This is a genomic window from Gordonia sp. C13 (genome assembly GCF_023218005.1).
Lineage (GTDB): Bacteria > Actinomycetota > Actinomycetes > Mycobacteriales > Mycobacteriaceae > Gordonia > Gordonia namibiensis.
Map to the genome: position 1 here is coordinate 57,672 of NZ_JALPSY010000012.1, position 57,053 is coordinate 114,724.

A 57,053-nucleotide genomic window follows, 5' to 3' on the forward strand; every position below is an offset into this window, starting at 1 on the left:
GACCGAAGATGACGCCCGGGTTCAGCAATCCCTGCGGGTCGAACGCCGCCTTGACCGCGCGCATGGTGTCGAGGTCGACGTCGGACCGGCCCAGGTGGGTCCAAGCCGTCTTGGCGCGGCCGATGCCGTGTTCGGCACTGATGGACCCGCCGTTTGCCGCGACGATGCCGAAGACCCGGTCGGTGACGGTCCCGGCGTGTTCTTCGGGGACGTCGAGCAGGTTCACGTGGATGTTCCCGTCACCCACGTGTCCGAAAAGGATGGGGCGACACGGGAAGTCGCTGGTCGTACCGACCGCGGCCAGCTCGGCGAATGTCTCCGGCAAGGCGCGTATGGGGACGGAGATGTCGAGTTTGACGACCGGCGTCGTACTCGACCGGGCGATCGTCTCGGTATGACTCTCGCGTGCACCCCAGAGTGCTCGTGCGGGCGCCGGTTCGAGGACGGCGTCGACGAGTCCGCCGGTGCCGTCGAGCAATTCGGCCATCGTCGTCTCGATGTCGCCGACCCCGGACACCTCGAGCAGGACGTAGAACGGCGCGGGTGTCGCCGTCGGCCGGCGTTGTCCGTGCTCGTGGACGAGTTCGATGCCGGCCTCGGTCATCAGCTCGGCGGCCTCGACGGTGAGCCCACGCGACGATGCGGCGCCGATCAGTGCGATCGCGTCCTCGACGTGTTCGACCGCGGCCACCGCGACGGTCGCCGCCGACGGCGGGACGACGAGTTTGAACAGCACACGGGTGATGACCGCGAGGGTCCCCTCACTCCCGGCGAGAAGTGCCGGGAGGTCGTATCCCACATTGTCTTTCACCAGTGAGGTCCACCGGCGGAGGATGCGGCCGTCGGCGAGCACCGCCTCGATCCCGAGGACCTGGGAACGCGTGTTGCCACGGCGGATCATGCGGATTCCCCCGGCATTCGTCGAGACCACCCCGCCCGCGGTGGCCGACTCGCGGGAGGCCAGGTCGATGGGGAAGGCCAGGCCCGCGTCCGCGGCCCGACCGTCGATGGCGTCGACGGTGGCACCGGCCTGGGCACCGACGCAGCGCCCGACCGCGTCGACCTCGTCGATGTCGGTCATGCGGGCCGTCGACAAGACGATCACCGGTTGTCCGGTGTCGCCGCGGGGTGGCGGCACCGAGCCACCCACGAGTCCGGTGTTCCCGCCCTGCACACAGATCCGGGCGCCGACGGAGGCGCATTCGCCGACGACCCGGGAGACCTCCTCGGTCGTGCGGGGGCGTACGACCGCATCCGCCTGGCCTCGGTATCGACCGGTCCAGTCGGCCAGGAAGCCCTCCATCGCCGCGGGGTCGGTGAGGACGTTGCCCTCACCGACCGCCCTGCGCAGTTGCGTCAGCAGGGCATCCGCATGCCCGGGCACGGTGTCAGACCTGTGCGACCGCGTCGGCGACCGGCGTGGGTCCGTCGTTGAACTCGATGACCTTGTGCACTGTCTCGGGCCGGGCGAGGACTTCCGCCGCCACTGCGGCGACGTTGTCGCGGCTGACGTGGTCGCCATCGCCTCGGGTCCCGCCGACGGCGATCTTCCCCGTTCCCGGCTCGTCGGTGAGCCCGCTGGGTCCGAGGATCGTCCAGTCGAGGTCGCTCGACTTCAGGTAGGTGTCGGCGGCAGCCTTTGCCTCGGCGTACGCGTGGAACGAATTGTCCTCGGGGACGCCGTGATCGGGGCCGGCACCGAAGTAGGAGACGATGACGTAGCGGCGGATGCCGACCTTCGCCGCCGCGTCCATCGATCGGATCGCCGCATCCCGGTCGACGGCGTACGTTCGCGCGGGGTCACCACCGCCCGCTCCCGCCGACCAGACCACGGCGTCGTGTTCGGAGATCGCCGTGGCGATCCCGGTCGTGTCGAGGGTCTCCACGTCGGCGACGACGGGTACCGCTCCGGTCTCCGCGACATCGCGCGCATGTTCCGGGTTTCGGATGATCGAGGTCACCTGATCGCCTCGGTCGGTCAGGATCTTCGCCAGGCGCAGCGCGATCTTGCCGTGTCCACCGATGATGGCCACTCGGGTCACTGGATGCTCACTTTCCGTTGCTCACTCGTGCTGGGGTCGACGACAGACGTACTTTTCCCAACGTACCCACCCCGCGAACGACACCACCCCGGTCCGGACGCGGTGCGTCGGGACCGGGGCGGGTTCGCTGTGGGGGCTGCGATCAGACGCGGGTCCGGCCGCGTCCGGTCACGAGCTTGACCAGGAACAGCAAGATGCATGCGCCGATCAGGCAGGTGACGAAGCTGAAGATCCATCCGGCACCTTCGACGTCGACGCCGAAGATCTTGAGGAGGAATCCTCCGAGCAGGCCGCCGATGACGCCGACGACGATGTTGAGGATGATCCCCTGCTGTGCATCGGTCTTCATGATCTTGCTGGCGATCCAGCCGGCCAGACCACCGATGATGATCCACGCAATGATGCCAATTCCCAGCATGTTTGCCTCCTAGGTAGTTGTTGATCCTGCGTGCGTACGTAAATCGTCCGAATCGTCCAGATCGTGCGATTTGCTACAAGACCGAACGTACCCAGGAATTCCGGGTCCAAACCTGCGGGCACGGATCTGTGTGCACATCGAGACCCGTGCGACGGTCGTGCCGAGACCTTCTCCAGGGGTGAGGCCGCCCGAACTGCGGCTATGACGGAATCACGGACAGGTCACCTCGATCTCGTAGGACTTGGTCACCTTCTCGGTCGGGTTGGCGAGATCGACGCCCGACGCCTCGCCGGTGATCTTGTAGGTGGAGCCGTCCTTGTCGACCTCGGCACTACCCTCACCCACACCCTTCTGATAGCCGAGCGTCACGCCGTCCACGGAACCGAGCCCGACCGACTCGACCTCCGGCGAATCCCCCGACGACAGCACGACGCCGATGCCCGAGGTGCCCGACCCGGAACCGATCCCGATCGTCACCTTCCCAGCCGCATCGGTGCAGCCGACGGTCTTGTCCGCCAGATCCACCTCCCGGTCGTCGACGGTCACCTTGGCCTCCGCGTCGGTGTTCTCGGAGTCGTCCGAGCCGCATGCGGTTACGGCGACGGCCAGTGCCGCCGCGCCGAGGACTGAAGCGATGTGCACCTTGTTCATCATGAGAACTCCTGGGCAGTCGTGAACGCCGCCGGCCGGCGGGCTGAGACGAATCTAGCGGTTGAGCTGCGCGTTGGCACAGAAATGTTCGAATATCGGGACCTCCGGCACCGCAGTGGGTCTCAGGCGATCGACGGCAGTTTCGCCTCGGCCTCGATCATCACCGCGCGGGTGAGATCGCGGAACTGTTCGTAGTGCCCGTGATAGCCGTACTTGGCGTGCAGACTCGGCCACCGCGTGTGATCTGCGGCCGCGCCGATCGCATTGGCCTCGTGGAGATATGCGGGCAGGATGTTCTGGATCGTCGGATCGCGCCGGAGGCGGTGGACGGTGTCCCGGTGCAGCGACGACGACGCCCGGTACTTGGTGATGACGACACCGAGTTCGACGATGGTACGGCCGATCTCGGCACCGAAGTCGGCGACCTGCCGCTGGACGTGTGGAATCGCGTACGTGGACAACACGTCCGGGATCGTCGGGATGAGATACCCACCGGCCATGAACAATCCGTTGAGACTGAATGGACCGACGTTCGGCGGACAGTCGACGAGGACGTAATCGTAGCGGGACATGGCGGGGGCCAACGCAGCCCGGAGCACCTCGACGGCGGCGAGATGGTCGTCGGCGGCGACGCGGCGCGCGCTCATCTCCTCCTGCAGGTCGATCAGGTCCAGCGACGACGGTATGAGGTCGATCCCCGTGACCCCGTCGATCGACGAGACGTCACGTTGGACGGTGCTCTCCAGGTCGAACCGGTGGGTGCCGTCGAGGACGTCGGCGAACAGGGTTGCGACGGTGTGCCCGCGCGCATTACAGGCCTCCCAGCCCTCCTCGATCATCATCGTGGTGAGGTTGGTCTGGGCGTCGAGGTCGACGAGGAGCACCTTCTCACCGAAGGCGCCCGCGAGGAAGTCGGCGAGGCCCGCCGTGAGCGTGGTCTTCCCGACCCCGCCCTTGAGGCTGATGGTCGCGATCACCGTCGGCATGGTGTCCCCGGTCTGTTCGGTGGGCCTGCGTCGCCAGACTAACCGGGAGAAACGCGCGGCGCAGCGACTCTCAGCCGGTCGTACCCAGGGCCTCGACCCTCTGGTCGTGGTGGGCGAAGGTGGGACCGCGCCCGCCGTCCTGCTCGGCGGCCAGCTTGGTGAAGGCGTCGTGCATGACGGCCCAGTAGGTGTCGCCGTTCGCGCGACGCCTGTCGGCCCGCTTCCAGTACCCGGGGATGCGTCGGTCCAGATTCGCCAGGCGCGCCTGCGCGGTGATGAGTTTCGGTGCGACACGTCCGATTCGGGTCGGCTCGAGAGTACCGGTGATGCGCTTGCCGAGGAACGTGCCACCGATGAAGAAATGCAGGCCGTGCAGGGTCTGGTGGAGCGCCGACTTCACCCGCGTGTCGATCAACGGGACCCGAACCTTGTCCATCAGCGTATTGAGCATCATCTCGGAGACGTCGTTGAGCGCCTCGGAGAACTCCGACGGTGGTTCCATCACCGCATAGCCGTAGTCGAGGAGCTCCACCGCTTCGCCGAAGGTGCGCGGGATCATCGCCTCTCGAATACCCAGGATGTGACCGATGTACGACCAGAAGATGTTGAGGTCTTCCAGGTCCCGGTAGTCGTAATGACGACCGTAGTTGATGTCGTACATGAGGTTGGCGACCCCGAACGACGCGATGCCGCCGGACATCTCGGCATTGGAGATCGGCACACCGTGCTGGGCGACCCATTCCTCCCCCCCACTTCTTACGGAGCATGACACGCGCCTGCGCGTGCATCAGCCGCACCCGGACGGCGTTCTTGAACGCGATGCCGTAGCGGTCGAGCACCCCCGGGGCGGGCAGGTGCACCCAGAACTCGGCGGTCTCCAGCGACCGGTTGACCATGTTGCGCTGCATGCGACCCATGGTTCCGACCGCGCCGCCCACCGAGCCTCCCTGGACGGTGACCAGGGTGTTGAGGAAGATCAGCGACGCCTTGCCCGCCGGGCTCACGCTGTTTGCGACGATCGCGCCCCGGTCGACGCGCTCCCTGGTGATCCAGGGCGGCGGGTTGTCGATGTGCTCGAAGAGCGCGACGAGTTCCTCCGGGGGATCGTCGATGGTCTCCAGTCCGTTGTCGAGGGCGTCTTCGAACATCTGCCGTCCGCTCCGCGGGGGGAGTCTGCAGAACATCTGCACGACAGCGTCCATCTCCGGATCACCGACCCAGAGATGGTCTTTGGCGCGGGCCACGATTCCGCCGGTGTCGGGGAGCCGATCCTGCACGTCGACCCAGCCGTCCAGCAGTCGATGACGGGCAGGTGTCCAGTCCGGGTTGAACGTCGGTCGCGCGGGCGGTGCCGGTCGCAGCGGGCGCCCCAGCACCGGATCGATCGGGGCGTCGGGGGCGGGCGGTGGAGCGAGGGCGTCGAGGTGATCTTCGAGGACGGTCATGGTGTCTCCGCGCCCGAACCCCGCCGTTCCGTGCCGCGCACTCGTCCCCGCATCCCGGCCGGCGCGCCCTGACGTTTCCACCGTTGATCAAGGTTCGGGAGAACGCGCGATTCGGGCGACCCCGACTCTGCCGACATTGTCGAAATCTGTGAGAATGGTCGTCGCCGGACATTCCACGCCGAGACCGCGCGGACACCACGGCACATTTCGTGAACCGAGGAAATACGCGACGACCCGCAATCCCTGGATTCACGTGATACCGATTCACCGAACGCGGCCGCGTCACCTCCGCGAGACAAGGACAGTCATGACCACTCGTCCCACGAACGCTCGTATCCAAAAGCTCTCGGCCGGAATGGCTTTCGCCGCAGCGGCGGCGACAACCATCGCGCTCGCACCGTCCGCCTCGGCATCCCCGGGAGATGTCACCGTCTCACCGTCGGTGTCCGGAAACACGATCACTCTCGAGGTCACCAACAATGCGAACAAGCGCATCGGCTGCGAGATCTTCGGCGTGAAGGCGAATTCCACTCCCACCGCCTCGGCCGTGGTCTTCGGTTATCAGACGCCTGAGGAACTCGGCGCGCTCATATCACCCGGCACGTCGAAGAATGTGCCGATGCGGGTCACCGCGGGCAACCCGCCGAAGCCGACCGGGTCCGCGACGATCCCGACCGAGACCTACGACATCTATTGGGGTTGCGCCACCATCACCCTGCCGCCGGGCTCCGTCCGCGAGCAGTTCTGGGGAACCAACCCGCCGTTGACCAACATGACCCCGACCGCCGGGGCGCCGGTCCGCGTCACGGTGACGGGTGCCGGGCCGGCCACGCCGGAACCCCGGTCGGAGGCCCCCACGACACCTGCTCGCCCGACGGTCCCCGGATTGCCCGGTATCGAGATCCCGGAGCAGATCTGCGCCCCGTGGGCCTGCTACCCGCTGCCGAGACCCTGATCGCTCACCGACTCCGCGTCACAGCGGCGTCGGGTGATTGTCCTTGGACTTCGAGCGGAACAGCATGTACCCGCCGTAGAGGGCCAGTCCGATGAGGGCGATCCAGAAGAGCCCCTCGAGGAGCGGTCCGATCACCGCCAGCGCGATGAGGACGACCGCGATGATCCCGAGGACCTTCCAGAACGTGGTTGACGAATTCGTTGATGTGCTCATGCCCCGAGTCTCCGCCGGCACCCCACCAAAAGCCACAGGTCAGCCGGTATATGGGGCGAAGTTCAGGGACATCCCTGAGACCCGTCCCTAGCGCCGGAACCAGGCCTCGGGATTGCCGCTCAGGGCCTTGGAGATCCGTAGGCGCGAGGTGTCGGTGAGGTCGTCGGGCAGATCGTCGGACGCGAACCAGGCGACGTCGGAGTTCTCGTCGTCGGCCGCATGCGGTTCGCCGTCGACGTACCGCGCGAGGAAGCAGACGTCGAGGTAGCGCGTCTGATCCCCGTTGGGATAGGTGATCAGCGGGGTTACGTCGATACTGGTCAGGCGGATGATCTCGGCGGTCACGGCCGTCTCCTCGGCGACCTCGCGCAGCGCCGCGCGGGCAGGCTCCTCACCGGGTTCCAGCACCCCGGACACGACCGCCCACTGTCCGTTGTCGACGCGGCGGGTGAGCAGCAGACGGCCGTCGGCGTCGCGGACGACCACACTGACACCCGACAGCCAGAGCTCGCGATGACCGACCTGGGCACGCAGGTCACGGATGAAGTCAGGGATGGGCATCCCCACATCCTGCCTGCCCGGGCCTCGGGGCGTGTCGCGGCGGCGCGCACAATGTGATCCATGAAGATCTCCCGACGAGCCGAAGGGATCGCCCCGTTCTACGCGATGGAGTTCGCGCGGAACGCGGCCGAGCTGGAGGCGCAGGGCCACCACGTGGTGAAGCTCAACATCGGCGAACCCGACTTCGGACCGCCCCCTGCGGTTCTCGCGGCAGCCCGTGAGGTCAGCGACGGCCGGCCGCTCGCGTACACCGGCGCACTCGGTCTCCCGGAGTTGCGGGCCGCGATCGCGGACTTCTACGGGCACCATTTCGGCGCGGATGTCGACCCTCGACGGGTCGCGGTCACCTCCGGCGCCTCGGCCGCGCTGCTCATGGCGTGCGCCGCACTCATCGATCCCGGCGACAGAGTGCTCATCGGAGATCCGTCGTACCCGTGCAACCGCCAGTTCGCCCACGCCTTCGGTGCGCAGGTCGACCTGATCGAGACCACCGCGGAATCACGCTTCCAGCTGACGACCGATGACGTCGAGAGGTCCTGGACCGACACCACACGCGGTGTCATCGTCGCCACCCCGTCGAATCCCACCGGCACCTCGATGCCGTACGACGAATTGGTCGCGATGACCGATCTCGTCGCAGCGCGCGGCGGCTGGTCCATCGTCGACGAGATCTACCTCGGGCTGTCCGACCCCGGTGCGGACGGACGCGCCCCGCGGAGTATCCTCGCCACCGACACCCCGGGTACGGCCGAGACGGTCGTGATCAACAGCTTCTCCAAGTATTTCGGCATGACCGGCTGGCGTCTCGGCTGGTGCATCGTCCCCGACGAGTTGATCGGGGTCATCGAACGCCTCGCACAGAACTTCTATGTATGCCCGCCGACCCCGTCCCAGTACGCGGCGCTGGCCTGCTTCACCCCGGAGTCCCTGGCCGTCGCCGAGGACAACCGGCGCGAGTTCGCACGTCGCCGGCACCTCGTCATCGACGGGCTCGCGCGCATCGGGCTCGACGTACCGGTGGTCCCCGACGGGGCGTTCTACGTCTACATCGACGTGAGTTCGACCGGGCTGAGTTCGGCGGAATTCTGCGACCGCGCCCTTCGCGAGGCACACGTCGCCCTCACACCGGGCAAGGATTTCGGGGTCGCCGGTGCCGATCGCTTCGTCCGGCTGTCCTACGCGGCGTCGACGGAGGATCTCGCTCTCGCGATCGATCGGCTCGGCGCGTTCGTGGGAGCCGGAAACCCCGCGTGACCCGCGACTGACGCCGACCTCGCGGATAGAGTGTGATGTGCAACACTCTTCGAGCCCAGGAGGCGTCGCATGAGTATCGCCGATCTCGACACCGTGGACCCGAAGCGGATCGCGGAGGAGGCGGGGAAGGTCCTGCGCGAGCGGACAACCGGCGAACCCCGGGTGCCCGGTGTCGTTGCCGGGGTCACCACGGACCAGCGGACCGTCTACCTCGAGGCGGTCGGGCTCAGGGCCTCCGACGCCGATCATGCGATGACCACCGACTCGGTGTTCGCCCTGTTCTCCATGACCAAGGCGATCACCGCGACAGTCGCGCTCCAGCTCGTCGGCGAGAGGCGGCTCGACCTGCACGCACCGGCGAGCGAGTACGCCCCGGCCATCGCCGACCTGGAGGTGATCGAGGGATTCGACGACGACGGCAACCCACGGCTGCGCCCACCCGCCTCCGCCGTCACCACCCACCAACTCCTCACCCACACAGCGGGTTTCGGCTACTCCTTCTTCGACGAGACCTACCACCGACTCGAAACCGAGCACCGGCAACCGCCGATGTCCGAGTCGACGCACGCCGCACTGCGCACACCGCTCCTGTTCGATCCGGGCACCGCGTGGGAGTACGGCTCCAACATCGACTGGGTCGGCCAGGTCATCGAAGGCATCACCGGCCGCCGCCTCGGTGACGTGATGAGCGATCGCGTGTTGTCGCCACTCGGCATGTCCGACACCGCATTCACGCTCTCCGGCGACACCCGGCACCGTCGCGCGATCATGCACCACCGCCGCGGCAACACCCTCATCGCAGATCCCCAATGGGAGCGAACCCGCGACCCCGAGGTCCACATGGGCGGGCAGGGTCTGTACTCGACGGTCCCCGACTACCTCCGGTTCCTGCGGATGTGGTTGCGGGACGGCGAATCCGACTCCGGAGACCAGGTCCTCCGACCCGAGGTCGTCGAGTTGGCGTTGCGGAACCACATCGGCGACCTGACGGTGAAGAAGCTGCCCGGGGTGATGCCGGAACTGTCCAACGACGCCGAATTCTTCCCCGGCACACCGAAATCCTGGTCCTACGCCTTCATGATCAACGACGTCGACGTGCCCACCGGCAGACCGGCCGGCTCCCAGTCCTGGGCCGGCCTGGGAAATCTCTACTACTGGATCGATCCGGTCGACAAGATCGGCGGCGTCTGGGCCACCCAGATCCTCCCCTTCGCCGACCCGACCTCCATGGGCGGGTACCTCGACTTCGAGACCGCGGTCTACCGCGCGCTCAGCGTCTGACCCAGAACCTGCCGACCGGACTCCCAGAAAACTGGGGGCGCACCGGTTCCAGAGGTTCCGCCGCGACTTTTCCGGCGTTCGAGGGATAGCGGGAACAAAAGGTGCTCAGCGACTCTGAGTGCCATGAACACATCGGGAACCGCGGTGCCGAAGACCGCACCCGACCCCGCTTCACCGTCCGCTCCGACCACCGAACCGCGAAGGAACCACACCGTGTCCATCACCTCCGAACCGATCGACTTCACCGACCTCGACGCCCTCGTCACCGCCGTCGCAGGACCCGTCCTGACACCGACCGACGACGGTTACACCGCCGAACTGACCGGCTTCAACCTGGTGGCCATCCCGGCCGCGCAGGTCGTCGTCGGCGCGACCGGCGCCGAAGACGTCGCCGCCGCAGTGCGATACGCGCGGGCCAACGGACTGCGGGTCGGTGCCCGGGCCACCGGACACGGGGCCCCGATCGAGGGCCGCGGCACGGTCGTCGTCACCACCTCGCGGATGACCGACATCGTCGTCGACCCGGTCACCAGGACCGCCCGCGTCGGCGCCGGTGTCCGCTGGCGTGACCTCGCCGCGGCGACCGCGCCTCACGGACTGACCGGCCTGGTCGGCTCGTCGTCCTCGGTCGGCGTGGTCGGCTACCACCTCGGCGGCGGGCTCAGCCCGCTCGGACGCCGATTCGGTTGGGCCGCAGATCATGTGCGGTCGATCGAGCTGGTGACGGCGGATGGGATCATCCGAACGGTCGACCCCTCGGCCGGTTCGGACCTGTACTGGGCGATCCTGGGCGGACGCGACGGCTTCGGCATCGTCACCGCCATCGAGTTCGAACTCTTCGAGCTCCCCACCGTCTACGGCGGCGGCATCTTCTTCGCCGGCTCGGCGGCGGCCGACGTGCTCCACACCTGGCGTGAGTGGGCGCCGACCCTGCCGGAGGAGGCCGGCACCTCGGTCGCGATCCTGCGCCTTCCGCCGGACCCCAACCTGCCGGCCCCGTTGCAGGGCCAGCTCGCGGTGCACGTCCGCTACACCCACACCGGCGACCCGGCCACCGCGGCAGCGCTTCTCGCCCCGATGCGCTCGGCCGGCCCCATCCTGCTCGAGAACATCGACGTGCTCCCGACCGCCGCTCTCGACGCCGTGCACATGGACCCGCCCGGCCCGATGCCCTCCGCCGAACGCGGCAGCATCCTGCGCGAGTTCCCGGCGTCGGCCGTCGATGCCCTTCTCGAGGTCGCCGGACCGCACGTCGCGAGCCCCCTGGCCATCGTCGAGGTCCGCCTGATGGGCGGTGCGCTGACGCAACCGCAGCGCGTACCCAACGCGGTCGCCGGACGCCACGGTGCCTTCAACGTCGTCGCGATCGGCGTGCCTGCCGGTCCCCTCGGCGACCAGGTCGGCGCACATCTGGCCGCGGTCACCCGGGCCGTCGCGCCGTGGTCGGCCGGTGCACTGCTGAACTTCTGCGGACTCGACGCCGCCGGACGCGAGCAGCTCTGGACGCCCGAACAGCGGGTGCGGCTGGAGACGATCCGCCGCCGTCACGACCCGAGCGGGGTCCTCCGGGTGGATGATCCCAGCTTTGTGGGATAGACATCGGTGCAGCTCAGGAACATGATTGCCAGATGACATCGAGCCTGACCGCCGAGCGCGTGCGCCGCGACATCGAAGTCGTGGCGCACGCCGGTCTCGGCCTCGACGACTTCTTCGCCGAAACCGTGGAGTCGTTGCGTCGTGCGGTACCCATCGATGCCGCCTGCATCGGCACCTTCGACCCCAACACGGTCATGCTGACCTCGGCCCGGAAGTACGGGGACCTGCTCGGTCAGGATCACAAGGATCCGGAATGGGGGCTTCTCGAGTATGGGCAGGTCGAACCGTCCAGTTACCGAGAACTGGTGGCGCAGAAGCGCGATGCCGTCGGCCTCAATCTCCTGACCCGAGGTCGGACCCAGCAGTCCGAACGCATGACGCGGCTCATGATCCCGGAGTACTGCTTCCACGACGAGGCGCGCGTCGTGCTCCGCGACGGGGATCGGGTGTGGGCCGGGATCGCGATGTTCCGCAGCGGCGCGGGGTGCCGCCCGTTCACCGAGGACGAGATCGACTTCCTCGGTTCGCTGTCCCAGACACTCGCACACGGGGTTCGGATCGGGTTGCTCAGCACGGTCGTCGCCGAACAACGGCCCTCGATCAACAACGGGCCCGCCGTCCTGATCATCGATCGCAACAACGAGATCGTGCAGATGAGCGCCGGCAGTCAAGAGCGCATCGAAGACCTCGCGGCGGGACCGAACAGTGCGGCGGCCGTGAACCCCATCTACGGCCTGATCGGCGCCGCACGACGCTACGGTGCCGGCGAGACGCAGGTACCGCCGCGCCTGCGGGTCCGCGGCAGATCGGGGATGTGGCTCGTCATCAACGCGTCCCCGCTGTCCTCGGTCGACGGCCGGCCCGGAGAGGTCGTCATCACGATCGAGGAGGCGCGCCCGCCGGAGATCATCCCGCTCGTCGTCGAGGCCTTCGGCCTCACCGCCCGTGAGCGTGACGTGACCCAGATGGTGTTGCAGAACGTCGCCACCAAGGACATCGCCGCGACCCTGCACGTATCCGCGTACACGGTGCAGGATCACCTGAAGTCGATCTTCGACAAGGCCGGGGTCCGGAGCCGTCGCGAACTCATCGCCAGGGTGTACTTCGACCAGTACGCGCAGCGTCTCAACGATCCGCTCACGCCGTCCGGCTCCTACGCGTCGGCCGAATAACCACACCTCACCTGCACATTCCCACCGAGGGCCCGCATCACGGGCCCTCGTTTTGTCGTCGGCAGACCGGCGACTTGGTCAGCCGTCTCACAGTGAGACGTTTGTTACCTGCATCACACGGTTGTATCAAAGTCGCTCCAGTCCATGCGGGCCGGCACACCCGTCGGCTCCCTGACAAGAGGAGGCGCACTTTGAGCACGGGCAGGTCGGGACGATGCCACCCCCGCCGAATGGCACCGTCCCCGCGACCTGCATCTTCACGCCATAACCGATGTTATTCACGATCGTGAATCGTCCGTAGTCCATCACGGGACCGCGCACCATGACAAGGAAAAGTGACAAGGTGTGACACTCGTGACAACCATCTGTACATTGCTGAACCGCGTGCACGTGACTCCTCGATCGAGGGTCGGATACCGAGCGGACGATCGGTAGATGCATGATGAACGGGTGCCCCTGAGACGGGCACGACAACGGCGGTCCGATCACGAGGAAGTGCGATGGCCACACCCATGTCCCGGCGGGACCTCGAGTTCCTGCTGTACGAATGGCTCGACGTCGAGGCCCTGACCTCACGAGACCGATTCGCGGCGCACTCGCGCGAGACGTTCGACGCCGTCCTCGAACTCAGCACCGACATCGCCATGAAGTGCTTCGCCCCGGCCAACAAGATCGGCGACGCCAACGAGCCCTACATCGGTGCCGACGGCAAGGTCGTCCTCCCCGACGAGGTGGTGTCGGGCCTCGCCGAGTTCCGCAAGGCCGGCCTCATCGCCGCCTCCTTCGACGAGGAACTCGGCGGCATGCAGTTGCCGACCGTCATCCGGCAGGCGTCCGCGGTGTGGTTCCAGGCGGCGAACGCGGCCATGTCGTCCTACAGCTTCCTCACGGTCGGCAACGCCAACCTGCTGGCCGCGTACGCGACCGCCGAACAACGCGACACCTGGGTCCGCCCGCTCGTCGAGGGCCGCTTCTCCGGCACGATGTGCCTGTCCGAACCGCAGGCGGGGTCGTCGCTGGCCGACATCACCACCAAGGCCGAACCGGCCGGTGACGGCACCTACCGGATCACCGGGACCAAGATGTGGATCTCGGCCGGCGACCACGAACTCACCGAGAACATCGTGCATCTCGTGCTGGCGAAGGCCCCCGGCGGCGGTCCCGGCGTCAAGGGGATCTCGCTGTTCATCGTCCCGAAGTTCCTGCCGGACGGCACCCGCAACGACATCGCCCTGGTGGGCCTCAACCACAAGATGGGCAACCGGGCCACCACCAACTGCCTGCTCAACTTCGGCGACGGCACCTTCTCGCCCGACCCCACGCCCGGTGCTGTGGACACTCAGCCCGCTCGCTCCGCTCCCGGCGCTGTCGGGTACCTGGTCGGCGAGGAGCACCGTGGCCTCTCCTACATGTTCCACATGATGAACGAGGCACGCATCGGCGTCGGATTCCTCGCCACCGCACTGGGTTACGCCGGGTACCAGGCGTCGCTGGAGTATGCGAAGGTGCGCACGCAGGGCCGCCCCGTCGACCAGAAGGACCCGTCGTCGAAGCCGGTGCCGATCATCGAGCACGCCGACGTCCGGCGCATGCTGTTGGCCCAGAAGTCCTACGTCGAAGGCGCACTCGCCTTCGAGCTGTACTGCAGCGTCCTCGTCGACCAGGCGGCGACGACCGCCGACGCCGAGGAACGCGCCCGCATCGACCTGCTGCTCGAGGTACTGACCCCGATCGCCAAGAGCTGGCCGTCGCAGTGGTGTCTGGAGGCCAACAGCCTGGCGATCCAGGTGCACGGCGGCTACGGCTACACCCGCGAGTTCGACGTCGAGCAGTACTACCGCGACAACCGCCTCAACCCCATCCACGAAGGGGCACAAGGCATCCACGGCCTCGACCTGCTGGGCCGCAAGGTGATCATGCAGGGCGGTGCCGGCCTCGCACTGCTCGCCGAGACGATCGGCGCGACCGTCGCACGTGCACGCGAGGTGCCGGCCGCCGCCGGGTACGCCGAGACCCTGCAGTCGACCGTCGACCGGCTCGTCAAGGTGACCGCGCACATCTGGTCGTCGGGAGACCCGAAGCTCGCGCTCGCCAACGCCACGCTCTATCTCGAGGCCACCGGCCACATCGTCGTCGCCTGGATGTGGCTCGAACAACTCCTCGCCGCGGACGGCCGGACCGGCGACTTCTACGACGGCAAACGTGCAGCGGCCCAGTACTTCTTCCGGTATGAACTACCGAAGACCGGTCCGCAGCTCGACCTCCTGACCGCTCTGGACCGCACCACCCTCGACGTCGAACCGTCCTGGTTCTGACCTCACCACCGATCACGACGCGGCGCCGATGCGCCGTGTCACGTAGGAACATGCAAGGGAGACAACGATGTCCGTGATGGATCTGTTCGACACCACCGGCAAGGTGGTCATCGTGACCGGCGCTTCGTCGGGACTCGGTGTCTCCTTCGCCCGCGGCTTCGCCGAGGCCGGCGCCGACGTGGTGCTCGCCGCGCGCCGGGCGGAGAAGCTCGCCGACACCGCCGCCGCCGTGGAAGCGCTGGGCCGCAAGGCTCTCGTCGTTCCCGCCGACGTCTCCGACCCCGAGCAGTGCCAGCGCGTCGTCGACGCCGCGATGGAGACCTTCGGCAAGGTCGACGTCCTCATCAACAACGCCGGCGTCGGCACCGCCTACCCCGCCACCCGTGAGACGCCCGAGCAGTTCCGGAACGTCATCGACATCAACCTCAACGGCTCCTACTGGATGGCGCAGTCGTGCGGGCGGGTCATGCAACCGGGCAGCGCGATCGTCAACATCTCGTCGATCCTGGGCATCACCACCGCCGGGCTCCCGCAGGCCGCCTACGCCGCGAGCAAGGCCGGCGTCATCGGTCTCACCCGGGACCTGGCCCAGCAGTGGGGTTCGCGCAAGGGAATCCGGGTCAACGCCATCGCCCCCGGTTTCTTCGAGAGCGAGATGACCGACACCTACCAGCCCGGTTACCTCGACTCGCAGATGCCGCGGGTCGTCCTGGGCCGCACCGGTCACGGCGAAGAGCTCGCCGCCACCGCGATCTGGCTGGCGTCGGCGGCCGCCGGTTACGTCACCGGCCAGACCCTCGCGGTCGACGGTGGCGTCACGATCACCTAGAAGCGACACGCGATTGCCGCAGTCGGCGGCGGGGGCGGCCATAGACTGATCGCAATGGAATCCGTACCCGCTCCCGACAATCCGCTGCATCCCACCCTGCGTGAGCCGGTCAACCAGGTCGATCCACGCGCCAAGACCCTGTGGCGCATCGGTCCGTTGATCCTGGGCGTACCGGCGACCATCGCGGCCATCGTGGTCGCGGTCGTCGTACCCGACGCACGGTGGGGTGCAACGCTCGCCGCGATAGCCCTGGCCCTGCTGACCGTGTTCTACACGGCGGTGGTCCCGTTGTGGCGGTATCGCTTTCACCGCTGGGAGGTCAGCGAGGATGCGGTGTACGCCCAATCGGGCTGGTTCGTCCGGCACCGGGTGATCATCCCGATCGCACGTATCCAGATCGTCGACACCGAGGCCGGTCCCCTGGAACAGTTGCTGAAACTGGGGAAGCTCACGGTGACCACGGCGTCGTCGGCGGGCACGATCCACATCGAGGGGCTCGACGCCGAACTCGCCCGCGCGACCGCATCCGACCTGACCATCCGCACCCAGGCGTTCACCGATGACGCGACCTGAGCCGCAACCCGGTGCGGTGCCGCCGGCCACCCCGGCGTCGGGCCTGCACATCGACGCACCGGACGAATGGCATCGACTGTCCCCGTGGATGATGGCGGTGACCGTCGTCGAATCGCTCCCGTCGCTGGTTCCGGTCCTCATCGCACTGGTCTTCGCCGGGCGGAGCGCGCCCCTGGTGACGCTTCTCGCCACCGTCGTGCTCGTGCCCCTGGTGACGGTGGTGCCGTGGCTGACCACCTTCTATCAGGTGACCGCAGAACACGTCCGGGTCCGGAGCGGGCTGGTCACCAAGAAGGTCGCCACCGCCCGCCGCGACCGGATCCGCAGCGTCGACCTCACCGCCTCACTCGTCCACCGCGTACTGAACCTGCAGAAGGTCACCATCGGCACCGGCGGCGACGAACAGGCGTCGCAGGTCAAACTCCGCGCCGTCACCCTCCCCGAGGCGCGCGCCCTGCACGACAACCTGATGCCGACGGCCGGAACCCGGTCTGCGGCAGCAGCGTCGGAGGAGCAGTTCGCTGCCGAGATGCCGACGGCCGCACCCGAGGTGCTCACCAGCTTCCAGAACGCCTGGCTGCGGTACTCACCGTTCTCGATGGGCGGTCTCGCGATCGCCGCCGCGGTCGCCGGCGTCGGGGTCCAGATCGCCAACGACGCAGGCATGTTCGACGAGGGGGTCGGCCTCGCACGCGACGCCTTCGACACCGTGCGGTCGATCCCGCTCGCACTGGTCATCGCCGTGGCCGTGGTGGCCGTGATCCTCATCGGCGCCGTCCTGTCGGTGATCGGATATGTCCTGAGCTACTGGGACTTCCGCCTCACCCGACATCCCGACGGGACCCTGCGCACCGAACGCGGACTGCTCACCACCAACTCGATCAGCTTCGACGAGAAGCGCATCCGCGGCAGCCACCTGACCGAACCGATCCTCATGCGACCGCTGAAGGGTGCCCGTCTGCAGGCGATCGCGACCGGTGCTACCAAACACCCGCTGCTGCTGCCGCCGGCCCCGATGTCCGAGGCGATGCGGGTCGCCGACCTCGTCACCCACGAGCGGTCCGAACTGACAACCGCGTTGACCGGACACGGCCGCGTCGCCCGCATCCGCCGCCTGAACCGGGGCTTCCTCTCGGGTCTGGTGATCCTCGTCGGGATCTCGATCGCGGTCATCGGCGGCGCGATCCCGGTCGGTTGGATCGCCGTGGGTGTGCTCGCGCTCGCGGGTTCGATCGGTCTCGGCATGGTCCGGGCCCGGCACCTCGGTCACCGTCTCACCGCCCGGTCGGTGGTCATCGCTCCCCCGACGGTCGCCCGGCAGCGGATCGTCGTCGACCGCGCCGGCGTGATCGGCTGGGCGAGCCGGTCATCGGTCTTCCAACGCCGTGCCGGAGTGAGCACGCTGATCCTCGCGACGGCCGCCGGTTCCGAGCACTACTCGCTCGTCGACGTCGACGATGCGACCGCCGCGGCGATCACTTCCGACGTGACACCCGACTGGGTGGCACCGTTCCTCCGTCCGATGGCCGAGTAGGTCGACGGCCCCGCATCCGCATGGTGATTTCCTTCCCGCCTACCGAGCTCGATCGGCGGGAAGGAATCCGACAGGCGGGATCGTCGATCACCCGGCGTCGGGTAGCGCCTGGAGCAGCCGGTCGACGAACGCCGCCTGAGCGGGGTTGAGTTTCTTCTTCGCGGTCTCCGGGTCGAACCACTCGGCGCGGTCGATCTCCGGGAACGATTGCATGCGGCCCGACCGCGGCGGCCACGCCATCTCGAAGGTGTTGGAGACGACGGTCGTCACGTCGAGATCGCCCTCCACGCCGAAGCCGATGACGGTTTTCCCGCTCTTGAGTTTCACGTCGCCGAGGTCGATGTGCGGGCCGTCGGGCACCGGGCTGCCGATCTCTTCGAGGTACTCACGACGCGCGGCGTCCCAGGCCGACTCGTCGGCGTCGAGCAATCCCTTCGGGATCGACCACGACCCCTCGTCCGGCTTGCGCGCCCAGATCGGGCCGCCGGGGTGGGCGATGAGTACTTCGACGCCGTCTGGTCCGGTGCGTCGGAACAACAGGATGCCCGCGCTGCGGCGAATCGAGGATGGGGTCACCGATATATCTTCGCGGAAACACCGCCGACACACGGACGCGCCTTCGCGGAAACCTCGGGTCCGTAGAAAACCAGGCATGTCGGTACTCGATGTCGTGAAGAACGGGAAGACCGGTGCGCGTCCGGTCGACGAGATCCCGCCGTTTGTCAAACTGTTCCCGCTCGGCTTCCAGCACGTGCTCGCGATGTACGCGGGTGCGGTCGCGGTCCCGCTGATCGTCGGCGGCGCGATGGTCGGGGCCGGGCAGCTACAGCAGGGCGACATCGTCCACCTGATCATGGCCGACCTGTTCGTCGCCGGTATCGCGACGATCCTGCAGGCCGTCGGGTTCTGGCGGTTCGGCGTCCGGCTCCCGCTGATGCAGGGCGTGACCTTCGCCGCCGTCGGCCCGATGATTACCATCGGCACCAGCTACGGCATCACCGCCATCTACGGTTCGGTGATCGCGTGCGGCGTGTTCATGATCGCGGTGGCACCGATCGTCGGGCGGCTCATCCGATTCTTTCCGCCGCTGGTCACCGGCACGATCATCCTGATCATCGGCGTCTCGCTGATGCGGGTGGCGGCCGGCTGGTTCGGCGGCGGCACCGCCTCCGGCCCCGACTTCGGCGACCCGAAGAACATCGGCTTCGGCTTCCTCACCCTGGCGATCATCGTCGCCATCGAGCGTTTCGCTCCCGACGCCGTCCGCCGTGTCTCCATCCTCCTCGGCCTGGCGATCGGCACGCTCGTGTCCATCCCGTTCGGGATGACCCACTGGGACAAGGTCGGCGAATACCCGTGGGTGGGTGTGCCGCAGCCGTTCCAGTTCGGCGCGCCGACCTTCGAGATCAGCGCGATCATCTCGCTGATCATCGTCGGCGTGGTGATCATGACCGAGACCACGGGCGATATCGTCGCGGTCGGTGAGATCGTCGACGAGAAGATCACCCCGCGCCGCCTGGCCGACGGCATGCGCGCCGACGGACTCGGCACCGTCCTCGGCGGCATCTTCAACACGTTCCCGTACACGGCGTTCGCACAGAACGTCGGCCTCGTCGCCATCACCGGCGTCCGCACGCGCCACGTGGCGACCTGTGCCGGCATCATCCTGGTGGTCCTCGGTCTGCTGCCGAAGATGGCGGCGGTCGTCGAGGGCATCCCGCTCCCGGTGCTCGGCGGCGCCGGTGTGGCACTGTTCGGCATGGTCGCGGCCAGCGGCATCCGGACCCTCACCAAGGTGAAGTTCAACAACGTCAACGTGCTCGTCGTCGCGATCTCGGTGGGCGTTGCGATGCTGACCGAGGCGAAGATCTACTACACCGACCGTGCTCTCGGCGATGCCCCGGTCGACGTCGTGCTCGACATGTACTCGCAGTTCCCGGACTGGTTCCAGACCATCTTCCACTCGGGCATCTCGGCCGGCGCCATCACCGCGATCCTGCTGAACCTGCTGCTCAACACCCGCAGCGTGTCGTCCGATCCGGTCGACTACCACAACACCGGGGACATCGCGGTCGTCGGCGAACCCACGGTCTCGGCCTCCGACGGCGTCCGGGCACCGGCGTTCGACCCGCGGGACGCCCTCGCGGCCGCCGACCCCGACACCCCGCCGGAGACCCTGCGCTACCTCGCCGATCACGACGCGTCGCTCCACCAGTTCATCGTGACCAACCCGTCGACCCCGAAGGACCTCTGCGACCACATCAAGAGCCTCGGTGATCCCAAGGTGATGCGGGTGTTCGAGACCTGGGACGGCTACACCGACGGTGGGTTCTCGCGGCGCGGTTCGTGAGCCCGCGACGTCAGTCGCTGGCCGCCTTCGCGTAGTTGCTCGCGCCGTAGAAGTCGACGGTGACCACAGGCTCGTCGCCGACCACCCAGGCATCGTGTCCGGACGGCAGCGACGTGATCTGCCCGGGCCCGGCGTCGAACTCGGTGCCGTCGGCCATCACGATGTGCAGCACCCCGGACACGTGGTACTGGAAATGCGGGGCCTCGCAGAGTTCGGTGCCGGCGATCGGTTTCACGTCGACCGACCATCGCCAGCCGGGCTGCAACTCCAGCCGGCCGATCTCGAAATCCCCGACGTTGAGCACGTTCATCCGGCCGTGGCCGAAGGTGCGGACCTCGTCTGGTGAGGCGAAGTCACGGTGCTCGGTGCGATGCTCGGTGGCGGTCATGATCCTGCCGCTTTCGGACGATGGAGAGCTGATCCCGACATCTTGACGGTACAACCCGGACCTTGCGGTTCGGTCGCAGCAGGCGCGCGATCTGGTCCCTTTTGCGACCCTCCAGGGACGGCCCCGTTCTTCACCAATTCAGCAAGGCACTGACAACGGCCGGCCAAACTCCTACGAGGAGATCGTGCTGGCCGTAGGTCTCATCCCAGCCGCGAAACGCCGCTAGTCACGACATCTTGGCGATCGCGGCCATCTTCGCAGCCTTGAATTCGTCCGCGTCGAGGAGACCGCGCTGATGCATATCGGCCAGCCTCTCCAACTCGTGCGCCAAACCACCGCTGCTTTCGCTCACGGTTGTTGGCGCTGGCGCATGCTGGACGATTACCTGCGGACGCTTTGCATCAGCAATTTTGCGCTGCATCTCATTTAGCAGCGGTTGCGCTTCTTGGTACAGCGCTTTCGCAATTGGAAGGCAGTTAGAGAGAGTCCACGGATCATCATGAGCTTTGTTTCGCCCCTTACTGGACGAGCGCCAGTAGTCGTGGTTTCCAGTGCCCTGGTAGCTAGGCGTGAGTACCTCGAGCACCCCTGTCGCGAACCCGCCATTGAATTCAATGTTCGTTATCTCTGCGTACGGGAAAATGGTCTCTCGGCCACCACCGAGGGAGCCAGCCATGAACGAAGTCATGCCACCAGTCTTAGAGATGAGCAACCGGTCCTCGAACGCTACGAGGCGACCCGCCGACCCACCGTTGATGATGAACCAAGGCATTTCGTTGTCATGCGAATGACGGGCAATGGCGTCCCACCACTTGTCCTTCATGTCCGGCCCAATGACGCGAACTTGGTTGCGACGGTCTCGCACTTCCGCATCCAGCGCGGCTTGGGCGGCGCGCTCCTCTGCTGCCGCAGCAGCCTCTGCCGCTTCCTCGAGTTGTGCAGCTTTCTGGCCCTCACGCACCTCTGGCGCAACGCCGCTCCGCCAGAGGTAGTCGGCGTAGTACTTTGCGAACTCGACCTCTGTCTTGTCCAACGGACCGAAGTCAACCTCGCCCACGTCTGTGTGCACACGCATGTGCAAATTTTTGCCCTCGAAGTCGAGCCCGCGGATCTGATCTGCGGATACTTCCAACGGCACTCGATGCTTCGAGTCCGCTTGGTTGGTCAGGAATCCGATGATCCGCGCGTTGGTGATCGCAGCACCTTGGGTCACTGGCTTCATCCGGCGCGCGTTTACGAATGCCCACACGACTTCCCCTGGATAGAGATCCTTCCCCTGCAGCGAATTCTCCCACTTCGCCGCATTCTTCTCTTTGACCTTGGAACTCAGCTGGGCCATTTTCACGCACCTTAACTAGTCAGCAAACAGTCAGACACCATCACACGGCACCGACATTCGACCGCTGATTCGCTGAACTTGCGTCTGCTGTTACATGTGTCATCCACAGCCGTCCTCTTCTCGCGGTTTAGAAGTGTGGCAGTCAGCGCTCACGCCCACGCCCCACGCCGAGGCGCTGTCACAACGGTGCAGTACGTTCCATCGAGTGCGCGGGTCAGAGGTGTGGGCGCACGTGGAGTTCGAGACAGGAGAACTATGACCGTCGTGCTGGAAAAGGGTGCCGAGTTCGAATTTGCAGAGGATTCGTCGTTCAGTGCCTACCGATTCGAGCAATGGCCATCGACTGGCTACAGCGTCGTGTCTATCCCTGCACCGGCCGGCACTCAGTTCTCGATCGAGACTCCGGTTTGGAACCCTCCCGGCGACTCCTTCCCCCCGACGCGCATCTCCACGGACCTGCCGGTGCCAGCACAAGACAGATTCGGCCGGTCTCTTGCAGACGCGATCCTGACGGTCGACCAGTCCGTGTTCAGGTTTCGGATCGCACGACCCGTCCCAACGACGCGGTAAACCCGACCTTGCGGTTCGTGAGCCCGCGGCCGGGCCAGGTGTCGGCGAACGTGTCGGCAGCCGCCACGATCGGCGACATCTGCCGACGAGTCGCTCGCTCCTGGCCTCTCCGCCCGCCGATTCGGCCTATCGTGGGAGGCATGTCCTCTCGACTCGACCCCGAGGAACCGGTGCCCGACGATCTCATCGTCGACCCCGACGTGCCCCACGAGTGGCCGCACGCGTCGGCCTTCGCCTTCGGTGATGCGACGCCGATCGGCGAGACCGATCGCCTGGCGCGCGAACGCGCGGCGTACGAGGCCGCCGGTCACGCCGACCACAACCGGGGCCACGCCGTGGGCGGCTCCGCCGGAAGCACCGAGGGGCAGTAGATGGAGGTCTTGTCCAGCCGGGTGCTCCTGCTCTCGGCAGATCCCGAACGTCTGCAGGCCTTCTACCGTGACCAGTTGGGCCTCCCGATCCATCGGGAGTATCCCGGCGGCATCGTGTTCTTCGCCGGCAACGGGCTCATCGAGATCTCGTCGCACATGAAGACCGACGCCCCCGACCCCACGAGCAACGCGGTGCTCTGGTTGCAGGTCCGCGACGCCGAGGCCACCGAGAAGCAGTTCCGCGATCGCGGGGTGACGGTCAAGCGTGAGCCGCGGTCCGAGCCGTGGGGCCTGATCGAGATGCGCGCCGAGGACCCCGACGGGCGCACGATCATCGTCGTGGAGATCCCCGCCGATCACCCGTTGCGCAAGGACACCCGCTAGCCGGAGGGCATCGGCGGTGATGAAACCGGCCGGACCGGGCATGACAAACTGGACCGCATGAGTTCCTGGAACGCGCCCACCTGCGCGAGCGGCTTGGATGCCACCGTCGAGCTGCCCGGTTCCAAGTCCATCACCAACCGCGCGCTGGTCCTCGCCGCGCTCGCCGACGGCCCGTCGACCGTCCGCGGAACCCTCCGCAGCCGAGACACCAACCTGATGCTGGGAGCCCTGGAGGCACTCGGTGTGCAGGTGCGCATCGACCCCGCGTCCGAGACCACCGTCTCCCTCGTCCCCGGGCCGCTGCACGGCGCGGACATCGACTGCGGTCTCGCCGGCACGGTGATGCGGTTCCTGCCGCCGCTCGGTGCGCTGGCCGCCGGCCGGGTCCGCTTCGACGGCGACCCGCAGGCCCGGGTCCGGCCCCAGACCACGATCCTCGACGCCCTGCGCGGACTCGGGGTCGCGATCGAGGGCGACCGGCTGCCATTCACGATCGACGGCACCGGCCGCGTGCGCGGTGGCGAGGTCACCATCGACGCGTCGGGGTCGTCGCAGTTCGTATCGGGTCTGCTGTTGTCGGCGGCCCGGTTCGACGAGGGGCTGGTCATCCGCCACGTCGGTCCGCCCGTCCCCTCGACTCCCCACGTCGACATGACCGTCGAGATGCTGGCGACCGCCGGCGTCGAGGTCGACACCTCCGAGGCGAACGTCTGGCGCGTGTCGCCCGGGCCGATCCGGGCGGTCGACTGGACCGTCGAACCCGACCTGTCGAATGCGGCTGCGTTCCTGGCCGCCGCCGCGGTGACCGGCGGGGAGGTCCGGGTGCCGTACTGGCCGGCGGTCACCACGCAACCCGGCGCCCGCATCGCCGACGTCCTGGCCGCGATGGGATGCACCGTCGAGCACCTCGAAGGCACTCTCACCGTCCGCGGACCCGAGGTGCTGAAGGGTGTGTACCTCGACCTGCGCGACATCGGCGAGCTGACCCCGACCATCGCCGCCCTGTGCGCCCTCGCCGACGGCGAATCGGAGCTGAGCGGCATCGCCCACCTACGCGGCCACGAGACCGACCGGTTGGCGGCCCTCACCACCGAGATCACCCGGCTCGGCGGGATCTGCGCCGAGACCGAGGACGGACTCCGGATCACCGGCACGAGCCTGCACGGCGGGACGTGGGAGTCCTACGCCGATCACCGCATGGCCACCGCCGGCGCCATCATCGGACTCGTGACACCCGACGTCGTGGTCGACGACATCGAGACGACGAGCAAGACCCTGCCCGACTTCCCCGGGATGTGGCAGCAGATGATCGGGCGCCCTTGAGCCGGCGGGCAGCCAGCTACGACGAATCCGACGTCCGGGTTCGTCCCGGCAAGGGCACCCGTCCGCGCACCAAGACCCGCCCGTCCCACGACGACGCCGAGCAGGGCATGGTCGTGTCGGTGGACCGCGGTCGCTGGGGTGTCGTCCTCGGGGGCGATCCGGACCGTCGCGTCGTGACGATGCGGGCGCGAGAACTCGGTCGGACACCCATCGTCGTCGGTGACGACGTGTCGGTGGTCGGCGACCTCTCCGGCAAGCCCGACACCCTGGCCCGGATCGTGCGCGTGGCCGAACGACGAAGTGTGTTGCGCCGCACCGCAGATGACTCCGATCCCTACGAGCGGATCGTGGTGGCCAACGCCGATCAGCTGCTGATCGTCACCGCGATGGCCGACCCGCCCCCGCGCACGGGATTCGTCGAACGCACCCTGGCCGCGGCCTACGTCGGCGGCCTGTCCCCCATCCTGTGCCTGACCAAATCCGATCTCGCCGATCCGACCGAGTTCACCGCCGCCTTCGCCGATCTCGACCTGCCGGTCATCCGCGCCGGGCGGGACGATCCGCTCGACGACATCCTCGACGCACTGCGCGGGCACATCACGGCCTTCATCGGCCACTCCGGGGTCGGCAAGTCGACGCTCGTGAATCGTCTTGTCCCCGATGCTTATCGAGCGACCGGCGTCGTGTCCGGGGTCGGCAAGGGACGCCACACCTCGACCCAGTCGGTGGCACTGCCGCTACCCGGGGACTCGGTCCCGCGCGGCTGGGTCGTCGACACCCCGGGCATCCGGTCCTTCGGACTGGCCCATGTCGGCCCCGACGACATCATCGCGGCCTTCGACGACCTCCGCGACGCCATCGAGGAATGCCCAAGGGGCTGTACGCATCTCGGCCCGCCGGCGGATCCGGAATGCCGACTCGACGAACTCGAGGGCCACTCCTACCGGCGCGGCATGGCCGTGCGCCACCTACTGGCGGCGGTCAGCGGATCGCTCAGCGACGACGACGCCGCGCCCGCAGCTGGCGAATCGCCGTCTTGAGTCCGGTCGCCCGCGGCATCCCCGCGAAACGCTTCTCCGACGCGGTTTCCGGTGCGTCGTCGGCGGTCGCGCGCAGGAGCTGATCGGGCAGCGCCAGCTTGTTGATCGTGCGCAGCGTCTGGAAGTACTGCACCGCAAGCGAACCCGTCGTGTAGGGCAGGTCGTACTTGTCGCACAGCGCGCGCACCCGCTCGGCGATGTCGGCGTAGCGGTTGCTCGGCAGGTCCGGGTAGAGGTGATGCTCGATCTGGTAGCAGAGGTTGCCGCTCAGGAACGCCATCGCCGGGCCGGCGTCGAAGTTCGCGGTGCCGAGCATCTGCCGCAGGTACCACTGGCCCTGCGTCTCGTTCTCGAGGGACTCGACCGTGAATTTCTCTGCGCCATCCGGGAAATGGCCGCAGAAGATCACCACGTAGGCCCACAGATTCCGGATCAGGTTGGCGGTGAGGTTCGCCGTCAGCGTGTGCTTGAAGTTGGGACCGGTCAGCGCCGGGAACAGGACATAGTCCTTCGCGACCTGCTTGGCGATCTTGCGACCGAACTCCTTCATCTGCGGGATCGCGACCTCTTTGGGCTTCTCGCCCTGGATGACCTCTTTGAGGCCGAGATCGTGCAGGCCGATCCCCCACTCGAAGGTCGCCGCCAGCATCACGTTGAAGAACGGCTGGAAGAGCCGGCGCGGCTCCCACGGCTCGTCGCGGGTCACGCGCAGGATCTTGTAGCCCACGTCGTGATCCATGCCGACCACGTTCGTGTACTTGTGATGGATGTAGTTGTGGGAGTGCTTCCAGTGCGGCGAGGCGCACACCATGTCCCATTCCCAGGTGGTCGAGTGGACCTCCGGGTCGTTCATCCAGTCCCACTGCCCGTGCATCACGTTGTGCCCGAGCTCCATGTTCTCGATGATCTTCGAGAGAGCGAGCGCGCCGGTGCCGAGCAGCCAGAGAGGCCGCGAACGACTGCCGAGCAGCGCAACGCGGCCGGCAACCTCGAGCGCTCGATGCGCCAGGATCGTGCGTCGCAGGTACTTGACGTCACGCATCCCCCGGTCCGCCTCGATCTCGCGGCGGAGGGTGTCGAGTTCGGCACCCAGCGCCTCTACGTCGGCGTCGGTCAGATGCGCGTACTCGTTGATGTCAGTGATGGCCATTGAGCCCCATTATGCCGACCTTCTCGTTTCCCTGCGCCGCCGCGGGGTGCGGCCACACGTCGACGACGATCAGGCGGCAGCCTCGTCGTCGCCGCGCGCCGCACGCAACGGCGTCACCACGGCACGGCGTCCACGGGCGGCCCGACGACGCTCACGCAGACCCGCGATGGCCGAGCGCAGCCCGCGACGGCTACCGGTCTGCTCGTCGATGGTTGCCTGGAGTCGAGCGCCCTCGGGCAGTCCCTGCTTGAAGCGTCGCTCAGAGGCGGTCTCCGGCGCATCGTCGGCGGTCGCCTTCAGGTACTTGTCCGGCAGCGAGAGCTTCGCGATGGTCCGCCAGGTCTTGGCGTACTGCACCGGGAACGGACCCGAGGTGTAGGGCAGGTCGTACTTGTCGCACAGCGCGCGCACCTTCACCGCGATCTCGGCGTACCGGTTGCTCGGCAGGTCCGGGAAGATGTGGTGCTCGATCTGGTACGAGAGGTTGCCGCTCAGGAACGCCAGGACGAACCCGGAGTCGAAGTTGGCGCTGCCGAGCATCTGGCGCAGGTACCACTCGGCCTGGGACTCGCTGTCGATGTCCTGCTTGGTGAACTTCTCCGCGCCGTCGGGGAAGTGACCACAGAAGATGACGGCGTTGCTCCACACGTTGCGGATGACATTGCCGAGCGCGGTCGCGGTGGCGGCCCGGCGGTAGGCGTTGACGTAGCCGACCTTGTGCCCGGTGGTCGCACTGACCAGCGCCGGGTAGGCGAGGTAGTCCTTGGCGACCTGCTTGCCGATCTTCGACAGCACGTCGGCGACGTCGCGCTTGTGCTGTTCCTGCTCCTCCGGCGTGCGGCGCTTCTTGCCCAGCTCGAGGTGCTGCACGGCGACGCCGTACTGGAACGCGAGCGCGAGGATCGTGTTGTAGACGAGGTTGCCGTAGTTGAACGGACGCCACCGCTGATCGCGGGTGACGCGCAGCAGGCCGTAGCCCACGTCGTCGTCCATACCCAGCACGTTCGTGTACTTGTGATGGATGTAGTTGTGGGTGTGCTTCCAGTGCGCCGACGGGTCGGTGTTGTCCCACTCCCACGTCGAGCTGTGCACCTCGGGATCGTTCATCCAGTCCCACTGCCCGTGCATCACGTTGTGCCCGAGCTCCATGTTCTCGACGATCTTCGCCACACCGAGCGCACCTGCACCGGCCCACCAGAGCGACTTCTTGGTGGAACCGAACAGCATCGCGCGTCCGGCCATCTCGAGGCCACGCTGGAAGCGGATGGTGTTGCGCAGGTAGCGGGCGTCACGCTCGCCCCGGCTGGCCTCGACCTCCGCGCGGATCGCGTCGAGCTCGGCGCCGAGCGCCGCGACGTCCGCGTCGGACAGATGTGCGTACTCGGGGATGTCCGTGATCGCCATACGTGTGGTCCCTTCGCAGGTGGGGATGGGTCTCGGCGGGGGTCGACGACGACCTCTACACCGACCGGCTCACGCCGGATCTCCGACCCTTACGTCTCCGTAACTTACGCAAGCGTAGGTTACGTGGCGCAGGTGTGTCCAGCGGTGAGCCGCGGCAACGGCACGGATTTCTGCGAAGTGGGGGGTTTCGACGGGCTCAACCAGCGGGGGTCGGGCGCAACCAGCGGGGGTCCGGCGCAACCAGCGGGGGTCGGGCCCAACCGGCGGGATCAGCTACCCGCGGCCTCGCGATAGTCGTCGATGAACAACTCGAAGCCGATGAGGTCCTCGAAGACACCGTCGGACCGGGCGGCGAGCTTCTGCCGGCTGACCTCGCGGAAACCGGCCGCACGGGCGAGTTTTTTGCTGCCCTCGTTGCTGTCGGCGGCGAACAGCGTCAGCCGCCGGAAGCCGAACTTCTCGAACGCGTACCGCACGGACGCCGGGAACGCTTCCGCCAGAACACCTTTCCCGCGTGCTTCGGGGTGGGTGTAGAAACCCGCCTCGGCGCCGGTGACCTCGTCGATGTGCAGGAGGGTGATGTCACCGAGGTAGTCGTCGGTCTCCAGATCGGCAACGGCCCAGGTGCAGGTCAGGCCCTGCGCCGCGGTCCACCACTTGCGCAAACGTTCGGCGGCCGCGTGCTCGAGTTCCAGCGGATCGGGTCGCGCGAAGAGGTACTTGCGGGAGACCGGGTCGTCGAGCGTCTCGCGGATGCGGGGGTCGTCGTGTTCGGCGAGGGGCCGAAGGCAGAACCGCTCGGTCTCGAAGACGTCGGTACGCCACTCGGTCTGCGGTTCCCGCACGTCGTCGGCACGCAGTGAGCCGACCCATGCGTCGCGGATGCGGCCGCGGACCTCGACCCCGTCCGGGACCGCGGCGTCGAGCCGGAAGCCGCAGGAGTGCGCGACGCGCAACGCGTCGATGTTGCCGGCGACCGTCGTCCAGCGGACGACCTCCTTGCCGGCCTCGCCGAAGGCGTAGTCGACCGCGAGCAGGACCGCGCGTTTCATCACACCCCAGCCGCGGGCATCGGGATGGAGGTCGTAACTGAGACTGCTGAGCGGGCCCTCCCCCGCGAGGTCGACGGTGCCGACGAACCGGCCGTCGAACTCGACGGCCCACAACATGCGGGAACCATCCGCCCAGGATCTGGGCGCATAGTCGAGGGCGAACCTCTCGGCGGCGGCACGACTGTACGGCGCCGGGATGGGTGTCCACCGCATCATGGCCGGATCGGCCGCGAGCTCGACCATGCGATCGAGATCTCGGGGCTCATGAGGCCGCAGCGTCACCCCGCCGTCGGTGAGAACGGGGACGTTTTCGGGAATCGGGACCGCGGCTTTCACCGGTCAGCCCTCGGGCCGAACGGGACGGGTCCCAGCACTGTGACCAAGCACGGTTCGAGCGTACCGGCAGTTCCCGGGGGTCGCCGGGTCACAGACGAACAGGCAGGTCAGACGTCCAGCGTGCAGTCGCCGGCGGCCGCGCTGACACACGTCTGGATACGTTCGCCCTCGACATGCTCGACACCAGAGCGCAGATCGCGCACGCAACCCTTGTCGAGCATCACCACGCAGCTCTGGCAGATACCCATCCGGCAGCCGAACGGCATGATCTCGCCTGCGGCCTCCCCGGCTTCGAGAAGGGTCGTCGCGCCGTCGACCTCCGCGGTCTTGCCCGAGCGCTTGAACGTCACGGTGCCGCCCTGGGCACCCACCACACCGCGTTCGAGGGCGAACCGCTCGATGTGCACTTGCTCGTCCAGGTCGGCATCGGAGTAGAGCCGGTGCAGGCCGTCGAGGAAACCCGCCGGACCACACGCCCAGGTCTGACGCTCACGCCAGTCGGGGCACAGACTCGGCAGGACCTCCGGGGTGACCTTGCCGTCGGTGCGGGTGTACTGCACGTGCAGGTCCACGAGACCCGACGACGCCATCGCCTCGAGTTCGTCGGCGAACAACAGATCGGCCTCGGAGGGCGTCGAATGGATCAACCGGATGTCGGTGGTCTGATCGCGCTGCCTGACCGTGCGCAGCATCGAGATGATCGGGGTGAGTCCACTACCGGCCGTCGCGAACAGGATCTTCTGCGGCAACGGGTCGGGAAGGACGAATTCACCGCGCGGCGCGGCGAGACGCACCACGGTGCCCGGCGTCAGGCCGTTCACGAGGTGAGAGGACAGGAAGCCCTCCGGCATCGCCTTCACGGTGATCGCGATGGTCTTGTCGTGCGCCGACGCGTCGGGGGTCGAGGTGAGCGAGTACGACCGCCACGTCCACCGACCGTCCATGAGGACACCTATGCCGACGTACTGACCGGGTGCGTAGTCGAACGAGAACCCCCAGCCCGGACGGATTCGGATGGTCGCGGTGTCCTCGGTCTCCCGGTTCACCGAGATGACCTTGCCGCGCAGCTCTCGAGCCGACCACAGGGGGTTGGCGAGATGCAGGTAGTCGTCGGGCAGCAGCGGCGTCGTGATGCGGGTGACCGCCGCACGAACCCACTGCGCACCGCGGCTACGCGCGGCGACCCCGGCCACCGGTTCTTCGAATCGCTCGAGCAGACCCAACGCACACACCGCCTTCGATGTCAGGAACACTGCGCCTGACACTCTAACCTACGCAACCGTAGGTTAACGCCATCGAGGATCGTCGACCGGTCTCAGAGCAGTTCGAGTAGGAACGGCAGCTCCTGGGTGGCGTACCAGGCGAGGTCGAAGTCCTCGATGTCGCCGACGGCCAGTTCCGCGTCGAGGTCGCCCATGTCGGCGGCATCGATGACGACCACGGCGGCACGGACCTTGTCCTCCGCCTCCTTCACGTCGACGTGGACCGAGGCGACCGCCGAGAGCGGGATCGTCCCGCCGACCTTGACCACGGCGTCGTCGAGATCCGGACGCAGTTTCACATCCTCGACGTCGGCGGCGACGACCACGCGGCGCGGCGGCAGCGACGGGGTCACGCCCGGCTTCGTCACCGCCTCGTCCGCGGCGAGATCGTGCTCGGCCTCGGCGTCGCCGGATTCGGGCGCCTCCCCGGCGAGCAGACGCAGCGAGGCCCGGGCAGCTTCCCGCATCGCGACCTCCGAGAGCTCCTCGTCGTCGCCCGAGACGAACGCCTCACGCAGGGCCGGGGTCAACGCGAACCCGGTTCCGCCGATCGGCCGGAACTCGCCGTCGGAGTTGAGCTGCATCAGCATTGCCAATGTCGCCGGCAGGTAGACCCTCATTCGACCATCGCTCTCATAGAACGACCGCTCACGCGGTCCGATTGCGGTACCCGCTCACCTTAGCCGCGCCCCCGACTCACTCGGTGACCAGCAACTCCTCGCAGGACTCCGTGACGTAGTCCGCCAGAACGGGCAGGTCGGGAATGACCCCGCGGTCGGCCATGAACGAGAACTGCAGCCGGTCACCGTATTCGACGATGCTGACCGCAAGTGCCCTCTGCGAGACGAGAACCGGGATGTAGAAGATCTCGCGGACCGGCGCCCCGAGCACGAACCGGTCGGCGACCGGGGCGGTGCTCATCGCCAGCGGGACGTTGTACCCGCGACTGTCGAGCGACCGGAACGCGCGCGAGCTGAAGTCGGCGAAGGGTACGAGCCCGAGCTCCGGGAACAGCGGACTCGGCCCGGTGCTCATCCGGCGCGGCGACTGTGCATAGCGCTCGGCGAGGCCCGCGACCTGGGCGAGGCGCACCGTCGGATTCGACTCCCCGACAGGCAGGTCCGTCACGAAACACGGTTTGCCGACGTTGATCCAACCCGGCTCTGCATCCGCCTCGATCTCCACCCCGGGGTCGCGCGGCGACAGCGGGATCACCACGCGGACGGTGTCGGCCGGTACCGCCGCCGGGTCGACCGACAACATCCACCGACGCACCACCCCCGAGATGATGGCGAGTTCCACGTCGTTGACGGTGCAGTTGTGGTGCTCGGCGATCTTTGCGCAGTCGCGGCGCGGGACCGACGCCGTGGTGAACGTGCGGGTCGTCGTGCCCGTGTTGTTGAGCGGGCTGCGCGGGGCGTGGTCGGTGAGCTGCCCGACGACGTCACCGGCCCGGCGGACGGTCCGGCCGACCACCGACCGCACCTCGGAGACCAGACCGTTGCCGCGCACGACGGTCTCGACGAGATCGCCCGGGCGCGCCATCGCCTCGGCGAGTGCACTCACGACCAGGTTCGCCGACCCCGGCGGCGAGCCGGGCATCCACAGCTCCTCGGGCAGCTCCTCCGGCTCGTCGGTGGGGTCGCAGATGACCTCACTGATCTCGGGATGGTCCGGGCCGTCGATCAGACACCGGTGCGACTTGGTGAGGATCGCGAGCCGGCCGTCGGCCAGGCCCTCGATCAGGTACATCTCCCACAGCGGCCGGGTGCGATCCAACGGCCGGGACATCACCCGGGAGATGAGCTCGGCGAGATCTGCGGGACCACCGGGCCGCGGCAACCCGGAGCGCCGGATGTGGAAGTTGATGTCGAAGTCCCGGTCGTCGACCCACACCGGACGGGCGAGTCCGAGCGTGACCTCGCGGACCACCTGCCGGTACCGGGGCGCCAGTTGGAGCCGGTTCTCGACCAGCGACACCAGCGACTGGTAGTCGAGCGCGGATCGACGGGACGTGGTCCCGTTCTCGCCGGTCGTCGGGTCGCCGGCCTTCGTCGGCTCGCCGGCACAGGGGTCCACGACCAGCAACGCCCCGAGATGCGTTGTCGACCGGGAATCGTCGAGGAAGTAGTACATCGCGTCGCGCGGCGACAAACGGTTCACCACGCCGCCGATCCTAGCCGTCCGGGAGCGTCGGGGCCGGACTCGACGGGGTCAGCAGAACTCGAGGGCCACCAGCTGCCAGCGGTATTCGACCTGACCGAGACCTGACCGCACACCGACGCCGGGGCGCGAATCGTTCCCGCGCACACGACGGCACGGCTTGCGCTCGACGCGCCCGGCGAAGGCCCGAACACGCCCACCACGGAGGTAGGAGCCGAACACCTCAGCCGCACTGGTGTCGCACAGTTGGACGTGCACACGCTGGAGAACCGTACCGCGAGCGGGCGGACCCCCTGGGGCACCGGTGGTTTCGGCCACCCGGAAGGCATCGTGACGAACCAGCGCGGCCACCTGATCGGCGATCGACGGCGACACGGAGTCACCGAGATGCGCTATCCCCCTCCGACGGTCGATGACCTCGAAGAGCAGTCGCGATGTGGCCACGGTGAACCGTCGGGCCTCCACCGCGGCGGCCAGGGTCTTGCGTGAGGTTCCCGCGCCGGGACGCGGCCGCGGGAACACGGCGCGCACGGTCCCGGAACCGACCGCACCGGCACCCATCGCGCCGGGCCCGGCCGGCTCATACGTCGGGGCGGGCAGTACCCGGACCCGCGGCGTCCGTGTAACGACGGGAGGAGCGGAGGTGAGTGTCTGCATGGGGATTGGACGCAGCCACTCCCCTGCCGGGTTCCACTTTCTCCCGAAATTTTTTCAGCGGCGCTGTTTCTTGGCCTTCGGCGGCTTCGGACGGCTGCCCTTGGTGTTCGCCCGTGCGGCCGCGCGGCGCTCACGCCGGCTGGCCGAATCGACGGCACCGGCCAGTTCCTCTTCCTCGGAGTGGACGACCGTGCCGCCGCCCTCGTCGGGACCGGAGAACGTCATCGGCACCTCGCCGTTGGCGGCCCCGGAACCACGCAGGGCTGCAGGGACCTGCGAACCGGTGTCGGCCGCCGGCGCCGGTGCGGGTGCCCCCGCACCGACCGCGGCACGGAGATCGGCGGCGGTGGGCAGGGGTGCCTGAGGTGCCGGCTGCTCGGTCTGCACCTGCGCGTTGAACAGGATCCCGAGTGCTTCCTCCTTGAGGCCCTCGAGCATGCCGTTGAACATGTCGAAGCCCTCGCGCTGGTACTCGACCACCGGGTCGCGCTGCGCCATCGAACGCAGGTGGATGCCCTCGCGGAGGTAGTCCATCTCGTACAGGTGGTCGCGCCACTTGCGGTCGAGAACGCTGAGCAGGACGCTGCGCTCGAGCTGGCGCATGGCGCCCTCACCGGCGATCTCCTCGATCGCCTTCTCGCGCTTGTCGTAGGCGGCCTTCGCGTCGGCGACGAGGGTCTCGCGCAGCTCGTCGGCCGAGATGTCGTCGCGCTCACCGTATTCCGTCTCACCGACGACCTCTTTGGGGTCGAGTTCGATCGGGTACAGGGTGCGCAGCGCAGTCCACAGCTCGTCGAGATCCCAGTCCTCGGCGTAACCCTCGGCGGTCGCACCCTCGACGTACGCGCTCACGACGTCGTCGATCATCTGCTTGACCTGCTCGTGGTGATCCTCACCCTCGAGGATCTGGCGGCGCTCGGCGTAGATGATCTTGCGCTGCTCGTTCATGACCTCGTCGTACTTGAGGACGTTCTTGCGCATCTCGAAGTTCTGCTGCTCGACCTGGGTCTGAGCGCTGCGGATGGCCTTGGTGACCATCTTGGCCTCGATCGGCACGTCGTCGGGCAGACGGCTCATGATCGCCTCGAGCGCACCACCGTTGAAGCGGCGCATCAGTTCGTCGGCGACGGACAGGTAGAACCTCGACTCACCCGGATCGCCCTGCCGACCGGAACGGCCGCGAAGCTGGTTGTCGATTCGGCGGGATTCGTGCCGCTCGGTGCCGAGCACGTACAGGCCACCGGCCTTGCGCACGGCCTCGGCCTCCTCGGCGGCCTCGGTGCGCGCGACCTCGATGGCCTCGTCCCACGCGGCCTCGTACTCGTCCGGGGTGGTCACCGGGTCGAGTCCGGCCTTGCGCAGGCGGGTGTCGGCGATGATGTCCGGGTTGCCGCCGAGCACCACGTCGGTACCGCGGCCGGCCATGTTGGTGGCCACCGTGACTGCCCCGAGACGACCCGCCTCGGCGATGATCTGGGCTTCCTGTTCGTGGAACTTGGCGTTCAGGACGCTGTGCGGGATCTCGCGCTTCTTGAGCTGACGGGACAGGTACTCCGAACGCTCGACGCTGGTGGTGCCGATCAGCACCGGCTGGCCGATCTCGTGGCGCTCGACGATGTCGTCGACGACCGCGGCGAACTTCGCCTCTTCGGTCTTGTAGATCAGGTCGCCCTGGTCCTTGCGGATCATCGGCCGGTTGGTCGGAATCGGCAGCACTCCGAGCTTGTAGATCTGGTCGAACTCGGCGGCCTCGGTCTCGGCGGTACCGGTCATGCCCGACAACTTGTCGTAGAGGCGGAAGTAGTTCTGCAGGGTGATCGTGGCGAGGGTCTGGTTCTCGGCCTTGATCTCGACGCCTTCCTTGGCCTCGATCGCCTGGTGCAGACCCTCGTTGAAGCGGCGGCCGTCGAGCACACGACCGGTGAACTCGTCGACGATCAGGACGTCGCCGTTGCGGACGATGTAGTCCTTGTCGCGCTGGAACAGCTCCTTGACCTTGATCGCGTTGTTCAGGTAGCTGACCAGGGGCGAGTTGGCGGCCTCGTAGAGATTGTCGATGCCGAGACGGTCCTCGACGAACTCGACGCCGGCCTCGTGCACGCCGATCGTCTTCTTCTTGATGTCGACCTCGTAGTGGACATCCTTCTCGAGCAGCGGCGCGATGCGCGCGAACTCGGTGTACCACTTGCTCGATCCCTCGGCGGGGCCGGAGATGATCAGCGGCGTACGGGCCTCGTCGATGAGGATCGAGTCGACCTCGTCGACGATCGCGTAGGCGTGGCCGCGCTGGACGAGGTCGGCGAGCGAGTGCGCCATGTTGTCGCGCAAGTAGTCGAAGCCGAACTCGTTGTTGGTGCCGTAGGTGATGTCGGCGGCGTAGGCCTCGCGGCGCGCGGCGGAAGACATGCCGGTGAGGATCACCGCGGTCTCGAGGCCGAGGAAGCGGTGGACGCGTCCCATCCACTCCGAGTCGCGCTTGGCGAGGTAGTCGTTGACGGTGACGACGTGGACGCCCTCACCCGACAGCGCGTTGAGGTATGCCGGGAGCACACAGGTGAGGGTCTTGCCCTCACCGGTCTTCATCTCGGCGATGTTGCCGTAGTGCAGCGCCGCGCCGCCCATGATCTGGACGTGGAAGTGCTTCTGGTCGAGTACGCGCCAGGCCGCCTCGCGGGCCGTCGCGAAGGCCTCGGGCAGCAGTTCGTCAAGCGTCTCACCATCGGCGATACGTTTCTTGAACTCGTCGGTCTTGGCTCGCAGTTCGGCGTCGGAGAGCGCCTCGAACTCGTCGGACAGCGCCTCGACGTGCGACGCGATCGCGTCGAGTCGCTTGACCATGCGGCCTTCGCCGACACGCAACAGCTTGTTCAGCACCGTGGATCGAGTCCCTCACCTGTAGAAAACACACGGAATCCGGCCCGTGCGAAAGCACAGACCGGATCCCATGGTAGCGAGGTGAGCTGAGCAGACCCTGATCGACCGGCACGTTGACGGGACGGACTTCGTCCCTTCGGATTCGTCGGCGGACCGTCGGGAACGCTCAGCCCGCGTTCATGTCAGGCGGATGAGGCCGTAGTCGAAGGCATGCCTGCGGTAGACGACCGACGGCTTGTCGCTCTCCTTGTCGTGGAACAGGAAGAAGTCGTGCCCCACGAGCTCCATCTCGTAGAGCGCGTCGTCGACCGTCATCGGCACCGCGGTGTGCTCTTTCACGCGCACGATCTGACCGGGCGTGTAATCGTCCACGTCGTCGTAGTCGGACTTCGTGGAATCGGCCAGGGCGGTGCCCGGGTCGCCGACGAAACCGTCGACGGACAGTTGGTTGTCCCGCAACGGCGGTGCGCCGATCTCGGTGGCCTCGGCCACCGACAGCGGACGGCGGTTGCCGTGGTGCACGCGGCGACGGTCCTTCACCCGACGGAGACGGGACTCGAGTTTGTCGAGGGCACGTTCGAGTGCGGCGTAGAAGTTCTCGCCGCACGCCTGCGAACGCACGATCGGGCCCTTGCCCTTCGCGGTGACCTCCACCTTCTGACAGACCTTGGCCTGCCGACGGTTCCGATAGTGCTTCAGCTCGACGTCGAATTCGAAGATCGTCGGATCGAATCGCTCGAGACGAGCGAGCTTGTCGCCGACGTAGATGCGGTAGTGGTCGGGTATCACGACGTTGCGGCCGCTGAACACGATCTTGGCGATGGGCTCGGCGGGTTCGTCGGCGTCCACCGTTCCGGGTGGGCGGACGAACGCGAACTCCTGGTCGTCGGAGTCGTTCTGGGCGGGTTGGTGGTCGGGCTCGAGGCCCTCCTCCACGGTCGGCCTGGGGTCTGCGATTTTCGGTTCGCGCTGGCCTTTGCGGTGGATGACTGTGGACATTCAACTACCTCCTGAATTGTTCCCGGCGGCGGTTGGGTCATCGTGATCTGTTGTCGCACTGATAATTTGGCCGACGCCGAGGATTTGTCCATGCCAGCTGACAGCTGACACTCATCGACAGGGGCATCACCTCCCGAAAATCGGTCGTGTCCGGCGCGGGGACTCAACTGTCCTCCCGGCAACCCGATGTACCCAAGACCGTAGTCGCAAGTTCGGGTATCGGCCACGTTTTGCCCCGCCGCGTCGGGTATCCCGGGACAAGTCGGGACCGAGGGCCCGCGCGCGGTGATCCCAAGGACTCGGCCAACTCACCGAACAGGGCGGATCTCTCCACAGGCTCCGCCGGCCACACCTGGCGTGCGGGGCCCGGGCCTAGGGTCGGGACATGGTCTGGGGTCAGGTGCCGGCCGCGGCGGCGGATCTGGTCTTCCCGGTGGTCTGCGGAGGGTGCGCACGGCCCGGGACCCCGTGGTGTGCCCGCTGCGAGACCGCCTGGCACGACGCTCCGGTCGCCGCTCGCCCGCGCATCTCACCGGGTGTGCCGGTGTGGGCCCTCGGTCGTTACCGGGGTCCCCACCGGAACGGGATCATCGCCGTCAAGGAACACGACCGCCGTGATCTGATCCCGCCGCTGGGCGCCGCACTCGCCCACGCCGTGCGGGTGCTGGCCGGGTGGGGCGAGCTACCCGACGCCGACCGACTGGCGTTGATCCCCGCGCCCACCCGCCGGCTGAGCGCACGACGCCGCGGCGGCGATCGGGTCGCCGCGATCGCCGAACACGCCGCACCACTCCTGGGTTCCCGTGTGACCGTCGCACCGCTGCTGATGACCGCAGCGACCGCCCGCGACTCCGCCGGACTCGACGCCCGGGCACGTGCCCGCAACCTCGCGGGGGCGGTCCGTCTCCGCGGCGGTGCGCGTCCACCACACGGTGCCGCGGCGCTCCTGGTCGACGACGTGCTGACCACCGGGGCCACTGCAGCCGAGTCGGTCCGGGTTCTGCACGCCGCCGGGATCGGGGTCGCGGCGGTCGTCGTGCTGGCGGCCGCCTAGAAAGATCCCGCCCCGGCGATCAGGGCAGAACCGGGATCGCCCCGGCGATCATGGCGGGTTCGACCTCGGTCCAGTACTGGTCGGGCTGCCCGTTGTTGCTGCCGAGGCGCAACACGCCGCGCTGATCCCCGACGTAGATGGTCGAGGCATTCGCCACCACGGCCCGCACCGGTGGGGACACGTTCCCGCTGAGCAGGCCGACCGCCGGGGTGCCGTTGATCGACAGCTGCACCACCGGGGACTCCGGCGCCTCCCGGGCGACGACCAGAGTCGTCGGTGACGCCCAGTCCAGGGACACCGCACGGTTGCCGATGTTGTAGGCCGCGATCCGCGGGCTGGTCAACGACACCTGCCCCTCGGCGTTCGTCGACAGCACGGCGAACACGATCTGCCCGCCTACGACGAGGGCAACCCGGACACCGTCCGGAGCCACCTGCATCTCGGTGATCGCGCCGCGCGCCACCCTCGGGATCGACGATGCCTCGACCGGGACGGTCTGGGTGCCGTCGTCGTCGCGCTGCCACTGCACCGGCTTCCCGTCGACGACCACCCACACAGCGTTCTCGTCGGCGCCGAAGGAGGGACGGGTGATGGACACCCCGCTGACGATCGGCCCGACGTCGCCGCCGTAGTCGCCGATCACGCACTCGAGCCGGCGGTCTCCCGCCGTCCGCACCGCGGCGACCCGCGCGCCGTTGTCGGAGATCGTCGCCGCCCGCACGTCGCGAGACGAACCGAGAGGTCCGCGCACCGGCACGGTCGCGGTGTCGGTCACCGCACGCAATGCGCCGCCGGTGACGACGTTCAGGCCGACGTCGGTGGACGGCACCGCGTTCGGATCGAAGGAGCGGAGGTCAGCGGGTTGCCATCCCGAGGCGCGTTCGGCGGCGAGGGGCGCACCGTCGGCGTCGATCACGTACGGCCCGGCGATGTCGGCGCCGTCGAGTGTCCAGACGATCTGCGCCGCGAGCACGGTGCGGTCCCGGCTCGACGGGTCGCCGATGCCGCTGAGGTCGACGCGCACTCCGCCGCCGGCGAGGCCGACGACCGGTCCGCGCAGCGTCGAACCGCTCGGGAAGCCGCTGTCGACGGCCGCGGACAGGTCAGCGGCGGGCCCGCCGAGGAGCCGGTTGACCAGCGCCGTCGGATCGGTTGCCTGCCCGGAGTAGAACCAGCGCGGGTCCGGGACGAGTCGTCGGCCGGTGCGGTCGGAGAAGTAGAGCGAGACCGGACGATAGGTGTTGTCGAACTGGTCGCGGTCGATCATCGCCCCGTTCGGCAGCGGCCCGTCGATGCGCCACTGGTCGCCCTGGCGGGTCAGGCTGATGCTGGTCTCGACCCGTCCCGACGCGGGCAGCAACTGTCCGTCGGACTTGAGGGTCCCGACGTTGTCGCCGGTGAGCCGCATTCGAACGGAGTCCTCGTTGCGCTGGTCCACGAAGATGCTGATCTCGTCGAGGATCAGTGCGTCACCGCGGTCGTCCCACTGCTGGGAGGCCACCGGCGTCAGGAAGGCGCGGGCGGCGTCGTGGCCGGAGTCGGGATCGACCGTGGACTTGAGGAACGCCCGGACGAGGGCTTCCGGGTCCATGTCGGACTGGGGCACCGGGGCCGCGTTGGTGGCGCCCTCACGCTGGAAGGACTTGATGGGCTGCGGCGAGGAGTCGTTCGGGATCGACCCGCAGGCCGACACCACGACCATCGCCACGGTTGCCGTGGCGACGGCGATCAGGAACCCCAGAACACTCCGCCGCGGGTGCTCCGGATGACGTACCACGCTCATTCGGTACCAGCCTCCACACCTGGTGTGCGGCCACTCGTCTTGGCAGCGGCACGGGGCGCTGAGCCGACCGACTTCAGCGGCAGCGGCGAACCGAGCACCTTGTGGCCGCGGACGAGAGGCAGCGTCAGCCGGAAGCACGCACCCTTGCCGGGTTCGCCCCACGCCTCGAGCCGGCCCTGATGCAGTCGGGCGTCCTCGATGCTGATCGCCAGGCCGAGACCGGTGCCGCCGGAGCGCCGGAACCGCGACGGATCCGAACGCCAGAACCGGTTGAACACCAGCTTCTCCTCCCCCGGCCGCAACCCGATGCCCTGGTCACGGACCGTGATGGCGACGGCGTCGCCGTCGGATCGCATCGTCAGTGTCACCGGTTTCCGTTCGCCGTGATCGATCGCGTTGGCGAGCAGGTTGCGCAGAATCCGCTCGACGCGGCGCGGGTCGATCTCGGCGAGCACGGGTTCGGCGGGCAGGTCCAGGACGAGCTCGGTCCCGGTCTCCTCGGCGAGGTGTCGGACGGTGGCCAGCGCACCGTCGATCGGGATGGCCATGTCCATCCGTTCCGCCGCCAGTTCGGCCATGCCTGCGTCGTGGCGGGAGATCTCCAGCAGCTCGTTGAGCAGGGTCTCGAACCGGTCGAGTTCCTTGTCCAGCAGTTCGACCGAACGCTTGCGGACAGGGTCGAGTTCGTCGCGGCCCTCGTAGAGCACGTCCGAGGCCATCCGCACGGTGGTCAGCGGCGTCCGCAGCTCGTGGCTGACGTCGGAGGTGAACTGACGCTGCAGGCCGCCGAACTCCTCAAGGTGGGTGATCTGCTTGGACAGGCTCTCGGCCATGTCGTTGAACGACATCGCGAGACGGGCCATGTCGTCCTCGCCGCGCACGGGCATGCGCTCCTTGAGACGGCCGTCGGCAAACCGGACGGCGATCCGGGAGGCCGACCGGACCGGGATGACCACCTGCCGGGAGACCAGCCAGGCGATCGCCGCAAGCAGACCCAGCAGGACGATGCTTCCGGTCAGCAGGGTGCCGCGGACGAGGTCGACGGTGTTCTGCTCCGCGGTCAGCGGGAACACCAGATACAGCTCGAGCCCCGGCACCGAGGCATTGGTCGGGGTGCCCACGATCAGGGCCGGCGCCTGTCCGCCGGAACCGTCGGGAACCTGGGTGTACTGGTAGGCCACCTGGCCGCCGCGGACCATGTCCCGCAGGTTCGACGGCACCTCGGCGGTCGGGCCGACGCCGCTGACCGCGCTGCTCTCGGCGGCACCGGGGACGATGAGCACGGTGTCGAAGGCGCCGACCGTGCCGGAGGCCTGACCCGTGTCGGCGTCACGGTCGGTGAGCAGCGACCGCGTCTGACGCAGCCGGTTCTGCACCGACATGTTGCCTGCGCCGCTGGACAGGTCGCGTTCGACCGAGATGCGGGCGCGGTCGATCTCCTCGGTGGCCGCGGCCAGCTTCACGTCGAGGAGACGGTCGGTGATCTGGGAGACCAGCACGAAACCGAGGATGAGGAGCACGACGACCGACAGCAACAACGTCGACGCCACGACCCGTAACTGCAACGAGCGCCGCCAGATGTGCCCGAAGGCACCTCCGACAGCGCCGGCAGCACGGGTGAAGCGCCCGAAGGTGCTGTTGACCCGTCGTCGAGATCGACCGATCACGGCGGGCCGGCCTTGTAGCCGACCCCCCTCACAGTCAGAACGACCTCAGGGTTCTCCGGGTCGGTTTCGACCTTCGCGCGCAGACGCTGGACATGCACGTTCACGAGTCTAGTGTCCGCCGGGTGGCGGTAGCCCCACACCTGCTCGAGGAGAACGTCGCGGGTGAAGACCTGTCGCGGCTTGCGGGCGAGTGCGACCAACAGGTCGAACTCGAGCGGTGTCAGCGAGATCGGGACGCCGTCGCGGGTGACCTTGTGTGCGGGCACGTCGATCTCCACCGGCCCGATCGACAGCAGCTCGGCCGGCTCCTCGTCGGTACGACGCAGACGGGCGCGGACGCGGGCGACGAGTTCCTTCGGCTTGAACGGCTTGACCATGTAGTCGTCGGCGCCGGATTCGAGACCCAGCACGACGTCGACGGTGTCGGACTTCGCGGTCAGCATGACGATCGGGACGCCGGAATCGGCACGCAGCACACGGCACACGTCGATGCCGTTCATGCCCGGCAGCATCAGGTCGAGCAGCACCAGGTCGGGGCGGATCTCGCGCACGGCGGTGAGTGCCTGCGTACCGTCACCGACCACGAAGGGTTCGAAACCCTCGCCGCGCAACACGATCGTCAGCATCTCGGCGAGAGCGGCGTCGTCGTCGACGACGAGGATGCGAGGCTTCATGTGTCCAATGGTGACACCATCGTGATGAAAGCGTGGTGAATGACGCGCCGGAGGTGGACGTTCTGGCCGGATTCGTCCCACGCCATAGACTCCTGCGCGTGGGTCAGTTGATTGCGGTAGAGGGGCTCGACGGCGCCGGCAAGAACACGTTGGTGACCGGCCTGGTCGAGCGCTGGACGGCGTCGGGTCTTCAGGTCGCGACGTTCACCTTCCCGCGCTACGGGCAGTCGGCGACCGCCGACATCGCCTCGGAGGCATTGCACGGTGCGCACGGCGACCTCCGGGACAGCGTGTACGCCATGGCACTTCTGTTCGCCCTCGACCGGGCCGGCGCGGCAGCGGACATCGCTGCGGCGACCGAGACCAGCGACATCGTCATCCTCGACCGCTACGTCGCGTCGAACGCCGCCTACAACGCCGGGCGGCTCGAACAGGACGTCGACGGCGAGGTCGTGCGATGGGTAGCCGACCTCGAGTACGGGCGGTTCGGCATGCCCGTCCCCGACCGGCACGTCCTGCTCGGTGTTCCCGCCGAGGTGGCCATGCAGCGGGCCGAGAGCCGGGCCGCCGCCGACGCCAGCCGGGCACGCGACGCCTACGAACGCGACAGCGACCTCCAGCGCCGCGTCGACGCCGTCTACCGCCAACTCGCCGAGGCCCAGTGGACGTCCCCGTGGCACCGATACGACGGCGAGGACGTCGCCGCGCTGGCCGACCTCCTGACCCACTGACGCCCGATTGGTCCGTGGGACCGCGAGTCCCCTGAGGGGGTCATTCGGACGCACGCCACCCCGACGACCGGGCTCTGCCGTTGCCAAGGCTCTTCGCTAGCCTGGATCAATGACTGGGGAGGGGGTCGAATGACCTATCAGCCGCCACCACCCGGTGGCCCACCGCCACCGTTGGGGCCCGGTCGGCCCGGGTACCCCCAGGGGCCCGGCCCCGGTGGGCAGCAGCCGTTCCCAGGACAGTTCCCGCCCGCGCCGCAGCCGCGACCCGCCTACGGTCCGTACGGAGCCCCGCCGCCCCACGGCGTCCACGGACCCGGGCCGTACGCACCGAGCGGCGGCTACGGAGGCCCTCCCGGCGGACCCTACGGTCCCCCGCCACCCAAGCGGAACACCGGCGCGATCATCGCCTGGATCACCGGCGGTGTCGCGGTCATCGTCTTGGCGGCCCTCGTCGTCACGCTGGTCGTGATGTCCTCCGGACCGGAGGAGTCCGCTGTCGCAAGCGGTTCGAGCACCTCGTCGAGTACCACCCCGGGCGGGTCGACGAGCCCCGACCCCGAATCCGCCGACTACGCAGCGCTTTCCCAGATCCGTGCGGCTCTGCAGAACTACGTGGCGGCACGCAACGCCCGCGACGTCGTACGTATGAAGGCCGCGGTCTGCAGCCAATCGCGGGAGCGCATCACCGGTCCACCGCCCACCGAGGACGGCCTGATCGTGCTCGACGGTTTCCTCGACACGGTCTTCGACGGCAACGTCGCCCAGTCCGAGGTCGTGTCCCATCTCGAAAAGGGCAGCCGCCGAACCGAATCCGAGAAGTCCAAGGAACGGTTCCTGAAGGAACGCGGCTCGTGGATCTACTGCCCTGACGCCGAACCCGACATCGGGGCCTGACCCCAAAACGCCGCAAACCCACCCTTTTTCGGCATTTCCACCCCCAGCGAGGGTGGTGGATATGCCGAAAAAAGGGTGGGTTTGCGTGAGCGGGTTACCTCAGTAGCGGTAGTGCTCCGGCTTGTACGGGCCCTCGACGTCGACGCCGATGTACTCGGCCTGCTCCTTGGTGAGCTTGGTCAGCTTGCCGCCGAGCGCCTCGACGTGGATGCGCGCGACCTTCTCGTCGAGGTGCTTGGGCAGGCGGTAGACCTCGTTGTCGTACTCGTCGTTCTTGGTCCACAGCTCGATCTGGGCGATGACCTGGTTCGAGAAGCTGTTGCTCATCACGAACGACGGGTGGCCGGTCGCGTTGCCGAGGTTGAGCAGGCGACCCTCGCTCAGCACGATGATCGACTTGCCGTTCTCGAAGATCCACTGGTCGACCTGCGGCTTGACGGTGATGCGCTTGGCACCCGAACGCTCGAGGCCGGCCATGTCGATCTCGTTGTCGAAGTGGCCGATGTTGCCCAGGATCGCCTGGTGCTTCATCTGACGCATGTGGTCGAGGGTGATGATGCCCAGGTTGCCCGTCGAGGTGATCACGATGTCGGCGTCGCCGATCGCGTCCTCGACGGTGACCACGTCGTAGCCGTCCATGAGGGCCTGCAGCGCGTTGATCGGGTCGATCTCGGTGACCTGGACGCGGGCGCCCTGACCGGCCAGCGACTCCGCGCAGCCCTTGCCGACGTCGCCGTACCCGCAGATCAGAACCTTCTTGCCACCGATGAGAACGTCGGTGCCCCGGTTGATCCCGTCGATCAGCGAGTGGCGGGTGCCGTACTTGTTGTCGAACTTGGACTTGGTGACCGAGTCGTTGACGTTGATCGCGGGGAACGCCAGCTCACCGGCAGCGGCGAACTGGTAGAGCCGCAGCACGCCGGTGGTGGTCTCCTCGGTGACGCCCTGGACCGACTCGGCGATGGTGGTCCACTTGTTCTTGTCGGTCTCGAAGCGCTTGCGGAGCAGCTCGAGGAAGACCTTGTACTCGGCCGCGTGGTCGTCCTCGGTGGGCGGCACGACGCCGGCCTTCTCGAACTCGGCACCGCGCAGAACCAGCATGGTGGCGTCGCCGCCGTCGTCGAGGATCATGTTGGCCGGCTTGTCCGCCTCGGGCCAGGTCAGCATCTGCTCGGCGGCCCACCAGTACTCCTCGAGGGTCTCGCCCTTCCAGGCGAAGACCGGGACGCCCTTGGGCTCGTCCGGGGTGCCGTGCGGACCCACGACGACGGCCGCAGCCGCGTGATCCTGGGTCGAGAAGATGTTGCACGACGCCCAGCGGACCTCGGCGCCGAGCGCGACGAGAGTCTCGATCAGCACCGCGGTCTGAACGGTCATGTGCAGCGATCCGGAAATGCGAGCACCCTTGAGCGGCAGAACATCTGCGTTCTCGCGACGCAGTTCCATGAGTCCGGGCATCTCGTGCTCGGCGAGCTCGATCTCCTTGCGGCCGAAGTCCGCCAGGGACAAATCGGCCACCTTGTAGTCGATCCCGTTGCGGCTGTCGGCCTTCAGCTCGTCCTGAGCAGTCGTCATCTGATCCCCTTGTCGTTCGCTTCGTGCGCTGCGTGTGCAGCGATTGTGCGTTCGATCCAGGCTATCGGACCACGCCCGCCGAGCCCATGGTCAGGTGCCGGGGCCTGCTCCCGCCGCCGGTCAGGTGTCGCGGGTCGGGTGCGGCTGCGACGCCCGTTCCGCGTCGTCGCGGGCGAGGTCGGGGTCCTCGAGAAGACCTTCGACCTCGGGGCGGCGGTTCAGGTAGATGACGCTCGCGACCAACCCTCCCCACACGATTCCGATGGAGATGAGGAGCATGACGATGGCGATCCCACTCATCAGACGGTCTCCTTGCTGGTCTTGGGGCCGGCGCCGCGAACACCTTCGGGAAGAGGTGGCCATGGCAGGAAGTCGGGGTTGTCGCGCCCCTTCCACGACGGCAGGGACAGGCCCACGGCAGCAACGACGAGCAGGGCGATCGTGCCCCAGCCGAAGACGGTGATGTACCAGGTCGGGTATCCCTCGTAGCCTTCGTCGATCACCGACCACACCTTCTGGACGAGCATGATCGTCAGGAAGATCGGTGCTACCACGCCGACGAGGGCCAGCCAGATCCTGCCCACCTTGAACGTCGACACCGCATTGAGATGGTGACGCAACATGTCGCCGCGGCGCAGCACCCAGATCATGATGATGGTCATCAGGATGGCCGAGGAGACCACCCCGACGTTGTTGGCGAACATGTCGACGGTGTCGAGGGCGATGAGCCCCGAGGTGGTGGAGAACAGCCCGAGCGAGATGAGACCGCACACCACCGACACACCGACCGCCGCCTTGGTCCGCGAGAGTCCCCACTTCTCCTGGATGCCTGCGGAGACGCCGATCATCAGCGAGATCAGCGAGGTGAAGCCGGCGACCACCAGCGAGCCGAAGAACAGTGCGCCGAAGAACGCCGCACCGGGCATCTCCGAGATCACCGCCGGGAACGTCACGAACGACAGGATCGGTCCGGTGAGACCTTCCAGATCCGACACCGCGATCTGCTGCTGGTAGGCCAGGAAACCGAGGGCGGAGAACACGCCGATGCCGGCGAGGATCTCGAACGAGGAGTTGGCGAACGCCACGACGAGACCGGAACTGGTCATGTTGGCCTTACGCCGCTGGAACGAGGCGTAGGCGATCATGATGCCGAACGCGATCGAGAGCGAGAAGAAGATCTGGCTGTACGCCGCGATCCATACGTCGAGGTCTTTCAGCGCCGCCCACTTCGGGGTGAACAGAGCGTTGAGGCCGTCGACGGCACCGGGCAGCGTGACCGCGCGGATCACCAGTCCGGCGAACCCGATGAACAGCAGCGGGATGAAAACGATGTTGACCTTCTCGATGCCGTTCGCGACACCGAGCAGCAGCACAGCGAGGACCGCGAGCCACACCACGATCAGGGGCAGCGCGACTCCGCCGACGATCGTCGTGGAGACACCCGGGTCACCGACCTTCAGGTACTCGCCGGTGAAGAAGCCGGCCGGATCATCGCCCCAGCTCTGGTTGAAGGAGAAGAAGAAGTAGCTGAGCGCCCACGCGATGACCGCTGCGTAGTAGACGCCGATGACGAACAGCAGGCCGGTCTGGAACCAGCCGAGCGCCTCGACCGGTTTCTTGATCCGCCGGAACGACAGCGGCGCGGTCCCACGGAAGCGATGGCCGACCGCATAGTCGAGGAACAGTACCGGGATTCCCGCGGTCAGCAGCGCGACGAGGTACGGGATGAGGAAGGCCCCACCACCGCTCTCGTAGGCGACGCCGGGGAAGCGCCAGATGTTGCCGAGCCCCACCGCGGATCCGATCGCGGCGAAGATGAATCCGGAGTTCCGGGTGAAGGTCTCCCGGCCCTCTCCGGCGGCTTTCGCAGACGTCACTGCTACCTCCTCATCGAGCGCTGAGTCCGCCGGGTACGGGCGCCACGGGGACTGTCAGGTGCGACGCTATCGCACTCATCCCCTCGCCCGCGGAGGTTGACGTCGGCCTGTCGAAACGTTCGCCGGCGGACACCGAGTCATCCGGACAGACGACGACGGGGACCCCAGCGTGTGACCGCGGAGTCCCCGTCGAATCGACCAACTCAAGCGAGCGAACGGAAGCCGCTCGCGATGGAGGAATCGGTGTCGGACATGGTGCGGCTGGCGTTGGTGACGCCGTTCTGCAGCGCCATGAGACGCTCGCGCGACTGCGCGAAGGCACGGTCGAAGTTCGCCTGCGCCTCGAGGTACGCGGCCTTCGCCTGCGCCGAATTCCAGTTGCCGTCGAGTGCGGCGACCTGGTTCTTCAGCTGCGTGTTCTGGTCGTCGAGCTGCTGGAAGGCGCGACCGAGCCCACTGCTCAGGTCGCCCAGTGCCGCGAAGTCGTAATTGATGGTCATGAGAATGCCTTTCGAAGAGGGTGGGAAGGTCAGACGCCGAAGTGCCCGGCGGCAGCCGAGTCCTGGTCTTCGTAACCGGCGAAGCCGTTGGTCATCTGCGCCTTGATCTGATCGAGAAGCTGGTTGAGCGTGTTGGCTTCCTTGTTCCAGTCGGTGTGCGTGCCGTCGAACGCCGCACCCGCCTTGCCCTGCCACGTCGGGGTGGTGTTCGCAGCGTGCTTCTGGATCACCCCGATCGTCTCCTTCATGTCCGCGACGATCCCGCCGACCGCCGCAGCGGTGGCCTGGCCCTCCGCGACATCGACCTTCACTCCGGCGCCGCCTGCTCCGGGCAGATTCAGCATGAGTTCTCCTCCTGTGTAACGGCACCGTTTGGCGATGCCCCCGTTGGTATCCGTGACACAGATACCGCTGACAGTTGTTTCCCACGGCGGTATGGACCGCGAGATCCCCCGACCCCGATCATGTCGACCACGTCCCGTCCGGGAGGGTCTCGGTCAGCAGGCGTACGGCCTGCGCGATCCGATGACCCGAACCCGGTGAGAGGGTGGTCCACACCCGACCGTCCGGAGACTTGCTGGGGCTCGACACGATCCGCCCCCTGGCGGTGTCGAAAACGGCCAGGGCCCCAGAAGATCGAGAGAATCGTCCGTCCTCGTTTGCCGAGGCGACGATCTCGGTGCGCACCCGGCAGGACGCGAATGCCGAGGAGATGACGACGGCATCGGACAGCGGTGCGCCGAGCGTGTACAACGCGTCGGTGATCTCGGTGGCCGAGCCGCTACGGCCGAGACCGTCGACCAGTTCGTCGGTGGGAACCGAGAACGACGTGAACTCGCACGGGGTGGCGTCGTCGAACCGGGCGCGCAGGAGGTCGGCCACGGCGTCGAGGTCGGCGATCTCGACGACGGCCAGATCGAGGCGATCACCCACACGCTCGGCCAGGACGTGCTCGTATCCACTGCGAGCCAGGCAGATTCGTCGCACACCGGTCTCGGTGAAGCTACGCATCTCGATCTCGCGTTCGGGCCGCGACAGGACGCGGAGCACGGTGGCCAGCCACGGGACGGGCTCGTCGTGGTCCACCAGGTCGAGGGCGGCGATGGCCGCATCGTTCTCCCGGTCGGACAGACGCTGGGCGGTCTCGTCCGCGGCGCCGACGGGCATGTCGAGGACCACCGGCCAGGTCTGCACGCCGAAGCGGTCGCCGAGTCGCCGAAGCACGGCCGCGTCGAGCGCGACGGGGGCGTCGTGGGTTGTCGTCATCATGGGCGGTCCCCCGGGTTCCCGAGCAACAGCGTCTCCGACAGGTACCGCGGATCGACCTTCGGCGATTCGGCGTCCGACGCCGAGACGTAGTGGGCCGCAGGACGATCTGAGGTCTCGACGTCAGCCCAGGTCAACGGGGTGTCGAGACTGTCCGACGCCCGGGCCAGGCCGTCGTCGGTAGGCACCGCCTCGGATTCGACGGCGACACCGCGGATCGTGGCGCCACGATCGGCGGCCGCAGCCATCCCGGGTGCGACCGGTGGCGGCACACCGGGGCCCGGTGTGGGGGTCGAACTCGCTTGCGCTGCAATCGGTGTGGCGGCCGACGATCCCGCACTCGGCACGACAGTCGGTGTGTACCGGAGCTTTTCGGCGGGCGGCGCATACGCCCCGGGCATCCCACCCGTCATCGACGGCATCGCCGGAGTCATCGGAGGCGTGACCGCGGGTGGCGCGGCGGCACGGGCCGCGGCGGCCTCCTCCGACGCGAGCGCCTCTCCGGACACCAGGTCGGGGGCTCGACGGGAGGACGGCCACGGTTTACCCACGGGCTCCGTCGCGTTCTCGTACGTCTGCATGACACGGGCGGCACGCATCCGCTGCTGGGTCATCGCACGTTCGGCCTCGGCCGCGGCGCCCGCGATGATCGGGGCGACAGCTGTTGCGGTGGTGGCGATCTCGTGGAACTTCTCCACCACCTCGACCTCTGCGAGATTGGGCATGTTGAGACGCGCGACGGTGGTGGCCGCGGCCTGCGCCTCGGCACGGATGGCGTTCTCGGCCGCCTCGGTGGCGGTCTCGGCGAACCACGGCGCGAGCTTCGTGAGCTTCTCGAACGCCGCACTGGTGTGGGCGGACTGCCAGTGCACGCCCAGCCGTCCGAGGACCGCCGCGTACTCGATCCCGGCTTCGCCGATCTCGGTCGCGAGCGCCGCCCACGCGGCTCCCGCTTCCGCCAGGGGTGCAGGACCCGGCCCGGCGCCGAGGTCGGCCGCCAGTTGTTCACTGGTACGTGAGTCCCAGTTGACGCCGGTGAAGCCGGCTCCGGTCGTGCTGGTCATGGTCCCTCCCCTCTGCTGGACGACGAGTCTGATGCGGTATCCGAGCGCTGCCGCAGCTGCGGCAGCGGCCGGTTCTGTGGCCTACACCTGGAGCTTGAAGGCCGCGGCCGCCTCGGCCTCGCCTTCGATGAAGCCGGCGGCCTGTGCCCGTAGCAGGGCAGCGATCTTGCGGAGCTCGAGAACACCTGTGGCCGAGTCCTTCTCGAAGTCCCGAGCCACCGTCGTGAAGCTGGCCGCGGTTGCGGTCGACACCTCGTCGCGGCCCTGGGCGTCGACGGTGAGCTTCGGCCCCGCACCGGTGAGCGCCATCTCGAGGCGGTCCGCGATCTTGTCGAGATCGACTGCCGCCGACATCAGCTCGGCGGGTTCGACGCGGAGTTGCGCGTTGCTCATGCTTCCTCGTTTCGTGTCAGACCGGGCACACCCAGCCGTAGTTCGATATCAGGACCCGGATCGGCCTCGGCCGCCTCGTCGTGTCCGATGACCGCAGGCGCGACCTCGGGGTCGTCACCGACCACCGCACGCCCGTTGTCTTCGGTCACCAGGTAGTCGGGCACGCTGTGCTGGCCTTCGGAGGCGCCCGCCCCGCGGGCACCGGCGCCGGCTGCACCCATCGGGGCGCCGCCCATCGGCATCGCCGCGGGTGTGGTCGAGACACGCGGAGCCGCTGACGATCCCATGGCCGGCTCGCCGACGCCGAAACCGGTCGGCACGGTCGGTCGGGAGGCACTCAACGGCGTCATCATGCCGCCGATCCCGCCGACGCCGCCACCACCGCCGCCGCCTCCACCTCCGCCGCCGCCTCCGGCCCCCTTGGCCTTGGCGAGCGGGCTCCCGGCGGGGGCGACGATCGCCGAATCCGGGTTGACGCTGAGCATCTTGCTGATCGGCTGCATGAGCGTGGACGGCAGTTCGGCGGCCGTGGACACCGCCGGGGAGACGACGTCGAGAACCGAGCTCGCCAGGGTGAACGGCGACTGCCCCGCACCCGCGGTCGGCGCGCCGGTGATCGCGACCGGCGCACCGTTGGCGGTCATCGCGGTAGTGGGGGCGAGCAACTCGGCCCGGGTCACGGCGACCGCCGCGGTGGCCAGTTCCAGCCCGGCCCCGGCGACGACGGCTGCGGTACTGAGACCGACCGCGATCGCCGGGCTCATGATGACCGGCACCAGAGCCGAGAGCTTGGCGACCGTCGCCGCGACGATGCCCTGGACCACGGCCAGCCCCTTGGCGACGATGGCGGCCGCTGCCTTGGTGTCGATCGAGATCCCGGACCCCTGCGCGGCCAGCGCGGTGCTGTTGGTACCGGCCTCGGCGGTTTTGGTGGCCGCTCCGGCCGCACCCTGACCCGCCCACAGCTGATCGGCGAGCTTGAGTGCGCTCTGCCCCATCGTCATCGACGTCTCGAGCACCTTGGTGAGGCTGTCGAAGATGATCGTCGGGTCGAAGCCGGCGCCGCTCAGGTCACCCGTGCCGAAGCCACCCAGCAGGTCGGTGATCGGTTTGATGAACATGCTGAGGTCGGGCGGCTGTATCGGCGGCAAACCGGGCATCGGCGGCAACGGCGGAAGTACCGGCAGCGGCGGTAGCCCGAGGCCCCCGAGCACATCGGCGACCGTGCGATCGAGGATCGGCCCCAGCGGACTCGCGTCGATCATCTCCTGCACGGTCATATGACTGAGTGCAGGCACATCCGGGACGCCGGGCAACGGGCCTGGCATCGGTGGGATCGGGTTCACAGCACCGAACGGATCGCCGCGGCGGTCGCGGCATCGGTGCCCTCGTATTCGGCGAGACCCGCGACGGTGGAGGCGGCGGTCGCGGCGTGTACCGCGGCGAGCTGCCCGACGGACATCAGATGGTTGGCCTGCGCGAAGATGAACGACGCGAGGAACTCCTGCCCGATGAGGCCGAACACCGGGACCATCGCGGCCGTGTTGGCCGCGGCGTCGATCGACCCGGCCGTTCCGATGGCCGAGGCCATCGCCGCATTCGTCGCCGCGAAGCCTTCGAGCGCTTCGGATGTCACTTTCACGTTCGTCATCGCAACCCCCTCGTGAGTGCAAGTCCTGTCGATCGACCGTCTGTCGGCCGGTTCACGTCATTCACCCGCCGGACGCGCGCCGAGCATGTCGCCAAATGATTCGTTGAAGTCCTCGGTCACCGCTGCCACCCGCGCGTAGACCCGTTGTGCGGCAAGGGCCGACGTCGCCACGATCTGTTCACCGAGCCGGGTGGCGCCCAGTTCGTTCGCGCCGTGCGCCAGCCGGAGGTCTACCAAAGCCCCCTTGGCGTCCACCTCGACCGTCACCAGGCCGTCGGCCGAGGTGACCGTCACCGTGATCGCCTCGAGGCTCTCCTGGAAGGACCGCAGGCCGTCGAGCTGACGGGCCGCACGTGCCTCGAGTTCGTCCATCGCCCAGCTCATCGGCGCAACCACGACGCCGTGGCGTCGGCTTCCTCGTCGTCGCGCTCTTCGGCCGCAGCCAGGTCCTCGGGTTGCGGCAGCTTCATCTCGTTGACGAGATCCCGATCCACCCCGGCCGCAAGCAGGTTCTCCCGCAGGCGGATTCCGGCCGACATCGCGGACTGCCTGCAGAGGCGCAGGATGTCGGCGGCCAGCAGTTCCGGATGCTTGTCGAGTTCGGTGGAGGCGATGTGCACGGCCACCGGCAGGCCCTGGGCCGTCGTCCGGACGGCGAGACCACCCGACCGCGAACGCGCTTGCGACAACTGATGGACGACGGCCCACGGATCGTCGTCGCGCGCATCATCGGAACGCGCCGCCGTCTCTTCGGTGTAGCTCATAGAAGCCGAACCCCCCTTCACGTCGATTTAGACGCAGACGGGGTCCCTCCCGGTTCCATCGAATTCCCGTTCGATGAAACCGCCTCCCCCAGATGCCGGTTCACCGCGTCGTCGACTGACCACGATCACGGTGCCGCCCCGCCTCGCACCTGAGGTTCAAGTGCCTGATCCTGCCACAACTCGATCAACACCACCACACGTCGAATTCGGTATGTCGAAGCGAGAGTGTGAGATGAACTGTGGATCTCGTCCGAGATCCTCTCATACCCTTCGGTAGACTGCCGTCGACGCTGCCGGAGTCGGTCAGAGTGCAAGCAGATCGCACGAGGATCGATGCCTCATCGATCCTCGCATGCTGCCGCCGATCACGTTCGCGCACAGACCACGGCTCGCCAGGTCGGCCCGGCCGCAAGACCAGAGGATTCCCCGATGACGCACGAGAACTCGACGACGCCCAACGGCGCGGACGCGCCGGCACCACCCCCGTGGCTGCAGTTCGCCCCGCCTCCGCAGGAGCCGACGCCGCCTCCGCAGCCGCCTCGAACTCCCGCCGACGACGGCCGACAGGCCGACTTCCCGCCGGCGCCCGGCCCCGCGCCGTCGAATCCCGTTTCGTCCCCGCGCCCCGATACACCGCGCCCGCCCAAGGAAGCAGCGACCGATCAGGTCGGCCCCGGTGCCGAGACATGGCCGCACGACCCCGTCGGTCGTCGCACCCCGCCGGCACCGGAGCCCGCCCGTTTCCCCGGCCCGCCTCCGACGCCGGGACCGGACTTCCAGGCGCCGCTCGCCGGGCCGCCCTTCGAGCCGGGACCGGTGCCCCCATACGACCAGGCAACCCCGCCGGCGGGTCACCAGCCGCCGCCGTTCCCGCAGCCCGGGGCTCCGGGCCCCGCACATCCCGCCGGTCCACCGGGAGGGAACGGACCGATGCCACCGGGACAGTTCGGCCCGGGCACCGGACCCGCACCTGCGTATGCGCCTCAGCAGGCGCCCGGAGGCTACGGCCCGCCGATGGGTGGCCCGTCGCTGGACGAGGTCGCACTGATCCGCAAGGCCCGGCGCGCTCCGAGCCGCGGCTGGCGACGCGCCGTCCACACCTTGTCGGCCGGTGCCATCAATCCCGGTGAGTCGCAGGGCGACCTCGCCTATCAGCAGCTGCTCGAACGTGTGAACCGACCCGTGCGCGGCGATTACCGCATCGCGGTCCTGTCGCTCAAGGGCGGTGTCGGCAAGACCACGACCACCGTCGGCCTCGGCTCGACCTTCGCGTCCCTGCGCGGCGACCGGGTGATCGCCGTCGACGCCAATCCCGACCTCGGCACGCTCGCGCAGCGCATCCCGCAACAGACACGCTCGACGGTCCGCGACCTGCTCGCCGACCAGAACGTCTACCGCTACTCCGACGTCCGAGCCCACACGTCGCAGGCCCCGAGTCGCCTGGAAGTCCTTGCCTCCGAACGTGATCCAGCTATGGCCGAGGCGTTCAACGAGGACGAGTACCGCGGGGTCGTCACCATCCTCCAGCGGTTCTACAACATCATCATCACCGACTGCGGCACCGGCCTGAGCCACTCGGCGATGAACGGTGTGCTCGACCTCGCGAACACGATCATCCTGGTCAGCTCGCCGGCGCTCGACGGCGCGCGCAGTGCCGGCGCCACCCTGGACTGGCTCGAGGCCCACGGCTTCGGGCACCTCGTGTCGCGGGCCGTCGTCGTGCTGAGCTCGTCGCGTCCGGGGTCGTCGACCATCGACACCGATCAGCTCGGTCAGCACTTCCTCACCAGGTGCCGCGCGGTGCACAAGATCCCGTTCGACGACCATCTCGCCGAGGGCGCCGACGTCGACCTCGAGCTGATGTCGAAGGCCGCCAAGCGGTCGTTCGTCGAACTCGCGGCAACGATCGCCGACGACTTCTCGGGCACCACGCTGCCGCGTGAAGAGCCGTACCTCGGGTAGACCGCCGTCTCAGCGTGCTTCCGGCGGGACCTGATTCTCCGGCAGGGTCGCGTCCACCGCTGCCGCCTCACCCTGCCGGCGTCTCGACGCCCGCCAGCGTCGCGCAGCATGAAGGGCCATCGGCACCACCACCGTGAGCACCGAGCCGATGATCAGGACCTCGATGTTGTCGCGGACGATCGGCACGTTGCCGAGCAGGTAGCCGGCCACGATGATCCCGCCCGCCCACGCGAAGCTGCCCAGGACGCTGAAGAACGTGAACGCGCGATAGGACATCCCGCTGAAACCCGCGGTGAGGGGTACCAACGTTCGGACGATGCCGATGAACCTGCCGAAGAAGACCGTCAACGGCCCGAAACGGTCGAAGAAGGCGTTGGTCCTCGCCACGTACTGGGGTCCGATGCGCTGCATCATCCGACCCTCGACGACGCTTCGGCCCAGACGCCGACCGATGAGGTAGCCACACTGGTCCCCGGCGATCGCGGCGAGCGCCACCAGCGGGACCACCAGCCAGACCGGTGCGAACGGGTCCGGCTGCGCCGCGAACACACCGGCGGTGAACAGGAGCGAGTCCCCGGGGAAGATCACGCCGAACAACAACCCGGTCTCGACGAAGACGAGCAAGCACAGACCGATCAGGCCACCGGTGGTCACGAAGGACTCGACGTCGAACGGATTCATCAGGCCCCACAGTAAACGGTTCGTGCAGGTGAGAGCGGTGTTCCGACCGAACGACCCCACCGGCCGCAGGGGCATCCCCACGAGCAACCGGCCTGGTCATCCGTCCCACCCGACCGCCGACGCGCGAACTCCGTTCAGGTGGGGTTTACTCGACCGTGAGCAGCACACCTCGAGCAGAAGGGGGAACCACAATGCCGTCGAAGACCCCCGGTCCGTCGAAGCCGCCGGCTCCGGCCCTGCGGCCCGTCTCGGACACCGACGTCCGCATCGAGTACCACACGATCCACGGTTACCGCCGCGCCTACCGGATCGCCGGCAGCGGTCCGGCGCTCCTGCTCATCCACGGGATCGGCGACAACTCGTCGACGTGGGACGAGGTCATCCCGATCCTGGCGCAGCACTACACGGTCATCGCGCCGGACCTCCTCGGTCACGGCCGCTCCGACAAGCCGCGCGCCGACTACTCCGTTCCCGCCTTCGCCAACGGCATGCGCGACCTGCTGGTCGTTCTGGGCCACACCAAGGTCACCGTCGTCGGCCACTCGCTCGGCGGTGGCGTGGCCATGCAGTTCTGCTACCAGTTCCCCCGTTTCGTCGAGCGCCTCGTCCTCGTCGCGGCGGGCGGTGTGACGCGGGAGGTCAATCCGGCCCTGCGCCTCATCTCGCTGCCCGTCGTGCACCAGGCCCTGTCCGCGCTGCGGATCCCGGGCGTCGTGCCCGGACTGCGCGTCGCGGCCAAGGCCGTCGCCGCCGTCCCGGTAGTTCCGTTCGCATCGGTGACCGCAACACCGAAACGCCTTCTGGCCGACCACGAGGACCTCATGCGCGTCCTCGGTGATCTCGCCGACCCGACCGCCTGCGCGGCGTTCCTGCGGACGTTGCGAGCCGTCGTCGACTGGCGCGGACAATCGGTCACCATGCTCGACCGCTGTTATCTCACCGAACGACTCCCGGTCCTGCTGATCTGGGGCGACGAGGACATCGTCATCCCCTATCACCACGCCGAGCTCGCCCACTCGGCGATCCCGCA

At 67.9% G+C, this 57,053-nt stretch carries 57 protein-coding genes (2 of these 57 cut by a window edge); 21 read left to right on the top strand and 36 right to left on the bottom strand.

Features of this window, described 5'->3' with window-relative positions; all coding sequences use genetic code 11:
• The 6 genes from M1L58_RS11880 to M1L58_RS11905 all read right to left on the bottom strand — a co-directional run.
• Positions 1-1,384: the 5' portion of an FAD-binding oxidoreductase gene (locus M1L58_RS11880; RefSeq protein WP_248659030.1), read on the bottom strand. It extends 14 nt beyond the left edge of the window; the window shows 1,384 of its 1,398 coding nt (coding positions 1-1,384); the start codon lies at positions 1,382-1,384; the stop codon falls past the left edge of the window.
• A gap of 4 nt (positions 1,385-1,388) precedes the next feature.
• Entirely contained in the window at positions 1,389-2,042 is a 654-nt protein-coding gene (locus M1L58_RS11885; protein ID WP_006866935.1) for an SDR family oxidoreductase, read from the bottom strand.
• 142 nt (positions 2,043-2,184) lie between these two features.
• Positions 2,185-2,460 (bottom strand): GlsB/YeaQ/YmgE family stress response membrane protein, encoded by a 276-nt coding sequence (locus tag M1L58_RS11890; RefSeq protein ID WP_005195242.1) that lies wholly within the window; start codon positions 2,458-2,460, stop codon positions 2,185-2,187.
• Between the two features lie 210 nt (positions 2,461-2,670).
• A complete protein-coding gene (locus M1L58_RS11895) occupies positions 2,671-3,114 on the bottom strand; it encodes a lipoprotein LpqH (RefSeq protein ID WP_006866936.1) in 444 nt (147 codons plus the stop codon).
• 119 nt (positions 3,115-3,233) lie between these two features.
• Entirely contained in the window at positions 3,234-4,097 is an 864-nt protein-coding gene (locus M1L58_RS11900) for a ParA family protein (protein WP_248659031.1), read from the bottom strand.
• Between the two features lie 70 nt (positions 4,098-4,167).
• Entirely contained in the window at positions 4,168-4,797 is a 630-nt protein-coding gene (locus tag M1L58_RS11905; RefSeq protein WP_374112704.1) for a hypothetical protein, read from the bottom strand.
• On the opposite strand from M1L58_RS11905, the gene M1L58_RS11910 reads away from it, so the two are divergent.
• Both M1L58_RS11910 and M1L58_RS11915 read left to right on the top strand, forming a co-directional pair.
• Positions 4,784-5,614, top strand: coding sequence for a hypothetical protein (locus tag M1L58_RS11910; protein ID WP_248659077.1), 831 nt, complete (start codon positions 4,784-4,786; stop codon positions 5,612-5,614). The two genes, M1L58_RS11905 and M1L58_RS11910, sit on opposite strands and share 14 nt — an antisense overlap.
• Positions 5,615-5,849: 235 nt before the next feature.
• Positions 5,850-6,497 carry a hypothetical protein gene (locus M1L58_RS11915; protein WP_248659033.1) on the top strand — a complete coding sequence of 216 codons (648 nt, stop codon included), beginning with the start codon at positions 5,850-5,852 and terminating at the stop codon, positions 6,495-6,497.
• 18 nt (positions 6,498-6,515) lie between these two features.
• Here M1L58_RS11915 and M1L58_RS11920 read toward each other — a convergent pair whose 3' ends face one another.
• Positions 6,516-6,710 carry a hypothetical protein gene (locus M1L58_RS11920; RefSeq protein WP_006866941.1) on the bottom strand — a complete coding sequence of 65 codons (195 nt, stop codon included), beginning with the start codon at positions 6,708-6,710 and terminating at the stop codon, positions 6,516-6,518.
• Positions 6,711-6,797: 87 nt separating this feature from the next.
• Positions 6,798-7,271, bottom strand: a complete 474-nt coding sequence (locus M1L58_RS11925; RefSeq protein ID WP_248659034.1) for an NUDIX hydrolase — start codon at positions 7,269-7,271, stop codon at positions 6,798-6,800.
• 60 nt (positions 7,272-7,331) lie between these two features.
• Here M1L58_RS11925 and M1L58_RS11930 point away from each other — a divergent pair, with 60 nt between their 5' ends.
• From M1L58_RS11930 to M1L58_RS11965, 8 genes are all read left to right on the top strand, one after another.
• A complete protein-coding gene (locus tag M1L58_RS11930; RefSeq protein ID WP_154882468.1) occupies positions 7,332-8,525 on the top strand; it encodes an aminotransferase class I/II-fold pyridoxal phosphate-dependent enzyme in 1,194 nt (397 codons plus the stop codon).
• A 69-nt stretch (positions 8,526-8,594) separates the two neighbouring features.
• Positions 8,595-9,806 carry a serine hydrolase domain-containing protein gene (locus M1L58_RS11935; protein WP_248659035.1) on the top strand — a complete coding sequence of 404 codons (1,212 nt, stop codon included), beginning with the start codon at positions 8,595-8,597 and terminating at the stop codon, positions 9,804-9,806.
• A 213-nt stretch (positions 9,807-10,019) separates the two neighbouring features.
• Positions 10,020-11,402, top strand: a complete 1,383-nt coding sequence (locus tag M1L58_RS11940) for an FAD-binding oxidoreductase (protein WP_248659036.1) — start codon at positions 10,020-10,022, stop codon at positions 11,400-11,402.
• 32 nt (positions 11,403-11,434) lie between these two features.
• Positions 11,435-12,574, top strand: coding sequence for a LuxR C-terminal-related transcriptional regulator (locus M1L58_RS11945; RefSeq protein WP_248659037.1), 1,140 nt, complete (start codon positions 11,435-11,437; stop codon positions 12,572-12,574).
• Positions 12,575-13,074: 500 nt separating this feature from the next.
• The gene (locus M1L58_RS11950; protein ID WP_248659038.1) at positions 13,075-14,889 is read left to right on the top strand and encodes an acyl-CoA dehydrogenase; all 1,815 of its coding nucleotides are present in this window, start codon (positions 13,075-13,077) and stop codon (positions 14,887-14,889) included.
• Between the two features lie 67 nt (positions 14,890-14,956).
• Positions 14,957-15,718 (top strand): SDR family NAD(P)-dependent oxidoreductase, encoded by a 762-nt coding sequence (locus M1L58_RS11955; protein ID WP_006866958.1) that lies wholly within the window; start codon positions 14,957-14,959, stop codon positions 15,716-15,718.
• A 54-nt stretch (positions 15,719-15,772) separates the two neighbouring features.
• Positions 15,773-16,291 (top strand): PH domain-containing protein, encoded by a 519-nt coding sequence (locus tag M1L58_RS11960; RefSeq protein ID WP_248659039.1) that lies wholly within the window; start codon positions 15,773-15,775, stop codon positions 16,289-16,291.
• Complete coding sequence (locus M1L58_RS11965; RefSeq protein WP_248659040.1) at positions 16,278-17,825, top strand: PH domain-containing protein; 1,548 nt, start codon at positions 16,278-16,280, stop codon at positions 17,823-17,825. The genes M1L58_RS11960 and M1L58_RS11965 overlap by 14 nt, the downstream gene beginning before the upstream one ends.
• Positions 17,826-17,912: 87 nt before the next feature.
• Here the strand turns inward: M1L58_RS11965 and M1L58_RS11970 are convergent, their stop codons facing one another.
• Positions 17,913-18,401, bottom strand: coding sequence for an NUDIX domain-containing protein (locus M1L58_RS11970; protein WP_248659041.1), 489 nt, complete (start codon positions 18,399-18,401; stop codon positions 17,913-17,915).
• A gap of 76 nt (positions 18,402-18,477) precedes the next feature.
• On the opposite strand from M1L58_RS11970, the gene M1L58_RS11975 reads away from it, so the two are divergent.
• Positions 18,478-20,175, top strand: coding sequence for a nucleobase:cation symporter-2 family protein (locus tag M1L58_RS11975; RefSeq protein ID WP_248659042.1), 1,698 nt, complete (start codon positions 18,478-18,480; stop codon positions 20,173-20,175).
• Positions 20,176-20,185: 10 nt separating this feature from the next.
• Here the strand turns inward: M1L58_RS11975 and M1L58_RS11980 are convergent, their stop codons facing one another.
• Both M1L58_RS11980 and M1L58_RS11985 read right to left on the bottom strand, forming a co-directional pair.
• On the bottom strand, positions 20,186-20,563 hold the full coding sequence (locus tag M1L58_RS11980) for a cupin domain-containing protein (RefSeq protein WP_248659043.1): 378 nt from the start codon (positions 20,561-20,563) through the stop codon (positions 20,186-20,188).
• Positions 20,564-20,789: 226 nt separating this feature from the next.
• The gene (locus M1L58_RS11985) at positions 20,790-21,902 is read right to left on the bottom strand and encodes an SHOCT domain-containing protein (protein WP_248659044.1); all 1,113 of its coding nucleotides are present in this window, start codon (positions 21,900-21,902) and stop codon (positions 20,790-20,792) included.
• A gap of 255 nt (positions 21,903-22,157) precedes the next feature.
• On the opposite strand from M1L58_RS11985, the gene M1L58_RS11990 reads away from it, so the two are divergent.
• The 5 genes from M1L58_RS11990 to rsgA all read left to right on the top strand — a co-directional run bounded on the left by M1L58_RS11990 (position 22,158) and on the right by rsgA (position 25,590).
• Positions 22,158-22,472 carry a hypothetical protein gene (locus M1L58_RS11990; RefSeq protein WP_248659045.1) on the top strand — a complete coding sequence of 105 codons (315 nt, stop codon included), beginning with the start codon at positions 22,158-22,160 and terminating at the stop codon, positions 22,470-22,472.
• A gap of 140 nt (positions 22,473-22,612) precedes the next feature.
• Positions 22,613-22,843 (top strand): hypothetical protein, encoded by a 231-nt coding sequence (locus M1L58_RS11995; protein WP_127962594.1) that lies wholly within the window; start codon positions 22,613-22,615, stop codon positions 22,841-22,843.
• Positions 22,844-23,227: a VOC family protein gene (locus M1L58_RS12000; protein WP_248659046.1), complete on the top strand. Its 384-nt coding sequence runs from the start codon at positions 22,844-22,846 to the stop codon at positions 23,225-23,227.
• 57 nt (positions 23,228-23,284) lie between these two features.
• Complete coding sequence (gene aroA / locus M1L58_RS12005) at positions 23,285-24,550, top strand: 3-phosphoshikimate 1-carboxyvinyltransferase (protein ID WP_248659047.1); 1,266 nt, start codon at positions 23,285-23,287, stop codon at positions 24,548-24,550.
• Positions 24,547-25,590 (top strand): ribosome small subunit-dependent GTPase A, encoded by a 1,044-nt coding sequence (rsgA, locus tag M1L58_RS12010; protein ID WP_154882481.1) that lies wholly within the window; start codon positions 24,547-24,549, stop codon positions 25,588-25,590. The genes aroA and rsgA overlap by 4 nt, the downstream gene beginning before the upstream one ends.
• Here rsgA and M1L58_RS12015 read toward each other — a convergent pair.
• The 9 genes from M1L58_RS12015 to hpf all read right to left on the bottom strand — a co-directional run bounded on the left by M1L58_RS12015 (position 25,544) and on the right by hpf (position 37,487).
• A complete protein-coding gene (locus M1L58_RS12015) occupies positions 25,544-26,740 on the bottom strand; it encodes a fatty acid desaturase family protein (protein ID WP_154882482.1) in 1,197 nt (398 codons plus the stop codon). The genes rsgA and M1L58_RS12015 overlap by 47 nt on opposite strands.
• Positions 26,741-26,809: 69 nt before the next feature.
• The gene (locus M1L58_RS12020) at positions 26,810-28,144 is read right to left on the bottom strand and encodes a fatty acid desaturase family protein (protein ID WP_248659048.1); all 1,335 of its coding nucleotides are present in this window, start codon (positions 28,142-28,144) and stop codon (positions 26,810-26,812) included.
• 269 nt (positions 28,145-28,413) lie between these two features.
• On the bottom strand, positions 28,414-29,532 hold the full coding sequence (locus M1L58_RS12025) for a GNAT family N-acetyltransferase (protein WP_248659049.1): 1,119 nt from the start codon (positions 29,530-29,532) through the stop codon (positions 28,414-28,416).
• A 107-nt stretch (positions 29,533-29,639) separates the two neighbouring features.
• Entirely contained in the window at positions 29,640-30,755 is a 1,116-nt protein-coding gene (locus M1L58_RS12030; protein WP_282578637.1) for a ferredoxin reductase, read from the bottom strand.
• Between the two features lie 92 nt (positions 30,756-30,847).
• The gene (locus tag M1L58_RS12035) at positions 30,848-31,414 is read right to left on the bottom strand and encodes a DUF6912 family protein (protein ID WP_006866972.1); all 567 of its coding nucleotides are present in this window, start codon (positions 31,412-31,414) and stop codon (positions 30,848-30,850) included.
• A gap of 76 nt (positions 31,415-31,490) precedes the next feature.
• Positions 31,491-32,960, bottom strand: coding sequence for a wax ester/triacylglycerol synthase family O-acyltransferase (locus M1L58_RS12040; RefSeq protein ID WP_248659050.1), 1,470 nt, complete (start codon positions 32,958-32,960; stop codon positions 31,491-31,493).
• A gap of 48 nt (positions 32,961-33,008) precedes the next feature.
• On the bottom strand, positions 33,009-33,614 hold the full coding sequence (locus M1L58_RS12045) for an Rv3235 family protein (protein WP_248659051.1): 606 nt from the start codon (positions 33,612-33,614) through the stop codon (positions 33,009-33,011).
• Between the two features lie 54 nt (positions 33,615-33,668).
• Entirely contained in the window at positions 33,669-36,488 is a 2,820-nt protein-coding gene (gene secA, locus M1L58_RS12050) for a preprotein translocase subunit SecA (protein ID WP_248659052.1), read from the bottom strand.
• Positions 36,489-36,665: 177 nt separating this feature from the next.
• Positions 36,666-37,487, bottom strand: a complete 822-nt coding sequence (gene hpf, locus M1L58_RS12055) for a ribosome hibernation-promoting factor, HPF/YfiA family (protein WP_006866976.1) — start codon at positions 37,485-37,487, stop codon at positions 36,666-36,668.
• A 385-nt stretch (positions 37,488-37,872) separates the two neighbouring features.
• Here hpf and M1L58_RS12060 point away from each other — a divergent pair, with 385 nt between their 5' ends.
• The gene (locus M1L58_RS12060; RefSeq protein WP_006360154.1) at positions 37,873-38,541 is read left to right on the top strand and encodes a ComF family protein; all 669 of its coding nucleotides are present in this window, start codon (positions 37,873-37,875) and stop codon (positions 38,539-38,541) included.
• Between the two features lie 19 nt (positions 38,542-38,560).
• On the opposite strand, the gene lpqB is transcribed toward M1L58_RS12060, so the two are convergent.
• From lpqB to mtrA, 3 genes are read right to left on the bottom strand one after another with little or no spacing between them, the layout of a single operon-like run.
• Positions 38,561-40,324: an MtrAB system accessory lipoprotein LpqB gene (gene lpqB, locus M1L58_RS12065; RefSeq protein ID WP_248659053.1), complete on the bottom strand. Its 1,764-nt coding sequence runs from the start codon at positions 40,322-40,324 to the stop codon at positions 38,561-38,563.
• Positions 40,321-41,991 carry an MtrAB system histidine kinase MtrB gene (gene mtrB, locus M1L58_RS12070; RefSeq protein ID WP_248659054.1) on the bottom strand — a complete coding sequence of 557 codons (1,671 nt, stop codon included), beginning with the start codon at positions 41,989-41,991 and terminating at the stop codon, positions 40,321-40,323. Before mtrB ends, lpqB begins: the two co-directional genes overlap by 4 nt.
• Positions 41,988-42,665: an MtrAB system response regulator MtrA gene (mtrA, locus tag M1L58_RS12075; protein WP_004023513.1), complete on the bottom strand. Its 678-nt coding sequence runs from the start codon at positions 42,663-42,665 to the stop codon at positions 41,988-41,990. The genes mtrB and mtrA overlap by 4 nt, the downstream gene beginning before the upstream one ends.
• A 98-nt stretch (positions 42,666-42,763) precedes the next feature.
• Here mtrA and M1L58_RS12080 point away from each other — a divergent pair, with 98 nt between their 5' ends.
• Positions 42,764-43,396 (top strand): dTMP kinase, encoded by a 633-nt coding sequence (locus M1L58_RS12080; protein WP_248659055.1) that lies wholly within the window; start codon positions 42,764-42,766, stop codon positions 43,394-43,396.
• Between the two features lie 129 nt (positions 43,397-43,525).
• A complete protein-coding gene (locus tag M1L58_RS12085; RefSeq protein ID WP_248659056.1) occupies positions 43,526-44,290 on the top strand; it encodes a hypothetical protein in 765 nt (254 codons plus the stop codon).
• 99 nt (positions 44,291-44,389) lie between these two features.
• Here the strand turns inward: M1L58_RS12085 and ahcY are convergent, their stop codons facing one another.
• The 12 genes from ahcY to M1L58_RS12145 all read right to left on the bottom strand — a co-directional run bounded on the left by ahcY (position 44,390) and on the right by M1L58_RS12145 (position 53,380).
• Positions 44,390-45,865 carry an adenosylhomocysteinase gene (gene ahcY, locus M1L58_RS12090; protein WP_248659057.1) on the bottom strand — a complete coding sequence of 492 codons (1,476 nt, stop codon included), beginning with the start codon at positions 45,863-45,865 and terminating at the stop codon, positions 44,390-44,392.
• A 120-nt stretch (positions 45,866-45,985) separates the two neighbouring features.
• Positions 45,986-46,165, bottom strand: a complete 180-nt coding sequence (locus tag M1L58_RS12095) for a methionine/alanine import family NSS transporter small subunit (protein WP_154882491.1) — start codon at positions 46,163-46,165, stop codon at positions 45,986-45,988.
• Positions 46,165-47,742 carry a sodium-dependent transporter gene (locus M1L58_RS12100; protein WP_006866984.1) on the bottom strand — a complete coding sequence of 526 codons (1,578 nt, stop codon included), beginning with the start codon at positions 47,740-47,742 and terminating at the stop codon, positions 46,165-46,167. The genes M1L58_RS12095 and M1L58_RS12100 overlap by 1 nt, the downstream gene beginning before the upstream one ends.
• A 203-nt stretch (positions 47,743-47,945) precedes the next feature.
• Positions 47,946-48,242 (bottom strand): WXG100 family type VII secretion target, encoded by a 297-nt coding sequence (locus M1L58_RS12105; protein ID WP_005197550.1) that lies wholly within the window; start codon positions 48,240-48,242, stop codon positions 47,946-47,948.
• 29 nt (positions 48,243-48,271) lie between these two features.
• The gene (locus tag M1L58_RS12110) at positions 48,272-48,586 is read right to left on the bottom strand and encodes a WXG100 family type VII secretion target (protein ID WP_006360164.1); all 315 of its coding nucleotides are present in this window, start codon (positions 48,584-48,586) and stop codon (positions 48,272-48,274) included.
• 118 nt (positions 48,587-48,704) lie between these two features.
• Positions 48,705-49,511, bottom strand: a complete 807-nt coding sequence (locus M1L58_RS12115) for an ESX secretion-associated protein EspG (protein WP_248659058.1) — start codon at positions 49,509-49,511, stop codon at positions 48,705-48,707.
• Entirely contained in the window at positions 49,508-50,572 is a 1,065-nt protein-coding gene (locus M1L58_RS12120) for a PPE domain-containing protein (protein ID WP_248659059.1), read from the bottom strand. Before M1L58_RS12120 ends, M1L58_RS12115 begins: the two co-directional genes overlap by 4 nt.
• Positions 50,573-50,653: 81 nt before the next feature.
• Entirely contained in the window at positions 50,654-50,965 is a 312-nt protein-coding gene (locus M1L58_RS12125; protein ID WP_248659060.1) for a PE family protein, read from the bottom strand.
• The gene (locus M1L58_RS12130) at positions 50,962-52,311 is read right to left on the bottom strand and encodes a hypothetical protein (RefSeq protein WP_248659061.1); all 1,350 of its coding nucleotides are present in this window, start codon (positions 52,309-52,311) and stop codon (positions 50,962-50,964) included. Before M1L58_RS12130 ends, M1L58_RS12125 begins: the two co-directional genes overlap by 4 nt.
• Positions 52,308-52,616 carry a type VII secretion target gene (locus tag M1L58_RS12135; RefSeq protein WP_006360169.1) on the bottom strand — a complete coding sequence of 103 codons (309 nt, stop codon included), beginning with the start codon at positions 52,614-52,616 and terminating at the stop codon, positions 52,308-52,310. The genes M1L58_RS12130 and M1L58_RS12135 overlap by 4 nt, the downstream gene beginning before the upstream one ends.
• A 57-nt stretch (positions 52,617-52,673) precedes the next feature.
• Positions 52,674-52,988 (bottom strand): YbaB/EbfC family nucleoid-associated protein, encoded by a 315-nt coding sequence (locus M1L58_RS12140; RefSeq protein ID WP_040536238.1) that lies wholly within the window; start codon positions 52,986-52,988, stop codon positions 52,674-52,676.
• Between the two features lie 8 nt (positions 52,989-52,996).
• On the bottom strand, positions 52,997-53,380 hold the full coding sequence (locus M1L58_RS12145; protein WP_006866990.1) for a hypothetical protein: 384 nt from the start codon (positions 53,378-53,380) through the stop codon (positions 52,997-52,999).
• A gap of 429 nt (positions 53,381-53,809) precedes the next feature.
• On the opposite strand from M1L58_RS12145, the gene M1L58_RS12150 reads away from it, so the two are divergent.
• On the top strand, positions 53,810-55,342 hold the full coding sequence (locus tag M1L58_RS12150) for a MinD/ParA family ATP-binding protein (protein WP_248659062.1): 1,533 nt from the start codon (positions 53,810-53,812) through the stop codon (positions 55,340-55,342).
• Between the two features lie 9 nt (positions 55,343-55,351).
• On the opposite strand, the gene M1L58_RS12155 is transcribed toward M1L58_RS12150, so the two are convergent.
• Positions 55,352-56,023 carry a DedA family protein gene (locus tag M1L58_RS12155; RefSeq protein ID WP_248659063.1) on the bottom strand — a complete coding sequence of 224 codons (672 nt, stop codon included), beginning with the start codon at positions 56,021-56,023 and terminating at the stop codon, positions 55,352-55,354.
• 191 nt (positions 56,024-56,214) lie between these two features.
• Between M1L58_RS12155 and M1L58_RS12160 the strand changes: the two genes are divergently transcribed.
• Positions 56,215-57,053, top strand: the 5' portion of a protein-coding gene (locus tag M1L58_RS12160; protein WP_248659064.1) for an alpha/beta fold hydrolase. The gene runs 232 nt beyond the window's last position; the window shows 839 of its 1,071 coding nt (coding positions 1-839); it begins with the start codon at positions 56,215-56,217; its stop codon lies beyond the right edge, outside the window.

Coding starts and splice junctions, on each gene's coding strand:
- mtrA (WP_004023513.1), bottom strand. CDS start 42,665: ATGAAGCCTCGCATCCTCGTCGTCGACGACGACGCCGCTCTCGCCGAG.
- M1L58_RS11925 (WP_248659034.1), bottom strand. CDS start 7,271: ATGCCCATCCCTGACTTCATCCGTGACCTGCGTGCCCAGGTCGGTCAT.
- M1L58_RS11995 (WP_127962594.1), top strand. CDS start 22,613: ATGTCCTCTCGACTCGACCCCGAGGAACCGGTGCCCGACGATCTCATC.
- M1L58_RS11895 (WP_006866936.1), bottom strand. CDS start 3,114: ATGATGAACAAGGTGCACATCGCTTCAGTCCTCGGCGCGGCGGCACTG.
- M1L58_RS11945 (WP_248659037.1), top strand. CDS start 11,435: ATGACATCGAGCCTGACCGCCGAGCGCGTGCGCCGCGACATCGAAGTC.
- M1L58_RS11960 (WP_248659039.1), top strand. CDS start 15,773: ATGGAATCCGTACCCGCTCCCGACAATCCGCTGCATCCCACCCTGCGT.
- M1L58_RS11910 (WP_248659077.1), top strand. CDS start 4,784: ATGCCGCCGGACATCTCGGCATTGGAGATCGGCACACCGTGCTGGGCG.
- M1L58_RS11900 (WP_248659031.1), bottom strand. CDS start 4,097: ATGCCGACGGTGATCGCGACCATCAGCCTCAAGGGCGGGGTCGGGAAG.
- M1L58_RS12110 (WP_006360164.1), bottom strand. CDS start 48,586: ATGCTGAATCTGCCCGGAGCAGGCGGCGCCGGAGTGAAGGTCGATGTC.
- M1L58_RS12135 (WP_006360169.1), bottom strand. CDS start 52,616: ATGACGAACGTGAAAGTGACATCCGAAGCGCTCGAAGGCTTCGCGGCG.
- ahcY (WP_248659057.1), bottom strand. CDS start 45,865: ATGACGACTGCTCAGGACGAGCTGAAGGCCGACAGCCGCAACGGGATC.
- M1L58_RS12035 (WP_006866972.1), bottom strand. CDS start 31,414: ATGAGGGTCTACCTGCCGGCGACATTGGCAATGCTGATGCAGCTCAAC.
- M1L58_RS12085 (WP_248659056.1), top strand. CDS start 43,526: ATGACCTATCAGCCGCCACCACCCGGTGGCCCACCGCCACCGTTGGGG.
- M1L58_RS12020 (WP_248659048.1), bottom strand. CDS start 28,144: ATGGCGATCACGGACATCCCCGAGTACGCACATCTGTCCGACGCGGAC.
- M1L58_RS11915 (WP_248659033.1), top strand. CDS start 5,850: ATGACCACTCGTCCCACGAACGCTCGTATCCAAAAGCTCTCGGCCGGA.
- lpqB (WP_248659053.1), bottom strand. CDS start 40,324: ATGAGCGTGGTACGTCATCCGGAGCACCCGCGGCGGAGTGTTCTGGGG.
- M1L58_RS11965 (WP_248659040.1), top strand. CDS start 16,278: ATGACGCGACCTGAGCCGCAACCCGGTGCGGTGCCGCCGGCCACCCCG.
- M1L58_RS12145 (WP_006866990.1), bottom strand. CDS start 53,380: ATGAGCTACACCGAAGAGACGGCGGCGCGTTCCGATGATGCGCGCGAC.
- M1L58_RS11905 (WP_374112704.1), bottom strand. CDS start 4,797: ATGTCCGGCGGCATCGCGTCGTTCGGGGTCGCCAACCTCATGTACGAC.
- M1L58_RS11955 (WP_006866958.1), top strand. CDS start 14,957: ATGTCCGTGATGGATCTGTTCGACACCACCGGCAAGGTGGTCATCGTG.
- M1L58_RS11930 (WP_154882468.1), top strand. CDS start 7,332: ATGAAGATCTCCCGACGAGCCGAAGGGATCGCCCCGTTCTACGCGATG.
- M1L58_RS12150 (WP_248659062.1), top strand. CDS start 53,810: ATGACGCACGAGAACTCGACGACGCCCAACGGCGCGGACGCGCCGGCA.
- M1L58_RS12115 (WP_248659058.1), bottom strand. CDS start 49,511: ATGATGACGACAACCCACGACGCCCCCGTCGCGCTCGACGCGGCCGTG.
- M1L58_RS12015 (WP_154882482.1), bottom strand. CDS start 26,740: ATGGCCATCACTGACATCAACGAGTACGCGCATCTGACCGACGCCGAC.
- M1L58_RS12060 (WP_006360154.1), top strand. CDS start 37,873: ATGGTCTGGGGTCAGGTGCCGGCCGCGGCGGCGGATCTGGTCTTCCCG.
- M1L58_RS11890 (WP_005195242.1), bottom strand. CDS start 2,460: ATGCTGGGAATTGGCATCATTGCGTGGATCATCATCGGTGGTCTGGCC.
- M1L58_RS11920 (WP_006866941.1), bottom strand. CDS start 6,710: ATGAGCACATCAACGAATTCGTCAACCACGTTCTGGAAGGTCCTCGGG.
- M1L58_RS12125 (WP_248659060.1), bottom strand. CDS start 50,965: ATGAGCAACGCGCAACTCCGCGTCGAACCCGCCGAGCTGATGTCGGCG.
- hpf (WP_006866976.1), bottom strand. CDS start 37,487: ATGTCCACAGTCATCCACCGCAAAGGCCAGCGCGAACCGAAAATCGCA.
- M1L58_RS12095 (WP_154882491.1), bottom strand. CDS start 46,165: ATGAGTGGGATCGCCATCGTCATGCTCCTCATCTCCATCGGAATCGTG.
- M1L58_RS11990 (WP_248659045.1), top strand. CDS start 22,158: ATGACCGTCGTGCTGGAAAAGGGTGCCGAGTTCGAATTTGCAGAGGAT.
- M1L58_RS12140 (WP_040536238.1), bottom strand. CDS start 52,988: ATGGACGAACTCGAGGCACGTGCGGCCCGTCAGCTCGACGGCCTGCGG.
- M1L58_RS11950 (WP_248659038.1), top strand. CDS start 13,075: ATGGCCACACCCATGTCCCGGCGGGACCTCGAGTTCCTGCTGTACGAA.
- aroA (WP_248659047.1), top strand. CDS start 23,285: ATGAGTTCCTGGAACGCGCCCACCTGCGCGAGCGGCTTGGATGCCACC.
- M1L58_RS11935 (WP_248659035.1), top strand. CDS start 8,595: ATGAGTATCGCCGATCTCGACACCGTGGACCCGAAGCGGATCGCGGAG.
- M1L58_RS12105 (WP_005197550.1), bottom strand. CDS start 48,242: ATGACCATCAATTACGACTTCGCGGCACTGGGCGACCTGAGCAGTGGG.
- M1L58_RS12000 (WP_248659046.1), top strand. CDS start 22,844: ATGGAGGTCTTGTCCAGCCGGGTGCTCCTGCTCTCGGCAGATCCCGAA.
- M1L58_RS11975 (WP_248659042.1), top strand. CDS start 18,478: ATGTCGGTACTCGATGTCGTGAAGAACGGGAAGACCGGTGCGCGTCCG.
- M1L58_RS11985 (WP_248659044.1), bottom strand. CDS start 21,902: ATGGCCCAGCTGAGTTCCAAGGTCAAAGAGAAGAATGCGGCGAAGTGG.
- M1L58_RS12120 (WP_248659059.1), bottom strand. CDS start 50,572: ATGACCAGCACGACCGGAGCCGGCTTCACCGGCGTCAACTGGGACTCA.
- M1L58_RS12045 (WP_248659051.1), bottom strand. CDS start 33,614: ATGCAGACACTCACCTCCGCTCCTCCCGTCGTTACACGGACGCCGCGG.
- M1L58_RS11980 (WP_248659043.1), bottom strand. CDS start 20,563: ATGACCGCCACCGAGCATCGCACCGAGCACCGTGACTTCGCCTCACCA.
- M1L58_RS12155 (WP_248659063.1), bottom strand. CDS start 56,023: ATGAATCCGTTCGACGTCGAGTCCTTCGTGACCACCGGTGGCCTGATC.